The organism is Streptomyces sp. CRN 30 (assembly GCF_034105845.1).
This window is the reverse complement of record NZ_JAVRHI010000377.1, coordinates 1-55,987: the sequence shown is the minus strand read 5'-3', so window position 1 is coordinate 55,987 and position 55,987 is coordinate 1. Positions and strand designations below refer to the sequence as shown.

Sequence of the window (55,987 nt, the reverse complement as noted above, 5' to 3'; positions counted from 1 at the left end):
AGCGCGGCCAGCCGGTCCGTCTCGTGCAGCCGCAGGTGGGCCACCCCACGCAGGGTCGAGGGGGAGTCGGCGAGGGCGGCCACCGCCGCGATGCCCGGGGTGAGCTCGCCGACCTCGCCCAGGTCGACGTCGATGCCGTGGACTTTGCCCGAGCCGGTGAACACCAGGCCCGTCTCGGTCAGTTCGCAGGAACCGCCCATCTCGGTGAAGATCTCACGCAGCCGGTCGCCCGGCTGGGTGGTGCGGGCCGGCCAGTCGGGAACGAGCACCTTGCCGCCGGTGACCAGGGCCGCCGCCAGGAAGGGCTGGGCGTTGGACAGGTCCGGCTCGATGGTCAGGTCGCGGCCCAGCAGGGCGCCCGGCGTGACCCGCCAGACGTTCGGCTCGCCGCCCGACTCGGGGGTGTCGACCTGGGCGCCGACCGAGCGCAGCATGTCGACGGTCATCCGGATGTGGGGCATCGACGGCAGCGTGGAGCCGGTGTGCCGTACCTCCACGCCCTGGTTGAAGCGCGGGCCGGAGAGCAGCAGGGCGCTGACGAACTGGGAGGAGGAGGAGGCGTCGATCTCGACCGGACCGCCGTCCAGGGCGCCGCCGCCGTGCACCGTCATGGGCAGCGCGCCGCGGCCGTCGTCGTCGATGCGGGCGCCGAGGGCGCGCAGGGCGTCGATCACGCCGTGCAGCGGCCGCTCGTAGGACCGCGGGTCGCCGTCGAAGCGGACGGGACCGTCGGCGAGGGCGGCCACCGGCGGCAGGAAGCGCATCACGGTGCCGGCGTTGCCGACGTCGATGGTGGCCGGACCGTGCAGCCCGGTGGGGAGCACCCGCCAGGCCTCGCCGGTCCCGTCCGGGCCGATGCCCTCCTCGATGCCCACGCCCATGGCGCGCAGCGCGGAGGCCATCAGCAGCGTGTCGCGGGAGCGCAGCGGGCGGCGCAGCCAGCCCGGCTCTGAGGCGAGGGCGGCGAGCACCAGCGCGCGGTTGGTGACCGACTTGGACCCGGGCACGTGGACCGTCGCGTCGACGGCTCCGCTCGCGTGCGGGGCGGGCCAGAGGGCGGTGTGTGCGGGGTTCACGGTCATGCGCTCCACTTTAGTGGCTGGCCGTGACCGGCCCTCCTGTACAAAAGCGCGGAAACACCCGCGAAGTCACCGTGTCGACATGCGATGGGGGCCCGCCCCGTATGCGGACGGCCCGGCGCGGCCCGGGCCTCGCGCTTCAGAGCCGCAGCAGCCAGCGCCCGCCGCCCATCAGCGAGCAGAGCGACACCGCGTGGAACAGGAACAGCCACATCCCGGGCGGCACGTGCGTCAGCCGCGCCAGCTGGTCCGCGTCGGACTCCCCCGCCCCGCCCCGGCGCCGCTTGGCCTGGAGCTCGAACGCCGGCCGCACACCGCCCAGCAGCAGGAACCACACCACCGCGTAGGCGAACGCCGCCTGCACCTGGGGCCCGGCCAGCCAGGAGACCGCCATGAACGTACCGCCCGCCAGTACGACGGTGAGCGCCCCGTAGGCGTTGCGGATCATCACCAGCATCGCCACCAGCAGGGCGGTGGCCAGCCACAGCAGCAGGGTGATGCGTCCCGCGCCGAGCAGCGCGGCACCGCCGAGGCCCAGCAGCGGGGGAGCGGTGTATCCGGCGGCGGCCGTGAGGATCATGCCGAGCCCGGTCGGCTTCCCCCGGCTGACGGTGAGTCCGCTGGTGTCGGAGTGCAGCCGTATCCCGGTCAGGGTGCGGCCGGTGAGCAGTGCGACCAGGCCGTGGCCGCCCTCGTGGGCGATGGTGACGGCGTTGCGCGAGAGCCGCCAGACGGCCGGCGGGAGCACCGCGCCGAGCGCGACGGCCGCGGTGGCGAGGACGACCCAGGTGTCGGGATCGGGCTGGGTGCCGGAGACCTCGTCCCAGAGGCCTGCCAGTGAGGCGGCTGCGGTGCTGTGCATGGCGGGCGGTGGCTCCCTCTGGTGGGGTGGTGGCCGGGCGACGGGTGGGCCTGGCAGTGTGGCACGTATGTGCGGACGGTTTGCAGCGAGTCGTGGGGCCGAGGATCTCGCAGAAGTCTTCGAGGTCGAGAAGTACGAGCCGGAGGAGGATCCGGCGCCCGACTTCAACGTGGCCCCGACGAAAGAGGTCTACGCGGTCCTCGACCGTCCCTTGAAGGACGCCGAGGACCAGCGCCCGGTTCGCCAGCTGCGCAGGCTGCGCTGGGGGCTCGTCCCGTCCTGGTCCAAGTCGCCCGACGGCGCCGCCCGGATGATCAACGCCCGCGCGGAGACCGTGCACGAGAAGCCGTCGTACCGCCGCTCCTTCGCCACCCGGCGCTGCATCGTCCCCGCGGACGGCTACTACGAGTGGGTCACCGGGCAGCAGGAGCGCGACCTGGAGGTCGAGGGGAAGAAGAAACGGCCGCGCAAGCAGCCGTACTTCGTGCTCCCCGCCGACGGGTCGGTGTTCGCGATGGCCGGGCTGTACGAGTTCTGGCGGGACCGGACGCTGCCGGACGACCACCCGCGGGCCTGGTGGGTGACCTGCTCGGTCATCACCACCGAGGCCGAGACCACGCCGCTGGCCGGCGAGCCCGCCGAGGGCCCGCGCACCCTCGCCGACATCCACCCGCGGATGCCGCTGATGCTCACCCCGGACCGCTGGGACGCCTGGCTGGACCCGGCCCGCACCGACGTCGACGAGGTGCGCGGGCTGCTCGCGCCGCCGCCCGCCGGCCTGCTGCGCGCGTACCCCGTCTCCACGGCGGTCAGCAACGTCCGCAACAACGGCCCGGAGCTGCTGACGGAGCTGGAGGGGCCGGAGGAGGGCACACTCTTCTGATGTGACGGAGAACAGCAAGACGACCGGGACCGTCGAGATGGCCGGGACCACCGAGACGGCCGGGACGGCCGGGACCATCCGGACGGTCGAGACGGACGCGGGCACCGCCCGCATCACCTGGCACCCGGCGCCGCGGGCGCGCCTGGTCCTCGCCGTGGGCCACGGCGCGGGCGGCGGCATCGAGGCCCGTGACCTGCGGGCGCTGGCCCGGGACCTGCCGGGACACGGGGTGACCGTCGCGCTCGTCGAGCAGCCCTGGCGGGTGGCCGGCAAGAAGCTGGCGCCCGCCCCGAAGACGCTGGACGCGGGCTGGCGGGGGCTGTGGCCCGCGCTGGCGGAGCCGGGGCTGCCCGTGATCGCGGGCGGCCGGAGCGCGGGCGCCCGCGTGGCCTGCCGTACGGCGCGGGAACTGGGCGCCACGGCCGTACTGGCCCTGAGCTTCCCGCTGCACCCGCCGGGCAGGCCCGAGCGGTCCCGGGCCGACGAACTGCTCGGCGCCGGGGTGCCCACGCTCGTCGTGCAGGGCGGCAACGACCCGTTCGGGAAGCCGGCCGAGTTCCCCGAGGGGCCGCACCGACTGGTCGAGGTGGCGTACGGCGATCACGGCTTCGCCGTGCCGAAGCGGGCGCCGCTCGGCCAGGACGAGGCACTGGGCGCCGTCACGGACGCCGTGCGGGTGTGGATCGCGTCACTCCCGCGGTGACCCGGTGCGGAGTGCGCGGCGCCATGCGCTCCGCGTCACCCGGGTGAAGGACGGGAATGCCGGGTCGGGGACTTCTGTTGTGCGGATCAGACAGGGACAGCGCGGACCGCGCTGAGCATCCGACGAGAGGAAGTCCGCCGCATGGGTTCGACCATCTGCCCGAGCCGCAGCAGCGCCGGCCAGCTCGACTGGACGGTTCTGCACGCGGTGAACGACGCCTCCGTCCGGGCGGCGGGCGGAGTGCACCGGCAGGCGACGCCGCCCGCACGTCGTCTATCCTCCGATTCGAGTGGGATCGGTTTCGGTCCCGCGCAGACTCTGGAGGAGGTGGGTCCGGTCACTGGGACCGACGCCGGTACCGAACACGGCCAGGCGGAGCAGCCCGAGGGCCGCGGCGGTGGCAGCACGGAGACGACCGCCGAGCGCAGCGCGCGCTTCGAGCGGGACGCGCTCGAATTCCTCGACCAGATGTACTCGGCCGCCCTGCGCATGACGCGCAACCCGGCCGACGCCGAGGACCTGGTGCAGGAGACGTACGCGAAGGCTTACGCGTCCTTCCACCAGTTCCGTGAGGGCACCAACCTCAAGGCGTGGCTGTACCGCATCCTCACGAACACCTTCATCAACTCGTACCGCAAGAAGCAGCGCGAACCGCAGCGCAGCGCGGCCGAGGAGATCGAGGACTGGCAGCTGGCGCGTGCCGAGTCGCACATGTCGACGGGGCTGCGCTCCGCCGAGTCGCAGGCGCTGGACCACCTGCCCGACTCGGACGTCAAATCAGCGCTGCAGGCGATCCCCGAGGAGTTCCGCATCGCCGTGTACCTGGCGGACGTGGAGGGCTTCGCCTACAAGGAGATCGCGGACATCATGGGCACACCCATCGGTACGGTGATGTCCCGCCTGCACCGGGGGCGCCGGCAACTGCGCGGCATGCTGGAGGACTACGCCCGCGAGCGCGGACTGGTCCCGGCCGGCGCCGGAGAGTCGAACGAAGCGAAAGGCTCGGGCTCATGAGCTGCGGAGAGCCGCACGAGACGGATTGCAGCGAGATCCTCGACCATCTCTACGAGTTCCTGGACCGTGAGATGCCGGACAACGACTGCACCAAGTTCGAGACGCACTTCGAGGAGTGCTCGCCGTGCCTGGAGAAGTACGGGCTCGAGCAGGCCGTGAAGAAGCTGGTCAAGCGGTGCTGCGGGCAGGACGACGTACCGACCGACCTGCGGGCGAAGGTCCTGGGCCGGATCGACCTGATCCGCTCCGGGGAGACCGTGCCCGAGCATGACGTGACGAAGGCGCCCCAGGAGTCCTGACTCCGGACGCTCGACGTTCGACCCCCGTGCGGGCCGCACCGTCAAGGTGCGGCCCGTCGTCACTCGAACGTGTGCATCCGCGGGCCGGGCACCCGCGCATTCACGCATTGCCGTCCCCGCCTCCCGCGCGCCCCCCTAGGCTCCGGAGCCTGAAAAAGGGGAGGCGCGCCATGAGGTCGGTCCCGGGGTGGGCACGTGCGTACATCGCCGGTGCCGTACTCGCCGCCCTGGGCTGCCTGGCCGCCCTGCCGGACGACCCCGTCCCCTGGGGGGCGGTGGGCCTGCTCGCCGTGCTGTACGCGGGCTGCGAGCAGATCACCCGGTGCCCGTTCCTGGGGCGTCGTGCCCCCGAGGGCATGGGCACCTTCTTCCCCGTCCTGCTCGCGGGCGCCTTCCTGCTGCCGCCCCCGGCCGCCGCGCTCGTCGCGGTGCCGGGGGCGCTGATCTCCCGGGTGGAGCGGCGGCCGCGCGGGCCGCGGCGCCTGTGGCGCGCGGCCCGGCTCACCGTCGCGGTGGGAGCGGCCTCGCGGGTGCACGGGGCGCTGGGCGGCCCGGAGGCGGTCGCCGGGCCCGACCTCCCGTACGCGCTGGTCCCCGCGGTCGCCGCCGTACTGGTGTTCTGTACCGTCCTCACCCTGCTCGACACCGGCATCCTGGCCCTCGCCGAGCGCGTGCCCGTGCGCAACCTCCGGTCCGGCGGGCTCTTCGCACGGCAGCTCGCGCCCGTCGTGGCGCACGGGCTCGGCGGGCTGATGATGGCCGTCCTGTGGCGCGGCCCGCACGGCCCGGCCGCGGCCCTCCTCGTCCTGCTGCCGATGTACGTGTCCTGCTGGGTGTTCGCGCAGGCGCACCGCGAGCGGGCGGCGCACCGGGCCACCGTCCGGGCCCTGGTGCAGGCCGTGGACATCAAGGACGGCTACACGCGTGGGCACAGCGAGCGGGTGGGCCGGGCCTCCGGCATGATCGCGCGCGAGCTGGGCCTGGGCGACGGGCGCGTCGAACTGGTCCGCTTCGCCGGCATCCTGCACGACGTGGGCAAACTCGGCGTGCCCACCCGGCTGTTGCGCAAGGAAGGACCGCTGACCCCCGAGGAGCGGCGGGTGGTCGAACTGCATCCCGAGTACGGGCACGAGATGGTGCGCGGCATCGGGTTCCTGGGCGAGGCCCGCTCGGCGATCCTGCACCACCACGAACGGCTGGACGGCAGCGGCTACCCCTGCGGGCTGGTGGGCGACCGGATCCCGCAGCCCGCGCGGATCGTCGCCGTCGCCGACGCCTTCGACGCGATGACCTCGACCCGGTCCTACCGCCGGGCCCGGCCGGTCGCGGCCGCGCTGGAGGAACTGCGGCGGTGCGCGGGCACCCAGTTCGACCCGGTGATGGTGCGGGCGCTGGTGCGGGCCCTCGACCGGCACGGCTGGCACCCGCCGGTCACCGTGGACACGGCCGACACCGCGGACGCGTCCGCAGCGCGCGGAAACGTACCGCCTCCGTCGTCGCCCCTGCGCACGGAGGCCGGCACGGAGGCCGGACCGTGAGGCACCCGTCCGGTGTGCCCGCGCACTGCTCCGTGGACGGGCTCACCCCCGTCGTGCTCGTCCGCGGTGCGACCGTCCTCCTCACCGTCACCGCCCTCGTCCACACCGTGGGACACGGGTTCGACGGGGGTGCCGCGGCCCTCGCCTTCGGGCTGCTCGTCGCCGTGGGCGAGCTGTCCCGGTGGACCGGCGCCGGAACGCGGGAGCCCGCACCGCTCGCGGCGGCCGGAGCGCTCGCGTACGCCCTGCTCGGCCAGGACGCCGGGGAGCCCACGCGGCACGGCGTGCTCCAGGTCGTCGCCGTCGTGACCGTGGCCGCCCTCGCCGGGTGCCTGCCGCGCGCGGCCCGGGAGCGCGGGGCCGTCGTCGACCGGCTCGTCCGGCGCGTCCTCACCGTCGCCTGCGCCGCCCTCTGCTTCCGGCTGCTCCCCGGCCCGGACGCGTACCCCGGGTGGCACGGCCCCGCGTACGTGCCGCTCCTGATCGCGGCGCTCGGGCCGGCCGCGCTGTGCGACGCCCTGCTCGCCGCGACGCTGACGCGCGCCCGCACCGGCTGGCCCCTCGGCCCGCTGCTGCGCGACGCACTGCGGGCGCTGCCCTGCATCGGGTCCGCGGTGTGCGCCACCGGCGTCGCGATGTCGCTCGCGGTGGCGGTGGCCGGCCTGTGGGCGCTGCCCGTGTTCTGCCTGCCGCTGCTGCTCGCCCAGCTCTCCTTCCGCAGGCACGCGGCCGTGCGCACCACCTACCGGCAGACCATCGCCTCCCTCGCGCGGGCCACCGACATCGCCGGGTACACCCCGCCGGGGCACGCCCGGCGGGTGGCCGCGCTCAGCCGGGCCGTCGGCCGCGAGCTGGGGCTCACCGAGTCCGAGCTGACGGTGCTGGAGTACGCGGCCCTGATGCACGACATCGGGCAGCTGTCCCTGGTGGACCCCGTGCCGGCCGGGGCGACGGCCGGGCTCCCGGCCGCGCAAGCGCGGCGCATCGCCCTCCTCGGCGGCGCCGTGGTCCGGCAGACCGGGGTGGACGCCGAGGTCGCGGTGGTCGTGGAGCGGCAGGCCGACCCGTACCGGGAGCAGCCGGTGGGCGCGCGGATCGTACGGACCGTGAACGCCTACGAGGAGAGGACCCGGGACGCCGGCCCGGACGCCCCGCCGCGGGCGATCGAGGAGCTGCGGCGGCGGACCGCGCGGGACCACCAGCCCGAGGTCGTGGAGTCGCTGGCCCGGGTGCTGGCGCGCGGGGGAGGCGGGGTGCGCGGGTGCCCCGGCTGAGGGTGGTGGACCGGGCCCGTGCCGTCTTACGCTGCCCGCGGCTGGGTAACCCATGGGTAATGAGCGCCCCTCCCGCCGTACGTGGTTGGATGCGAGGGAGAGGGTGCCCCGGGGCACAGGCCGGCCCACTCGACTTGACTGGCAGGCGGGAATCGTGAGGATCTTCGGCAAGGGACGGCACCGGCCCTCCGCCTCCTGGCGGCAGGCCACCGACCGCGCGTTCACGCTGATCGGTGACGGGCGGTACGAGGACGCGGGCGCGCTGCTGACCCGCGCCGCCGACCTGGAGCCCTGGCTGTCGGAGTCCTGGTTCAACCTCGCGCTGCTGCACAAGTTCCGGCACGACTGGGAGCAGGCGCGGGCCGCGGGCCTGCGGGCCGTGGCCCTGCTCGACCGGGAGACCGGGGCGCCGGACTGGTGGAACGTGGGCATCGCGGCGACCGCCCTGCAGGACTGGCCGCTGGCCCGGCGGGCCTGGCAGGCGTACGGGCTGAAGGTGCCCGGCGGGTCCGGCACGTCCGGGGAGCCCGTGGGCATGGACCTGGGCAGCGCGGCCGTACGGCTGTCGCCGGAGGGCGAGGCCGAGGTCGTGTGGGGGCGCCGGCTCGACCCCGCCCGGATCGAGGTGCTGTCCATCCCGCTGCCGTCCTCGGGGCGGCGCTGGGGCGAGGTCGTGCTGCACGACGGGGTCCCGCACGGCGAGCGCACCACCGCCGCCGGGCACGCCTACCCGGTGTTCGACGAGATCGAACTGTGGGCGCCCTCGCCGGTGCCGACCTGGGTGGTGCTCCTCGAGGCGGCGACCGAGGAGGACCGGGACGCGCTGGAGCAGCTCGCGGCCGACGCCGGTTTCGCCGCCGAGGACTGGTCGTCCTCGGTGCGGCTGCTGTGCCGGCTGTGCTCGGAGTCCCGGATGCCGTCCGACGAGGGCGACGGCGAGCACCTCGACCCGCACGACCACAGCGAGCCCGGTCACCCGGGGCCGCTCGGCCACCGTACGGACGGACAGCTGTGGGCGCCGGAGCGGGAGTGCGGCATCGCGGCGCCCGCCTCCCTGGTGCGGGGGCTGCTGGACGGCTGGGTCGCGGACAGCCCGGACTCCCGGGCCTGGCGGGACCTGGAAGAGGTCTGCTGAACCGGCTCCCGGGCCGGACCACCCTTAGGCTGTCAGTCGCAGTTTCATCCGAGTTTTGCAGGAAGGCGTACGTCGGTCATGGCGCAGCAGGACACCGATCAGCAGCACGCGGGCGTGCTCCCCGTGGACGACGAGGGCTTCGTCATCGACACCCAGGAGTGCGAGGAGCGCGAGCAGGCCTACCGCGAGCGCGGCACCTCCCGGCCGATCACGGTCGTCGGGAACCCGGTCCTGCACAAGGAGTGCGGGGACGTCACCGAGTTCGACGACGAGCTCGCGAAGCTGGTCGACGACATGTTCGCCAGCCAGCGCACGGCCGAGGGCGTGGGTCTGGCCGCGAACCAGATCGGTGTGGACAAGAAGGTGTTCGTCTACGACTGCCCGGACGACGAAGGTGTCCGGCACGTCGGCGTGGTCTGCAACCCCAAGCTCGTGGAGCTGCCCGCCGAGGCGCGCCGGCTGGACGACGGCAGCGAGGGCTGCCTGTCCGTGCCGACCGCGTACGCGCCGCTCGCCCGCCCCGACTACGCCGAGGTCACCGGGCAGGACGAGAAGGGCAACCCGATCAGGGTGCGCGGCACCGGCTACTTCGCGCGCTGCCTGCAGCACGAGACGGATCACCTGTACGGCTACCTGTACATCGACCGCCTCTCCAAGCGCGAGCGCAAGGACGCGCTGCGGCAGATGGCGGAGAACGAGCCACGCTACCCGGTGGTGGCGAACGACTGACGGGTGCCGGTGCCCCGTACGAACGGCGTCCGGCCGGAGATCCGCTCCGGCCGGACGCCGTTCGCGTCCCCGGGACAGGTTCGAAGCCGGATGCTCCTTAACTGATCCAGCCACAATCATGCAAGAGGGCTTCCTCAGCAACTTGGGGTAGTGAGCGGTGCAAATCCGTTCCCAAGCGGTCAGTCCGGGTGCTGAATGGAAGGGCGCGGGGACACGCACGGTGGCTGAGAGGGGTTTGTTCGTGCCTGCATTCCCACAGAGCACCTCACCTACGACGACAGTGGCCGCTGTCCCGCCATCACTCCGTCTCCCGGTGGTCGAGGCGGCGTTCTCCCGGCAAGTGCACCCGTACTGGCCCCGGCTCCAGGGCCGGACGAGGGCCTGGCTGCTGGAGAAACGCCTCATGCCGGCGGACAAGGTGGCGGAACACGCCGACAGCCTGCGCTACACCGACCTCATGGCGGGCTACTACATGGGCGCCCCCGACGAGGTCCTCCAGGCGATAGCCGACTACAGCGCCTGGTTCTTCGTCTGGGACGACCGCCACGACCGCGACGTCGTGCACGGCAGGCCCACCGCCTGGCGGCGGCTCAAGCACCGGCTCCACGTGGCCCTCGACTCCCCGCGGGACCACCTGCACCACCGCGACCCGGTGGTCGCGGGCTTCGCCGACAGTACGCTGCGGCTGTACTCGTTCCTCGGCAGGAAGTGGAACGCCCGTTTCGCCCGGCACTTCCACGAGGTGATCGAGGCGTACGACCGGGAGTTCCACAACCGCACGCGGAAAGTCGTGCCGACGGTCGAGGACTACCTCGAACTGCGCCGGCTCACGTTCGCCCACTGGATATGGACGGACCTGCTGGAACCCAGCGCCGGACGGGAACTCCCCACCGTCGTACGGAAACACCCCGCATACCGGCGGGCCGCCCTGCTCAGCCAGGAATTCGCCGCCTGGTACAACGATCTGTGTTCCTTCCCGAAGGAACTCGCGGGCGCCGAGGTGCACAATCTCGGCATCAGCCTCATCCACCACCGGGGAATGACCCCGAGAGAGGCGAATGACGACGTCCGGCGGCGCGTCGAGAAATGCGTCACCGCGTTCCTCGACGCCGAGCGGGACGCCGTCCGGCTCGCCGACTGCCTCAACGACGGCACCCAGCGGGGCAAACAGCTGGGCGCCGCCGTGCGGGCCTGCGTCGGCAACATGCGCAACTGGTTCAGCTCCGTCTACTGGTTCCACCACGAGTCGGGCCGGTACATGGTCGACAGCTGGGACGACCGGTCCACACCCCCGTACGTCACCAACGAAGCGGCAGGTGAGAAATGACCGTCGAATCCGTGAAGCCCGCGCACCCCGCGTCCCCGACGGGCCCGGAACCGATCGAACCGCCCCTCGCCCCGGGCGCCGTCCCGGGCCTCGGCCACGGCGGGAAGCTCGTGCGGGACCCACTGGGCTTCCTCGCCCGGCTGCGCGACGAGGGCGACGTGGTCCGGCTCAGGTTCGGGCCGAAGACCGTGTACGCCGTCACCACCCCACAGCTCACCGGCGCGCTGGCGCTGAACCCCGACTTCCACGTCGCCGGCCCGTTGTGGGAGTCCCTCGAGGGCCTGCTCGGCGGGGAGGGCGTGGCCACCGCCAACGGGCCGCTCCACCGCCGCCAGCGGCGCACCGTCCAGCCCGCCTTCCGGCTCGACGCCATCCCCGCCTACGGGCCGGTCATGGAGGAGGAGGCACGGGACTTCGCCGCGCGCATGGCGTCGGGAGAGCCCTTCGACTGCACCGCCGAGTCGTTCCGCGTGGCGGTGCGCATCGCGGCCCGCTGCCTGCTGCGCGGCGAGTACATGGACGAGCGGGCCGAGCGGCTGTGCGCCGCGCTCGCCACCGTGTTCCGCGGGATGTACCGGCGCATGGTGATCCCGGCCGGGCCGCTCTACCGGCTGCCGCTCCCGGCCAACCGCCGGTTCAACCGCGCGCTGGCCGACCTGCACCGCCTCGTCGACGAGATCGTCGCCGAACGCCGGGCCTCCGGCCGCCGGCCGGACGACCTGCTGACCGCCCTGCTGGAGGCCGAGGACGGGAACGGCGCCCCCATCGGGGAGCAGGAGATCCACGACCAGGTCGTCGCCTTCCTCACCCCCGGCGGCGAGACCGTGGGCACGACCGTCATGTGGCTGCTCCAGGTCCTCACCGAGCACCCCGGGCACGCCGACGCGGTGTGCGCGGAGGTGGAGTCCGTCGTGGGGGACCGGCCCGTCACCTTCGCGGACGTCCACCGGCTGTCCCACACGAACAACGTCGTCGTCGAGGCGATGCGGCTGCGCCCCGTCGTCTGGATCCTCGCGCGCCGGGCGGTCGCGGAGACCGACCTCGGCGGGTACCGCATCCCGGCCGGCGCGGACATCATGTACAGCCCGTACGCGATCCAGCGCGACCCGCGGTCGTACGAGCGGCACCTGGAGTTCGACCCCGACCGCTGGCTCCCGGAACGGGTCAGGGCCGTGCCCAAGTACGCGATGAGGCCGTTCGGCGTGGGCAACCGGAAGTGCCCGGGTGACCACTTCTCCATGGCGCTGCTCACCCTGGTCACGGCGGCCGTGGCGCGGCGCTGGCGGCTGGAGCAGGCGCCCGGCTCGAACGCCACGCCCCGGGTGGGCATCACGCTCCGCCCGCGGCGGCTGCTGGTGCGGGCGGTCCCCAGGTGACGCCGGTGAGGTGACGGCGCCCGGTGCCGGCGCGCGCGTTCAGGCGGCCTCGGGGCCCCTGAACGTGCGCCGGTACATGTACGGGGTGGTCCCCAGCGTCCGTACGAAGTGGTGGCGCAGCACGGCCGCCGTACCGAAGCCGGTGCGGCCCGCGATCGCGTCCATCGTCTCGTCCGTGGCCTCCAGCAGGCGCTGGGCGGCCAGCACGCGCTGGCGCAGGATCCAGCGGTAGGGCGTGGTGCCCGTCTCCTGCTGGAAGCGGCGGGCGAAGGTGCGCGGGGACATGTGGGCGCGGTCGGCGAGCTGTTCGACGGTCACCTCCGCATCGAGGTGTTCCTCCATCCACACCAGCACCTCGCCGACCGTGTCGCACCGCGAGCGGGGCAGCGGCCGTTCGACGTACTGGGCCTGGCCGCCGTCCCGGTGCGGGGGCACCACCATGCGGCGGGCGATGGCGTTGGCGACCTCGGTGCCCTGCTCCTTGCGGACGATGTGCAGACAGGCGTCGATGCCGGCGGCGGTGCCGGCCGAGGTGATGACCGGGTCCTCGTCCACGTACAGCACGTCCGCCTCGACGGCCGCGCGCGGGTACTGCAGGGCCAGCTCGTCGGCGTGCCGCCAGTGCGTGGCGCACCGCCGGCCGTCCAGCAGTCCGGCCGCGCCCAGCAGGAAGACCCCGGAGCAGACGCTCAGCACCCGCGCGCCCCGGTCCACGGCCCGGCGCAGCGCGTTGAGCAGCGCGGGCGGGAAGTCCCGCCCCAGGTAACTCTCACCGGCCGGCACGGCGATCAGGTCCGCCTCGTCGAGCCGCTCCAGGCCGTACGGCGTGGAGATGGTGAACCCGGCGTGCGTGGTGAGCGTGGGGCCCTCCGCGGAGACCACCGCGAAGTCGTACACGGGCAGCCCCTCGTCGCTCCGGTCGATCCCGAACACCTCGCAGACCACGCCCAGTTCGAAGGGGTGCACTCCGTCGAGCAGTACGACGGCCACGTTCCGCAGCATGCCGCCAGTGTCGCGCAGGGCTGGCAGTAAATCGAGGGGGTGTGGCAGTTCTGCCACTGACGGTAAGGAGCGTCCGGCGCGAGAGTGGTGTCCATGGATACGGCACACACGCAAGCACTCGTCGGAATGCTGGCCGTCCTCGGTCTCCTGGCCCTGCTCGTCCTCCCCGCGCTGACCGGCATCGTGCGCGAGCTGCGCATCGACCGTCAGCTGAGGGAGGCCGAGCAGGGACGGCGGAGGGACGACCGGCAGAGGGAGAGTCAGAAGTCCTCGTCGAAGCCGACCGAACCCTCCACCGCCACCTGGTACGCGGAGGGGCGCCGCTCGAAGAAGTTGGTCAGCTCCTGCACGCCCTGAAGCTCCATGAAGGAGAAGGGGTTCTCCGAGCCGTACACGGGCGCGAAGCCGAGGCGGGTCAGCCGCTGGTCGGCGACGCACTCCAGGTACTGGCGCATCGACTCGGTGTTCATCCCCGGGAGGCCGTCACCGCACAGGTCGCGCGCGAACTGCAGCTCGGCCTCGACGGCCTCCCGCAGCATGTCCGTCACCTGCCGGCGCAGCTCGTCGTCGAAGAGGTCCGGCTCCTCCTTGCGGACGGTGTCCACCACGTCGAACGCGAAGGACATGTGCATCGTCTCGTCGCGGAACACCCAGTTGGTGCCGGTGGCCAGACCGTGCAGCAGGCCCCGGCTGCGCAGCCAGTAGACGTAGGCGAAGGCGCCGTAGAAGAACAGGCCCTCGATGCAGGCGGCGAAGCAGATCAGGTTGAGCAGGAAGCGGCGCCGGTCGGCCTTCGACTCCAGCCGGTCGATCTCCTCCACCGAGTCGATCCACTTGAAGCAGAACTCGGCCTTCTCGCGGATGGAGGGGATGTTCTCCACGGCCGCGAAGGCCGCCGCGCGGTCCTCCGGATCAGGCAGGTAGGTGTCCAGGAGCGTCAGGTAGAACTGGACGTGCACGGCCTCCTCGAACAGCTGCCGCGACAGGTACAGGCGCGCCTCGGGGGAGTTGATGTGCTTGTAGAGGGTGAGCACCAGGTTGTTCGCCACGATCGAGTCACCGGTCGCGAAGAAGGCGACCAGCCGGCCGATGAGGTGCTGCTCCGCCGGGCTGAGCCTGGCGAGGTCGGCGACGTCGGAGTGGAGGTCGACCTCCTCCACGGTCCAGGTGTTCTTGATGGCGTCCCGGTAGCGCTCGTAGAAGTCGGGGTAGCGCATGGGGCGGAGGGTGAGCTCGAAACCGGGGTCGAGCAGGTTGGTGTTACGGGTGGTCGTCACTGGCAGGCCTCGCAGGTCTCGGGGTTCTCGAGGGAGCAGGCGACGGCTTCGGGGTCGGCCCCGGCCGTCTGTTGTGCGGGGACGGTGGCCTGCGCCCGTGCGGCGCGGGCGATGCGGGTCGCCGGGCGCGAACGCAGGTAGTACGTCGTCTTCAGGCCCGACTTCCAGGCGTACGCGTACATCGAGGAGAGCTTGCCGATGGTCGGCGTCTCCATGAAGAGGTTGAGCGACTGCGACTGGTCCAGGAACGGGGTCCGGGCGGCCGCCATGTCGATCAGGCCGCGCTGCGGGATCTCCCACGCGGTGCGGTAGAGGGCCCGTACGTCGGCGGGGATCCAGGAGCAGTCCTGCACCGAGCCGCTCGCCTCGCGCAGCGCCTCCCGGGTGCGGGCGTCCCACACGCCGAGCCGCTTCAGGTCCTCCACCAGGTACGAGTTGACCTGGAGGAACTCGCCCGACAGCGTCTCGCGCTTGAAGAGGTTGGAGACCTGCGGCTCGATGCACTCGTACACACCGGCGATCGAGGCGATGGTGGCCGTCGGCGCGATCGCCAGGAGCAGGGAGTTGCGCAGCCCGGTCGCGGCGACGCGCTCGCGCAGGGCCGCCCAGCGCTCCGGCCAGGCGAGGTCCACGTCGTAGTGGTCGGGGTGCAGCACGCCCCGGGCCGTACGGGTCTGCTCCCAGGCGGGCAGCGGACCGTGCCGCTCCGCGAGGCCGGCGGAGACCTCGTACGCGGCGAGCATGATCCGCTCGGCGATGCGGGTCGACAGTGCCCGGGCCTCGGGGGAGTCGAACGGCAGCCGGAGCCGGAAGAACACGTCCTGGAGACCCATCACCCCCAGGCCGACCGGCCGCCAGCGGGCGTTCGAACGGGCCGCCTGTTCGGTGGGGTAGTAGTTGACGTCCACGACACGGTCGAGGAAGGTCACGGCCGTGCGGACCGTGGCGTCCAGCCGCTCCCAGTCCAGCTCGCCCGCCCCACCCGCCTCCGGGTCGACGAAGGCGCCGAGGTTGACCGACCCGAGGTTGCAGACCGCGGTCTCCCCGTCGTCCGTCACCTCCAGGATCTCGGTGCACAGGTTCGAGGAGTGGACGACGTGGCCCGGCTCGGCCGTCTGGTTGGCGGTGCGGTTCGCGGTGTCCTTGAAGGTCATCCAGCCGTTGCCGGTCTGGGCGAGGGTGCGCATCATGCGGCCGTACAGCTCACGGGCGGGAAGGGTCCTCCGTGCCAGACCCTTCGCCTCCGCCGCCCGGTAGGCCGCGTCGAACTCCGCGCCCCACAGGTCCACCAGCTCGGGCACGTCGGACGGGGAGAACAGCGACCAGGGCGCGTCGGCGTCCACCCGGCGCATGAACTCGTCCGGGATCCAGTGCGCGAGGTTCAGGTTGTGGGTGCGCCGCGCGTCCTCACCGGTGTTGTCCCGCAGCTCCAGGAACTCCTCGATGTCGGCGTGCCAGGTCTCCAGGTACACCGCGGCCGCGCCCTTGCGCCGCCCGCCCTGGTTCACCGCGGCGACCGAGGCGTCCAGCGTCTTCAGGAACGGGACGATGCCGTTGGAGTGCCCGTTCGTGCCCCGGATCAGCGCGCCCCGGGAGCGCACGCGGGAGTACGCGAGCCCGATGCCGCCCGCGTGCTTCGAGAGGCGCGCCACCTGGAGGTAGCGCTCGTAGAGGGAGTCCAGCTCGTCCTTGGGGGAGTCGAGGAGGTAGCAGGACGACATCTGGGGGTGCCGGGTGCCCGAGTTGAAGAGGGTGGGGGAGGAGGGGAGGTACTCCAGGCGGCTCATCAGGCCGTACAGGGCGGCCACGTCGTCGACGGCCTCGACGGTCTCGTCCTCGGCGAGACCGGCGGCGACGCGCAGCAGGAAGTGCTGCGGGGTCTCGATCACCTGCCGGGTGAGCGGGTGGCGGAGCAGGTAGCGGCTGTGCAGCGTGCGCAGGCCGAAGTAGCCGAAGCGCCGGTCGGCGCCCTCGGCGACGGCGGTGTCGACCAGCGCGTCGAGACGGGCCGCGTGCCGGCTCACGAACGCGGCGGTGCGGTCCGCGACCAGGCCCTCGCGATGACCGGTGGCGACCGACCGGGAGAAGGAGCGCACACCCTGGGAGGCGGCCTCGGCGGCGATGCCGATCGTCAGCAGGCGGGCGGCCAGCCGTGAGTACGCGGGGTCCTCGGAGATGAGCCCCGCCGCCGCCTCCGTGGCCAGCTCCCGCAGCTCCGCCTCGTCCGCGTGCGCGGACCGGCCGCGCAGCGCGGCGGCGGCGACCCGGCCGGGGTCGGTGTCCGGGAGGTCGGCGGTGAGCTCGGTCAGGGTGCGCAGCAGCGCGGTACCGGGAGCGTCGGCTTCCGGTGCGGTGACGGAGGCCGGGTCGGGTGGCGCGACGGTCACGTGGGGCTCTCTCTCGCTCGGCTGGGGGCCTGGCGGAGCGAGCGGAGGCACACGGGCACGTGCGGGGAGGCAGTGCGCGGCGCGTCCACCGGCCCAATCCGCGAGGCCCGGACGTCATCGCGCCCGGGCCGGACGGCCGGGCGCGCCGTCGGCAGGTACTCGGACTGGACGAGCGCGCGCTCGGTGGGACGAACACGCACAAGTACACCGTTGCGGGACAGTTCCGGATTCGCACCGGATTCCCCTGCGTCGACAGCGAGCACGAGCATACATGTGGTGCCCGGCTGAGCAAGCGGCCCCATATGTTGTGTCGCGGGCCGTCGCGAGGAGTTTTGCGGAGAGTGTCAGAGGGTGAGCTGATAGGTGATCAGCATGATGTCGTCGACGTCCGGGAGCGGGTTCCAGTCGCGCTCCGGGGTGCGGGTGAAGCCGATGCGCTCGTAGAGGCGGTGGGCGGCGCGCATGGTCCGCTGGGTGGACAGCACCACGCGGACGCAGCCGGGCGTGGCCCGCGCGCGGTCGACGCACCGGCGGACGAGCGCCTCGCCGGCGCCCCGGCCGCGTGCCTCGGCGGCCACCGCGAGCATGCGTATCTCGGCCTCGCCGGACCGGGCGATGTCGGCCAGGGGGCCGCCGGTCGGCACGAAGGTCACCCCGCCGAGCACCCGGCCGTCCCCGACGGCGACGGACACCTCGGCCGCGGCGGCCCGCCCCGCCACGTCGCGCAGTACACCGAGGTAGGCGTCGTCCTTGCCGAAGTCGAGGAGCCCGTCCCGGAGGTACGCCCACGCGGTGATCCCGCCGAGGGTGCCGTACTCCTCCGGCACGGCCGGCCTGATGGTGATGTCCATGGCCGCAGTGTGCCGCAGGGGTACGACATCGGCCCGCGGTTTCCGGGGCCGCTCGTCAGCAACCGCCCGTCAGCAACCGCCCGTCAGCAGCAGCGGAACCCCTGGCGCGGGTCCGTGTCCTGCCGGTCGGTCCGCGCGCGTTCGAACTCCCGGCGGGACGGCACGGTCGCGTCCGGATCGTGGGTGCGCACATGGGCCACGTAGCGGTCGTACGCCGACTCGCCGGTCAGCTCCCGCACGTACCAGCGCACTCCCTCAGCCGCCCTGACCAGCACCGACCGCATTCCGCTCCGCCTCCATCCGTTCCTTCTCCTCGCGGGTGGCGAGCAGCCCCGCCGGGGCGTCCAGTTCCGACTTCACGTACGGGGCCTCGCTCAGCGTGGACAGGGCCGGCCGGCGCACATGGCGTACGCACACGCGGGTCGCGTCGGCCATCACGACGACGATCAGCAGCGCCAGGACGGCCGTCAGGACGCCGTCCACCGTGGAGTTGGTGACGACGGTCTGCATGTCGTCCATGGTCTTCGCGGGTGCGATCACCTCGCCCCGGTCGATGGCGTCCTGATAGACCTGCCGCTGTTTGAAGAAGCCCACGCGCGGGTCGCTGGAGAACACCTTCTGCCAGCTGGCGGTGAGCGTCACCGTCGCGTCCCAGGCGAGCGGAACACCCGTGATCCAGGCCCACTTCAGGCGCCCGGACTTCACCAGCAGTGTGGTGCACACGGTCAGCGCGACCGCCGCGAGGAGCTGGTTGGAGATGCCGAAGACCGGGAAGAGCTGGTTGATCCCGCCGAGCGGCTCATGGACGCCCACCCACAGGAAGTAGCCCCAGAGCGCGCAGACGATGCCGCTGGTGATGATGAGCCCCGGCTTCCAGCTGATGTTGCGGAACGGCTTGTAGACGTTGCCGAGGGTGTCCTGGAGCATGAAGCGGCCCACGCGGGTGCCCGCGTCGAGCGCGGTGAGGATGAACAGTGCCTCGAACATGATCGCGAAGTGGTACCAGAAGGAGCGCATCCCGTCGCCCGTGACCTGGGCGAAGATCTCCGAGACGCCGACCGCGAGGGTGGGCGCGCCACCGGTGCGGGAGAGCAGGGACGCCTCCTCGACCTGCCGCGCCGCCTCGGCGAGGGCCTCCGGCGAGATGGAGTAACCCCAGCCCGTCACCACCTGCGAGGCGTTCTGCACGGTGTCGCCGATGACGCCGGCGGGCGCGTTCATCGCGAAGTACAGGCCCGGGTCGATCACCGAGGCCGCTATCAGCGCCATCACGGCCACGGCCGACTCCATCAGCATGGAGCCGTAACCGATCAGCCTGACCTGGGTCTCCTTCTGGATCATCTTCGGTGTCGTACCGCTGGAGATCAGCGCGTGGAACCCGGAGAGCGCGCCGCACGCGATGGTGATGAAGACGAACGGGAAGAGCGAGCCCGCGAACACCGGGCCGTCCCCCCGGGTGGCGAAGTCGGTGACCGCGGGCATCTTCAGCGTCGGCAGGGTGAACACCACGCCGAGCGCGAGCATGGCGATCGTGCCGATCTTCATGAAGGTGGACAGGTAGTCCCGGGGCGCGAGCAGCATCCACACCGGCAGGATGGAGGCGATGAACCCGTACGCCACCAGCCAGATCACCAGCGTGGAGGGGGCGAGGGTGAAGGCGTCGGCCCAGGAGGACTGGGCGACCCATCTGCCCGAGACCAGCGCGAACAGCAGCAGGGCGACACCGATGAGCGAGACCTCGGTGACCCGGCCCGGCCTGAGCACCCGCAGGTAGAAGCCCATGAAGAGGGCGATCGGGACGGTCATCGCGATGGAGAAGGTGCCCCAGGGCGACTCCGCGAGCGCGTTGACGACGACCAGCGCCAGCACGCCGAGCAGGATGATCATGATGGCGAAGGCGGCGATCAGCGCGGCCGCGCCGCCCACCGGGCCGATCTCCTCGCGGGCCATCTGCCCGAGCGAGCGGCCGTCGCGGCGGGTGGAGAAGAACAGCACCACCATGTCCTGCACGGCGCCCGCGAAGATGACGCCGGCGACGATCCAGATGGTGCCGGGCAGATATCCCATCTGCGCGGCGAGCACCGGTCCGACGAGGGGGCCCGCGCCCGCGATCGCCGCGAAGTGGTGGCCGAGCAGCACCCGGCGGTCGGTGGGGTGGAAGTCGATGCCGTTGTCCAGCCGCTCGGCCGGGGTGGCCCGGTTCCGGTCGGCCTTGAGCACCTTGTACTGGATGGACTTCGCGTAGAAGCGGTAGCCGATGGCGTACGAGCCGAGCGCCGCCGCGACCATCCAGGCGGCGGACACCTCCTCGCCGCGGGCGAGGGCGAGCACGGCCCAGCCGGTCGCGCCGATCAGGGCGACAATGGTCCAGACGATGACGCTCCGCGGGTTGGCGCGGCTCGTGCGGGGACTGTTCTGAGCGTTCGCGGTGCGCAACGGGTGGTCCCTTCCGTCCATGCGATGACGGGAGGACCGTAGTGCGGGACGCGGAGGCGCGCTACACCGCGAACACGAGTCGGCGTGCGCCGGGCGCCCGGCCGTACGGTTCGTCCGCCCCCTACTCCACCGGCCGCTTCAGCCTGGCCACGAACTTGTACCGGTCCCCGCGGTAGACCGATCGCACCCACTCCACCGGTTTGCCCTCCTTGTCCAGGGAGTGGCGGGAGAGCATCAGCATGGGCAGGCCCACGTCGGTGCCGAGCAGGCCGGCCTCGCGCGGGGTGGCCAGCGAGGTCTCGATGGTCTCCTCGGCCTCGGCGAGATGGACGTCGTACACCTCGGCCAGCGCGGTGTAGAGGGACGTGTACTTCACCAGTGACCTGCGCAGCGCCGGGAAGCGCTTGGCGGAGAGGTGGGTGGTCTCTATGGCCATCGGCTCGCCGTTCGCCATGCGCAGCCGCTCGATGCGCAGCACCCGGCTGCCGGCGGCGATGTCGAGCAGCCCGGCGAGGGTGTCGTCGGCGGTGACGTACCCGATGTCGAGCAGCTGCGAGGTGGGTTCGAGGCCCTGGGCGCGCATGTCCTCGGTGTACGAGGTGAGCTGCAGGGCCTGGGAGACCTTGGGCTTGGCCACGAACGTGCCCTTGCCCTGGATGCGCTCGAGGCGGCCCTCGACGACCAGCTCCTGCAGGGCCTGCCGGACGGTCGTGCGCGAGGTGTCGAACTCGGCGGCGAGGGTGCGCTCCGGCGGCACCGGGGTGCCCGGGGGGAGCGTCTCCGTGATGTCGAGCAGGTGCTTCTTCAGGCGGTAGTACTTCGGCACGCGCGCGGTGCGGACAGGTACCCCGCTCTCGTTCTCCGCGCTGCTGACGTCGGTGCTCATGCTCCGCCTTCCCGGCTCCGTGTGCCGACGCGAACGACGGACGGTCGGCTCGGCTCACATCGTGGCACGGCTTCATGTGCGAGGGTCCCCTCGCCTCCTCCGTGATCCCCTCTGTATACCTTCGCGCCCCTTGTTGGTCTAGTCCACCGCGCGGGAGTGGTCCACCTGAACGCCCGCCTCCGGACCTGCTGTTTCCGCCGGCTCCTTACATAAAGGTCCCTGCATATATAGGTCCCGTAACGGACGGTCGGCCGCCCTCGAACACCCTTGACACGACTTTTGGTCTGGGCCAAGCTCCCCGTACTGGTCTACACCATTGGTCCAGGTCCCGGCCCCACGGGCAGCGCCAGACGTTCGGTCACCGCGGTGGGCAGGGGGGTTCGTTGCATCCCTGAGGAGGGTGGCGTGAAGCGCAAGCTGGCAGCCGCGATCGGTATCGCGGGCATGATGGTCTCCCTCGCGGCGTGCGGGGGCGAGGGGTCCGGTGGTTCCGGGGGCGCGGACGCCGACGAGCTGACGGTCTGGCTCACGGTCGACGCCCAGAACAACTGGCCCGAGCTGGTGAAGGCCGCCGACGACGCGGTGAAGAAGGAACACCCCGGCCTCACCGTCAAGCACGAGTACTACGGCTGGCCCGACAAGAACACCAAGCTCGACGCCGTCCTCGCCACCGACAAGACCCCCGACGTGGTCGAGATGGGCAACTCCGAGATGCTCGGCTACATGGTCAAGGGTGCCTTCGCCCCCCTGGACCCCGCGAAGTTCGACAACTCCGACGCCTGGCTCGACGGCCTCAAGGACTCGGTGACCTACGAGGGCAAGACGTACGGCGTCCCGTACTACGCGGGCGGCCGCGTCGCCAACTGGCGCACCGACGTGGCGGAGGCGGCCGGGGTGAAGGAGGCGCCCACGACGTACGAGGAGCTCACCGCCGCCCTCGACAAGATCCAGAAGAAGCAGGGCGACCAGTTCAGCGCCTGGTACCAGCCCAGCCGCGACTGGTACGCGGCCATGTCCTTCGTCTACGACGCCGGCGGCGCCATCGCGAAGGAGGAGGGCGGCCAGTGGAAGGCCGACCTCTCCTCGCCCGAGTCCCTCGCAGGCCTCGAGGAGTACAAGAAGGTCCTCGACTCCTACATGAACGGCGACAAGACCAAGGACGAGGCCGACCGCCCCATCGTCTACGGCCAGGGCAACGCCGGCATGATCTTCGCCGCCGCCTGGGAGGGCGCCACCGCCGCCACCCCGGAGAACGACAAGACCGGCGACCTCGCGAAGAACATCGAGAACTTCGTGATGCCCGGCCCGTCCGGCGAGAACATGCCGGTCTTCCTCGGCGGCTCCGACCTCGCCGTCCCGGTCAAGTCCGACGCGCAGGACCTCGCCGCCGAGTGGATCAACGCCTTCACCGGCGCGAAGGGCCAGCAGGGCCTGATGGAGAAGGGCAACCTGCCCAACAACAAGACCGACCTCGCCACGCTGAAGGACGACCCGGCCACCGCGGTCCCGGCCACCGCGGCCGAGTCCAGCTGGTTCGTGCCCATGGCGCCGGGCTGGGGCCAGGTCGAGAAGGCCCAGGTCCTGCAGACGATGCTGCAGGACATCGGCACCGGCAAGAAGTCGGTCGAGGCCGCCGCGAAGGAGGCGGACGCCGCGATCGACAAGGTCATCAACACCAAGTGACCGGGACGCAGGGCCCCGGCCGGGCTCCCGGACATGACCTCCCGGGCGCCCGCGGGGGGCGGGGCCCTGCCTCCGTACGACCCCCCGCGTCCCGTACGACCCGTACGCCTCCGGGACGCGCCACCGGGCAGCGGGGGCTGCTTCCCGTACGACCCGTACGACCTGAGGGACCGCTGAGGAGCACGCGATGAGTGCCGCAGACACGACCACCCCCGCCAAGGTGCCGCCCGTGCGGCAGGCGCCGCAACCACCACCGGCCGCGAAGGAGCCGGCCCGCTCCCGGCGGAGCAGGGGCGGGGCCGCCGTGCCCTGGGGGCTGCTCGCGCCCTGCCTGCTCGTCCTCGTGCTGGTCCTCGGCTATCCGCTCGCCCGGCTGGTCACCCTCTCCTTCCAGGAGTTCGGACAGTCCCAGTTGTGGGGCTTCCTGCCCGCCGAGTTCGTCGGCCTCGAGAACTTCACGGAGGTGCTGGGCGACGGCGAGTTCTGGGCGGTCGTCCTGCGGACCGTGGTCTTCGCCGCCGGGTGCGTCGTCTTCACCATGGTGGCGGGCATGCTGATCGCCCTGCTGCTCCAGCGGGTGTCCGGCTGGATGAAGATCTTGATCAACATCGCGCTGGTGGCCAGCTGGGGCATGCCGATCATCGTGGCCACCACCGTCTTCAAGTGGCTGTTCGACGCGGACTACGGCATCCTCAACGCGCTGCTCAGCAAGTTGCCCGGGGTCGAGATGATCGGCCACAACTGGTTCGCCAGCGGTCCCCAGGGCCTCGCCGTCATCATGCTGCTCGTGGTCTGGGGCGCGGTGCCCTTCGTGGTCATCACGCTCAGCGCGGGCCTCACCCAGGTGCCCAAGGAGATGGTGGAGGCGGCCCGGCTGGACGGCGCGGGCGCGTGGGGCGTGTTCCGCTACGTCACCCTGCCGATCCTCAAGCCGATCATCGTGATGCTGACGACCCTCTCCGTCATCTGGGACATGGGCGTCTTCCCGCAGGTGTTCGTGATGCGCAACGGCCACCCCGAGGCCGAGTTCCAGCTGCTCACCACCTACTCGTACGACAAGGCGTTCGTCGTCAACGACTACGCCCAGGGCTCGGCGATCGCCCTGCTCACCGTGGTGCTGCTGCTCGGCGTGGTCGCCGTCTACATGCGCCAGATGCTGAAGATCGGAGAGGTCGAATGAGCAGCGTGAGCGGCGTGAGCGCCACCCAGGCTCCCGCCCGCCGGAAGCCGAACGGGAAGTCGAAACTGGGCTGGAACCTGCTCGGCCTGCTCGTCTTCCTCACCGCGGGCTTCCCCGTCTACTGGATGCTGAACACGGCGTTCAAGCCGGCCGCGGACGCCATCGACCCCGACCCGAGCCTGCTGCCGACCGGCCTCACGCTCTCCAACTTCAGCCGGGCGCTGGACATCTCCGACTTCTGGGGCCCGGTGGGCCGCAGCCTGACCGTGTCCCTCGCGGTCGTCGTGGTCGGCATGATCGTCGGCACGCTGGCCGCCCTCGCCATCTCGCGCTTCGCCTTCCGCGGCCGCAAGGTGGTCATCGTGGGCATCCTCGCGGTGCAGATGGTCCCGCTCGTCGCCATGATCATCCCGGTCTTCCTGCTCCTCAACGACCTGGGCCAGTACGACCGGCTGACGGGCCTGATCATCACGTACCTGACCTTCATCCTCCCCTTCACCGTGTGGACGCTGCGCGGCTTCATCGTCAACATCCCGAAGGAGCTGGAGGAGGCGGCCATGGTGGACGGCTGCTCCCGCACCGGCGCCTTCGTCCGCGTGGTGTTCCCGCTGCTCGCCCCCGGCATGGTGGCCACCTCGGTGTACGCCTTCATCCAGGCGTGGAACGAGTACCTGTACGCGCTGATGCTGATGAGCCAGCAGAACCAGACCGCCACCGTCTGGCTCGGCAACTTCACCACCAAGCACGGCACCGAGTACGCCCCCATGATGGCCGGCTCCACCATGATGGCCGTGCCGATCGTGATCCTGTTCCTCCTCGTCCAGCGCAAGATGGCCGCGGGTCTCACCGCGGGCGCCGTGAAGGGATGACGCGCTCATGACGACCAGTGCCCGCATCACGGACACCCTGACGCGCGACGCCCTCACCGTGCTCCAGCCCGGCTTCCCGGGCACCACCGCCCCCGACTGGCTGCTGCGCCGCCTGGGCGAGGGCCTCGCCTCGGTCGGCCTGTTCGGCCGCAACGTCGCCTCGCCCGAGCAGCTCGCCGCCCTGACCGCCCGGCTGCGCGCCGAACGCGAGGACGTCCTGGTCGCCATCGACGAGGAGGGCGGCGACGTGACCCGCCTGGAGGTGCGCACCGGCTCCTCCTTCCCGGGCAACCACGCCCTCGGCGCCGTGGACGACGTGGACCTCACCCGCGAGGTGGCGTACGAGCTGGGCCGCCGCCTCGCGGAGTGCGGGGTCGACTTCAACTGGGCGCCCTCCGCGGACGTCAACTCCGATCCCGCCAACCCCGTGATCGGCGTCCGTTCCTTCGGCGCCGACCCGGACCTCGTCGCCCGGCACACGGCCGCGTACGTCTCGGGGCTCCAGGCGGCCGGCGTCGCCGCCTGCGCCAAGCACTTCCCCGGGCACGGCGACACGGCGGTCGACTCCCACCTGGCACTGCCCCGCATCGACGCACCCCTGCCGCTGCTCCAGGCCCGCGAACTGGCGCCCTTCCGGGCCGCGATCGCCGCCGGCACGAAAGCCGTGATGAGCGCCCACATCCTGGTCCCGGCCCTCGACCCGGACCACCCGGCCACGCTCTCCCCCCGCGTCCTCACCGGCCTCCTCCGCGAGGAACTCGGCTACGACGGCCTGATCGTCACCGACGGCATGGAGATGCGGGCCATCGCCGGCACGTACGGCATCGAACGGGGCAGCGTCCTCGCGATCGCCGCGGGCGCGGACGCCATCTGCGTGGGCGGCGGCCTGGCCGACGACGAGACCGTACGGCGCCTGCGGGACGCCCTGGTCGCGGCCGTGCGCGCGGGTGAGCTGCCCGAGGAGCGTCTGGCCGACGCGGCGGCCCGCGTACGGGACCTCGCGGCGTGGACGGCGCCCGCTCGGCACTCCGCCGCCGACCGTGGCGGGGAACCGTCGGACATCGGCCTCGTCGCCGCCCGCCGCGCCCTCACCGTGACGCGCTCCCCGGGACCCGGGCCCCTGACCGCGCCCCCCTTCGTCGCCGCCCTCACCCCGGTCGCGAACATCGCCGTCGGCGACGAGACCCCGTGGGGCGTCGCCGCGGAACTGGCCCGGCTGCTGCCCGGCACCGCCACGGCGAGCTTCACGGGCCAGGACGCGGGCGCCGCGGCCCTGGCCGCCGCGGACGGGCGCCGCATCGTGGCCGTGGTCCGTGACGAGCACCGCCACCCCTGGATGGGCGCCGCCCTCGACACCCTCCTCGCGGCCCGCCCCGACACGATCGTGGTCGAGATGGGCGTCCCCCAGGCCCCGCCCCGGGGCGCCCTCCACGTCGCGACCCACGGCGCGGCGCGGGTGTGCGGCCGCGCGGCGGCGGAGGTCGTCGTGGACGCGTGAACGCGGAGGAGCCGGGTGCCGGTGGCTTCCGAAGGCCACCGGCACCCGGCTCCCGCAACGCTAGATCCCCTGCCACTCCGGCTTGCCCGCGTACGCGTGCCGGAAGTAGTCCGCCAGCTTCAGTTCGGACGCGGCGGCCTCGTCCACGACGACCGTGGCGTGCGGGTGCAGTTGCAGCGCCGAGGCCGGGCACACCGCGGCGACGGGCCCCTCCACGGTCGCCGCCACCGCCTCGGCCTTGCCCTCGCCCGTCGCGAGCAGCACCAGGTGCCGCGCCTCCAGGATCGTCCCGATCCCCTGGGTGATCACGTGGTGCGGCACCTGCCCGATGTCCCCGCCGAAGAACCGCGCGTTGTCGACACGGGTCTGCTCGGTCAGCGTCTTGATGCGGGTGCGCGAGGCGAGCGAGGAACACGGCTCGTTGAACCCGATGTGCCCGTCGGTCCCGATCCCCAGCAGCTGGAGGTCCACGCTCCCGGCGTCGGCCAGCGCCTTGTCGTACGCCTCGCAGGCGGCCTGCACGTCCTCCGCGGTGCCGTCCGGCCCCAGGAACGCGTCCATGCCGATGCCGAGCGGTTCGAGCACCTCCCGGCGGAGCACGGAACGGTACGACTGGGGATGCTCGGCCGGCAGCCCCACGTACTCGTCGAGCTGGGCGATCCGCGCGCGCGAGACGTCCACCGCGCCCGCTCCCGCGCGCGCCGCCAGCGCCTCGTAGACGGGCAGCGGGGTCGAGCCGGTGGCCACGCCGAGCAGGGCGTCCGGGGTGCGCCGGAGCAGCCGCGCGATGGCCTCGGCGACGATCTCGCCGCCCGCCCTGGCGTCCGGGACGATGACAACTTCCACGCTGGGCCTGCCGATCTGTGGTCGATCCGGGGGTCACTGTGGGGTCGATGTGGTTTAGACCAATCTAACAGAAACGCTCCGACGCATGGACACCTCGAGCTGGTCCAGTCCACAATGCGGGGGCAAGGCATGTGAACGACCGGCATGCGAACCGCTGACCTCCGTCCTCCCCGCACAGGAGGGCGGACCGAGGAGACGGCGCTCTCTGCCCTGACTGCTCCGGCTCCTCGCCTTCGGCCGACCGGGACCGCACACCCCACGGCCGTTGCTGCTCCGGGCTGCGGTGCCGGGAGGGTCGAGGGTCCCTCCCAGGCGCCGCGGCCCGCGGGTGTTCCCGAGGCTCCTCGCAGCCCGGTTCCGGACGCACGGCCGTTCCCCGGGCCGCCCGGTGACCCGCGCCTTCCGGCCATGTCCGTACCGCCAGGTACGCTCACACACGTGCCGTCCATGAACGAACTCGTACGCCAGCACACCGGCCTCGGCGACTCCGACCTGGAGTGGCTGCACCTGCTGGTGTCGGAGTGGCAGTTGCTCTCCGACCTCTCCTTCGCCGACCTGGTCCTCTGGGTCCCCACCCGGGACGGCACCCGCTACGTCTCGGTGGCGCAGATGCGCCCCAACACGGGCCCGACCTCGTACCAGGACGACATGGTCGGCCACCTGGTCCCGCGCGGCCGCCGCCCCCTGCTGGACGCCGCCCTGGACGAGGGCCGCATCGTGCGCGAGGGCGACCCCGAGTGGCGCGAGGAGGTCCCGGTCCGGGTCGAGTCCATTCCCGTACGACGCGAGGGGCGCGTCCTCGGCGTCATCGCGCGCAACACCAACCTGCTGACCGTCCGGACGCCGAGCCGGCTGGAGCTGACGTACCTCCAGAGCGCCTCCGACCTCGCCCAGATGATCGCCGCCGGGGCGTTCCCCTTCCCGGACCAGCAGATGGACATGGACGCGGCCCCGCGCGTCGGCGACGGACTGATCCGCCTGGACGCCGACGGCATCGTCCAGTACGCCTCGCCGAACGCGCTCTCCTCCTACCACCGCCTGGGCCTCGCCGCCGACCTCGTGGGCCACCACCTCGGCCGCACCACCGCCGAGCTCGCGCCGTCCCGCGGTCCGGTCGACGAGGCCCTGGCCAAGGTGGCGAGCGGCTGGGCGCCCCGCGAGTTCGAGATCGAGGCCGCCGACGGCGTGATCCAGTTCCGCGCGATCCCGCTCAAGCCCAAGGGCGCGCGCATCGGCTCGCTGGTCCTGTGCCGGGACGTCACCGAACTGCGTCGCCGTGAACGCGAATTGATCACCAAGGACGCGACGATCCGGGAGATCCACCACCGGGTCAAGAACAACCTCCAGACGGTCGCGGCCCTGCTGCGCCTGCAGGCCCGGCGCATCGAGTCCGAGCGCGGCCGCGCGGCCCTGGACGAGGCCGTACGACGGGTCGGGTCGATCGCGATCGTCCATGAGACGCTGTCCCAGAATCTGGACGAGCGCGTGGAGTTCGACGAGATCGCCGACCGCGTCCTCGCCATGGTCGCCGAGATCTCACCGGGCACGGTCGCGGGCCGGCGCACCGGCCGCTTCGGCATCCTGGACGCCGAGGTCGCCACCCCGCTCTCCATGGTCCTCACGGAGGTGCTGCAGAACGCCCTGGAGCACGGCTTCCGTCAGGGCGACACGGGCACCGTCGAGGTCGCGGCCGTGCGCGGCGGTTCGACGAAGGAGGCGCGCCTCCTTGTCACCGTCCAGGACGACGGGGTCGGCCTCCCCGAGGGCTTCGATCCGCACCGCTCGGGCAACCTCGGCCTGCAGATCGTACGTACGCTGGTGGAGGGCGAGTTGGGCGGCACCTTCGACATGGTGCCGGCGCCCGAGCGGGGGACGCGCGTGATCCTCGACATCCCGGTGCGCGCGCAGAAGTGAGCCGCGCACAGCAAGAAGCCCCGGACCCTGTGGGTCCGGGGCTCGACTGCTCGTTGCCAGCTTGTGTTGCTGCGCATCGGGGGCACTGCGCGCTGCGGCTCGGGGGCGGGAGATGCGTACGCGCTGTACGCGCCGCCAAGCTTTAGGCTGTTGCGGGGTGGAACGGTCAGGCAGAGGCCTGACGGGCCCGGTTGCGAGCGGCGCGGCGCTTCATCGCACGGCGCTCGTCCTCACTGAGACCACCCCAGACGCCGGAGTCCTGACCGGACTCGAGCGCCCACTGCAGACACTGCTCGATCACCGGGCAGCGACGGCAGACAGCCTTGGCTTCCTCGATCTGCAGCAGCGCAGGACCGGTGTTGCCGATGGGGAAGAAGAGCTCGGGGTCTTCCTCGCGGCAAACGGCGTTGTGACGCCAGTCCATGGCTGCTACCTCTCCGTGGGTATTACGTGCAAGTTGCTTGTGAATGTGAACGCTTTCACGAAACCCTCAACAAGTGAAGGGCCGACCACCAGATGGACTGGCGTGGTCCTTGGGATTGAGGAGGGGTTCCGGCACTTCGCGGGGCCGATGAAGCGGGCCGTCCCGAGCGCCACGTAGAGACTCGCAAACCTCAGCGGCGGATACAACCCCTTCCGGAAAGTTTTTTTTGATTCCTTGGTGTCGACTAGGTCACAGCCGTACTTCCAAGGGGTGGATCCTGGCCTAAACGTTCGAGTGGAAGGAGTTTTGCCCGTTCCGCTCACACAATCACACGCAGTGCACGGCGTACGCCTGTGAACGTCACGCTCGTACGCAGCCCCAGGTGGTCACCGTCCATCTGGAGAGGCAGCGGCGCCTTCGAATGCAAGGTGAAGTCGGTCAGGTCGTGCAGTGAGACGGCGTGCTTGCCGTGGGGTCCGCGCTCGGGGGACGAAGTGAGCAACTGGGTGGCATACCGGGCAACCGTCGCCGTCGACATCCGGCTGAGACCGAGCACGTCGAGCCCTTTGTCGAACGAAGCCTTAGGCGACGCGTACACCGGACGATTGACCAGATACGTCCATGGAGCGGTGTTACAGACTATGGAGAGCACCAGATCGGTCACCGGGTCGAGGCCGGGGCGCTCCAGTGTGATGGTTCCGTGACGACGGTGCGATTCCCCGAAGAACTGGCGGACCGCCTGGCGCAGATAGAGGGCGTGCGTGGAACGTCTGCCGAGTTCCCGCTGCTGCTCGACGCGGCCGACCACGCCCGCGTCGAAACCGAGGCCCGCGTTGAAGGTGAACCAGCGGGCGGGGGCGGCCTCGTCCTCGCTGCCCGGGGTGCCGGCCGCGAGGCCCAGGCCGACCGTGCGCTCCCGGCCCTCGCGCAGTGCGTCCAGCAGGGCACCCGTCGCCTCGACCGCGTGGTTGGGCAGGCCCAGGGCGCGGGCGAACACGTTGGTCGAGCCGCCGGGGACCACGGCGAGCCGGGGCAGGTTCGCCGGGTCGGGGCCGTGGTGCAGCAGGCCGTTCACGACCTCGTTGACGGTGCCGTCGCCGCCGAGGGCCACGACCAGCTCGATGTCCTTGCTCTCCGCCGCCTGACGGCCGAGGTCCCGGGCGTGGCCGCGGTACTCGGTGGTGACCGCCTCCAGCTTCATCTCGCTCGCCAGCGCGTGGATGAGGACGTCGCGCGTACGTGCGCTTGTGGTGGTTGCCGCCGGATTGACCACGAGAAGTGCACGCATGCGAAGCAGGTTACCTACTGGGCGGTACCCGGCCCAGACCGGAACGGGGATGACGCGGGCGTTCAGGCGTGATGCCGGACACGTGGGGCGCACGGGCGGATCCATGTGCCGCAAGGGGCGGGCGCGGTGTGCACCGGGCGGGCGCGGTGGCCGCCCGGCGGGGCCGTGCGCGGCTGCGGGGGGCCGGCGGGCGCGGGCTACCCTTCAGGGGTGAGCGCTGAGCAGAACCCCACCCTCCCGGACGACACCACCGCCGAACCGCGCCCCTGGCGGCTGACCGCCGCGGCGGCGCTGGCCGCGCTGGAGGGGGCCGCCCTGGCCGTGGGCGGGGTGGCCATGCTGGTGTTCGGATTCACCGGCGACGCCGGAGACCGTCAGGGGGCCGTCACCGGCGGCATCACGCTGCTCGTGCTCGCGCTGCTGCCGCTGCTCGCCGCGCGCGGGCTGTTCCTGCGCCGCGGCTGGAGCCGGGGCCCCGCGGTCATCACCCAGATCCTGGCGCTGCCGGTGGCGTACAACCTGCTCCAGTCCGACAGCGTGGCCATCCCGGGCGGGATCGTCCTGGCGGCCGTCGCGGTCACCGCGCTCGTGCTGCTGGTGAACGCGGAGACGACCCGGGCCCTGGGCATCCGGGGACCGGGCCGGGGGGCCGGGCCGGAGTAGCGGCCGTACGGTCCGCGGGGCGGCCCTCGCGGTGCGGTGCGCGCGCCGCGAGCCGGGGGTCACGCCACGGCGGCGGGGGTCACTCCTCCACCAGGAGCTTCTCCCGGAGCTGGGCCAGGGTACGGGCCAGGAGCCGGGAGACGTGCATCTGGGAGATGCCGACCTCCTGGGCGATCTGCGACTGGGTCATGTTGCCGAAGAAGCGCAGCAGCAGGATCCGCTTCTCGCGCGGAGGCAGGTCCTCCAGGAGCGGCTTGAGCGACTCGCGGTACTCGACACCCTCCAGCGCCTCGTCCTCCGCGCCCAGCGTGTCCGCCACCGCGGGCGACTCGTCGTCCGTGTCGGGGACGTCCAGGGAGAGCGTCGAGTAGGCGTTCGCCGACTCCAGCCCCTCCAGGACCTCCTCCTCCGAGATCGCCAGCTTCTCGGCGAGCTCGTGCACCGTGGGCGAGCGGCCGTGCTGCTGGGAGAGCTCCGCGGTGGCCGTCGTCAGGGCGAGGCGCAGCTCCTGCAGCCGGCGCGGCACCCGGACGGCCCAGCCCTTGTCGCGGAAGTGGCGCTTGATCTCGCCGACCACCGTGGGCGTGGCGTACGTGGAGAACTCCACCCCGCGCTCGGGGTCGAAGCGGTCCACCGACTTGATCAGGCCGATGGTGGCGACCTGGGTGAGGTCGTCCAGCGGCTCGCCGCGGTTGCGGAAGCGGCGCGCGAGGTGCTCGACGAGCGGCAGGTGCATCCGGACCAACTGGTTGCGCAGCTCCGCGTACTCGGTGCCGCCCTGGTCCAGCCCGCGCAGCCGGACGAACATGGCCCGCGCCCCGCTGCGGTCCTGGGGGTCGTGCTGCGTGCCCTGCACGCGGTGCTCAGCGTTTCGCTCGTGCTCGCTCATAGTCCCGCCCGCCGTCACCCGACGCCGCCCTTCCGAGGACGTGGTGCTCCGTACCGCACCCTCCGGACCTCGTCGTCCGTCGGGGGGCGCCTCGCGCTCCTCGTCGTCGACCGCCCCCGCCCGGCGGACCGCCGTGGCCGCCGCCGAGGACTCGTCCTCCGGGTGCGGCCGGGCCTGCTCGGGGATGCCGTCGACGCCGTCCGCCCAGTGCCGTGGCCCGCCCGGGCCGTCCGGTCCCGGGCTCCCGGCCCCGCCGGAGCAGGGGCGTCCCTCGTCCCCGGCGGGCAGTTCCCGTGTGCCGCGCTCTTCGTCCCGCACCGGCCCGTCCCCGTTCCTCACGCCGGGCCGGGGCCCGCGCCGCGCTGTTTGTAGAGGCTGATCGAAACGGTTTTGTCGTCGTCGACGGCGGAGGACACCTTGCCCGCCAGGGCCGACAGGACGGTCCAGGCGAAGGTGTCCCGCGAGGGGGCGTGGCCGTCCGTGGTCGGGGCGGAGACCGTGACCTCCAGCGAGTCGTCGACGAGCCGGAAGACACAGCTGAGCACCGAGCCGGGCACGGCCTGCTGCAGCAGGATCGCGCAGGCCTCGTCCACCGCGATGCGCAGGTCCTCGATCTCGTCGAGGGTGAAGTCCAAACGGGCCGCGAGACCGGCCGTGGCCGTACGCAGTACCGACAGGTAGGCACCCGCGGCCGGCAGCCGGACTTCCACGAAGTCCTGGGTCGTGGGCTCGCCTGCGATCTGGGACACCCTCACCTCCAAGGTGGTGCAAGCTTCTTCGGGGTCCGAGGGGTCGCCCCCCGGGGTAACGCGCTATGTGGTTCAGCGGTGACGCTACCGCGCGCAGAAGTTACCTGTCCCGGGGGCCCCGTCCCGCGCTGTCACTCATAGTAATACTATGAACACGCTCGGTGGCTAGGGGTCTGCGGGCTTCAAATAGGAAGAACGCCCGCCGGGTTGACGTACCCATGCGGCGGACCGTCGAACCGTGGCACAGGAGCGCGCTCCCGTGCCGTCGGCTGCGGTCCAGTATGCGTCGCCCGGCGCGGTCAGACGAGCACGTGGTCGGCGAAGCACCAGCGCCAGCTCTCCCCGGGTTCCAGGGTGCGCATGACGGGGTGGCCGCTCTCCCCATGATGCGCCGTCGCGTGCCGGAACGGGGAGGAGTCGCAGCAGCCGACGTGTCCGCACTGCAGACACAGCCTGAGCTGTACCGGGTCCGTACCGGCGGCGAGACACCCCAGGCAGGTCTCGCTCAGGGGCCCGGGTTCGGGATCCGGCAGCGCGTCGACGTGCGTGCACTGTTTCATGAGTGCCAGGTTACGACGGGCGCGCGGCCTGCCGCGCCGGATCGGGAAGGGGCCCGTGTCATGCCGGTACTGCCCTTGCTGTTGCTGGTCGCGGGCAGTGCCGCGGTCGCCGGAGCGGCCCGTCGCGCACCGGTGCCGGCCCCGTTGGTGCTCGTCGCGGTGGGGCTGGTCGTCTCGTTCGTGCCCGGGGTGCCCGCGTCCTACGAGCTGGACCCGCACGTCTTCCTGCCGCTGCTCCTCCCCCCGCTGCTGTACACGGCGGCCATCGACAGCTCCTACCTCGGCCTGCGGGCCGCACTGCGGCCCGTGGCGCTGCTGTCGGTCGGCTACGTCCTGTTCGCGGCCCTCGCCGTCGGCTGGGTCGCCCACCTGCTCGTGCCCGGACTGCCGCTGACCGCCGCCCTGGTGCTCGGGGCGGTGGTGGCGCCGCCGGACGCGGTCGCGGCGACCGCCGTGGCACGCCGGGTGGGGCTGCCGTCCCGGGTCACCACGATCCTGCAGGGCGAGTCCCTGCTGAACGACGCGACCGCGATCACCGCGTACCGCGTGGCCCTGGCGGCCGCGGTCGGCGAGGGGGCGACCTGGGCGGGCGGCATCGGCGAGTTCGCCGTGGCGGCGCTGGGCGGCATCGCGGCCGGGCTGCTGCTGATGGTGCCGCTCCACTGGCTGCGCATCCGGCTGAAGGAACCGCTTCTGCAAAACACCCTCTCCCTGCTGATCCCGTTCGTCGCCTACGGCTTCGCCGAGTGGGTGCACGCCTCCGGAGTGCTCGCCGTGGTGGTCGTGGGCCTCTACCTGGGACACCGCAACTGGCAGGTCGACTTCGCGACCCGGCTCCAGGAGGCCGCGGTGTGGCGGATGATCGCCTTCCTGCTGGAGTCGTCGGTGTTCGCACTCATCGGGCTGCAACTGAAGGTCGTCCTGGAGGGGCTGGGGGAGCACGAGGGCGCGCGGGCCGCCTGGTACGCCGTGGTGGTCTTCCTGGTGGTGGTCGCCTCCCGGTTCCTGTGGGTCTACCCGTCGGCCTTCGTGCCCCGGCTCCTGTCGGCACGCATCAGGGAGCGGGAGGAGAACCCCGGCTGGAAGAGGCCGTTCGTCGTCGCCTGGGCCGGTATGCGGGGCGTGGTGTCCCTCGCCATCGCCTTCTCGATCCCGGTGACGGTGCACGGGGGCGAGCCCTTCCCCGAACGCAACCTCCTGCTGTTCCTCACCTTCACGACGGTGATCGGCACCCTGGTCCTGCAGGGGGTGACCCTGCCGCCGCTGATCCGGCTGCTCGGTCTTCCCGGACGCGACCCGCAGGCCGAGACCCTCGCCGAGGCCAACGCCCAGGCCCAGGCCTCCCTGGCCGCCGAGCAGCGCCTGGAGGAACTGCTCGCGGACGAGCGCAACGCACTGCCGCCACCACTGGCCGACCGGCTGCGCATGGTGCTGGAGAGGCGCCGCAACGCGGTGTGGGAGCGGCTCGGCACGGCCAACCCCGTGACGGGGGAGAGCGTCGACGACACGTACCGCAGGCTCGCGCGCGCGTTGATCGGCGCCGAGCGGGCGGTCTTCGTGGAGCTGCGGGACGCCCGGTACATCGACGACGAGATGCTGCGGACGCTGCTGCGCAGGCTCGACCTGGAGGAGGCGGCGGCCTACCGGGAGACGGTCTAGCCGACTAGCCGAACGGTGTCCCCGTGATGACGGCCGCGACGGTCCTGCCGCGGGGGAAGGCGCCCTCCCCGGCGAGCGTGACGAGTGCGTACAGCGCCTTCGCCACGTAGAGACGCTCGACCGGCAGGCCGTGCCGCTGCTCGAAGTCCGCGGCGAAGGCGTCCAGCGCGGGCGTGGTCCGCGCGTAGCCGCCGAAGTGGAAGCGCTCGTCGAGGGACCAGTCGCCGCGCGGGCCGCCGAACGCCCGCTGCTGGAGGGCGCGTATCTCGTCGGCCAGGAAGCCGCCCTTCAGCACGGGCACGCCGAGGACGCGCCGGCCGGCGCCGAGCCCCGCGGCGAGGCCCGCGAGGGTGCCACCGGTGCCGCAGGCGAGGGCGACGACGTCCGCGTGGTCGCGCAGCTCCTCGCCGAGCCGTCGGCAGCCGCGTACGGCCAGGGCGTTGCTGCCGCCCTCGGGGACCACGTGGGCGTCCTCGGCGCCCACGGCCCGGAGGATGCCGGAGAGCGTCCCGGGCTCGGTCTTGCGGCGGTACGCCGACCGCTCGACGAAGTGCAGCCGCATGCCGTCCGCCGCGCACCGCGCCAGTGACGGGTTGAGCGGACGTCCGGCCAGCTCCTGGCCCCGCACCACGCCCACCGTGGGCAGGCTGAGGAGACGGCCCGCGGCGGCCGTGGCCCGCAGGTGGTTGGAGTACGCGCCGCCGAAGGTGACGACGGTGCGCCCCGCGGCGGCCTCCAGGTTCGGCGCGAGCTTGCGCCACTTGTTGCCGACCAGCTCGGGGTGGATGAGGTCGTCCCGCTTCAGCACCAGCCGCACCCCGTGCCGCCCGAACCGCTCGTCCACGACCTCGTGCAGGGGCGACGGCAGCCGCGGTGCCAGGGCGGTGAGGGAGGGACGGCCGGGGTGGTTCACCCGTTCATTGTCGGACATGAGGGCCCCGGCCGCCGGGGTGGTGCCCTCATGCCCCGTCCGTTCTCCCGTGTACTCCCGCGTCGCTACTTCAGCCGGGCGTGGATGCGCTCCCTCATCGAGGCCATCGTGAAGCCCCGCGGGTCCACCTTGCCCGGCTGCCATTCCAGGTGCCCGATCACCGATCGGGCCGTCCAGCCGTGATGGCGGCAGATCGCGGCGGAGACCCGCTCGATGGCGGTCAGCTGCACCTCGGGCCACGGGTCCTCGCCGTCGCCGAGGTTCTCGCACTCGAAACCGTAGAAGTGACGGTTGCCGTCCGTGTTCGCCTCGTTGTCCAGGGGGAGGGCCTTCTCGGCGATCACGGCCCTCAGGACGTCGTCGTCGCCCAGCCCCGCGTGGTTGGCGCGGCCGTAGCCGACGAGGTGGACGCGGCCGTCCTTGGTGATGACGCCGTGGCACAGCGGGCCGGGCAGGCCCGAGTAGCCGTCCCGGCAGATACGGATCGTCCGGTCGCTGCCCGAGGTCACCGTGTGGTGGATCATCACGCCGTGCATCGGGCCCCAGGGGCCCGCGTGATTGCGGTTGTGCTGCTGCCAGTCCCCGACTCCGAGGACGGTGACGCCCTCGGCTCTGAGGGCACTGAGGAATCTGCCCGCGGACATGGGTGGGGCCATGACCGCCTCCTTCGCGCTGCGCGACGACCGCCGGTCGCGGCCGCCTCGTACCGCGCTTGTACCGCAACGCGGAGGCGCGAACGCGCCGTTCCCGCGATGCGTTACCCGAAGAGGTAGCGACCCGGTGGAAGCGGACCCGCGCGCGGGCACGGCGGTCAGGAGCGCAGGAAGCCGTCCCCGTTGGTGGCGATGTGGGACTCCAGTGCCTGGAGTGCCTGCTGGGTGGCGGCGGGGGAGCCGCTGCCGCGCTGCTCCGCGTAGTACGCCGCGCCCAGCCTCTTCAGCAGGTCGCCACCGGCGCGCTGGGCCTGCACCTCGTCGAGCTTCTGCTTGCCCTGCGTGAGGCCGCGCTGGGCCTGTTCCTTGGCGCGGTCCAGGAATCCTGCCATGTCCGTCTCCTGTCGTCTTCCGGTGAACACCGGTCGGGATCGGTCGAAAGGATCGTCACCGCGACAAACGGACGGCCGGATCTTGAAGTTCCCGCTCTGCCGCACCGCCTTGCTCCGACCGTCACATCCGTCCCGACCGTCCGCCCCGAGGGCTCGTCCGGCCCGCTCCGGCGTCGGCGGGGCCTCAGTCTGCCCAGGAGCCGGAAGATCCAGTCCCGCTCGTTCGTGTGATAGCACCGGCTCGATCCGTGCTGGAAGGCTGGTCCGCGCGATCGGCGCACGACCGCGCGAGATCAGTGCACGACCGGAGAGGCGTTCCGATATGTCGGTAGGCGAAGAGGTCCGCACGGAGCCGGAGAAGCCGCAGCAGAGTCTCGGCACCTCTGCTGCACGGAACCTGGCCACGACCACCAAGTCCGTCCCCCAGATGCAGGAGATCAGCTCGCGCTGGCTGCTGCGCATGCTCCCGTGGGTCGACGTGCAGGGCGGCACGTACCGGGTGAACCGGCGGCTCAGCTACGCGGTCGGCGACGGCCGCGTCACGTTCGTGAAGACCGGTGACCAGGTCACCGTGATCCCCGCGGAGCTCGGCGAGCTGCCGGCCCTGCGGGGGTACGACGACAGGGAGGTACTGGACGAGCTCGCCCGGCGCTGCGAACAGCGCGAGTTCCGGCCCGGGGCGGTGATCGCCGAGTTCGGCAGCCCCGCGGAGGAGGTCTTCCTGCTCGCCCACGGCAAGGTGGAGAAGGTCGGCACCGGCCCCTACGGGGACGACGCGGTCCTCGGGGTGCTCGCCGACGGCGCCTACTTCGGGGACCAGGCGCTCCTCGACCCGGAGGCCATCTGGGAGAACACCGCCCGCGCCGTCACCGCGTGCACCGTCCTCGTGCTGCCCCGCCGGTCCGTCGAGCAGGTGGCGGAGCGCTCCGCGTCGCTGCGCGACCACCTGGAGAGCCGGCGGGCCCTGCCCGAGCAGCGCACCAACAAGTACGGCGAGAAGGAGATCGAGCTCGCGGCCGGCCACACCGGTGAGCCGGACATCCCGCACACGTTCGTCGACTACGAGGGCGCGCCGCGCGAGTACGAGCTGAGCGTCGCCCAGACCGTGCTGCGCGTCCACACCCGCGTGGCCGACCTCTACAACAAGCCCATGAACCAGACGGAGCAGCAGCTCCGGCTGACCGTGGAGGCGCTGAAGGAGCGGCAGGAGCACGAGCTCGTCAACAACCGGGAGTTCGGGCTGCTCAGCAACTGCGAGTACGACCAGCGGATCCAGCCGCACGACGGCGTACCGGGCCCCGACGACATGGACGAGCTGCTCACCCGCAGGCGCGCGTCCAAGCTGTTCCTCGCCCACCCGCGCGCGATCGCCGCGTTCGGCCGCGAGTGCAACAAGCGCGGGCTGGTGCCGGAGAGCATCGACGTCGGGGGCAACCGCATCCCCGCCTGGCGTGGCGTGCCGATCTTCCCGTGCAACAAGATCCCGGTCACCGACGCCAGGACGACGTCCATCATCTGCATGCGCACCGGCGAGGAGGACCAGGGTGTGGTCGGGCTGCGGCAGTCGGGCATCCCGGACGAGATCGAGCCGAGCCTGTCCGTGCGCTTCATGGGCATCAACGAACAGGCGATCATCAAGTACCTCGTGACGGCCTACTACTCGGCGGCCGTCCTGGTGCCCGACGCGCTCGGCGTCCTGGAGAACGTCGAGATCGGCCGCTGGGGGTGACCGGCCGCCGGGCCGGGTACACCCTGGGGGTACGCGCCCAGTGACCGCGGAAACGCCACCGTCCGCAGACTCTCCAAGGTGACGCATGGGTGAGTTCATGACGGGAACGCAGCAGAGCCGGACCGATCCATCGAAAGGGCGGAACCCCATCACGAGTTCCTTAGGCCCGACGAGCCCGACGAGCCCGACAGGCGCGACGGGCCCGACCGGTCCGGCAGTTCCGACGGAGGTGCCTGCGCCCTCCGCGGCGCAGGAGGCGGCCGGGATACTGGAGCGGGCCCGGGCGTCGGTCGACCCCGAGCTGCGCCGGGCCGTCGGGACGCTGCCGGGTCCGGTGCGGCGGGTCGCGCGCTACCACTTCGGCTGGGAGCACGCGGACGGCAGTGAGGCGACGGGCGACGGGGGCAAGGCGATCCGTCCGGCGCTCGTCCTGGCCGCGGTCACGGCGCTCGGCGGGCCGCAGCCCGCCGCCGTGCCGGCCGCCGCGGCCGTGGAGCTGATCCACAACTTCACCCTGCTGCACGACGACGTCATGGACCGGGACGCCACCCGCAGGCACCGGCCCACCGCGTGGACGGTGTTCGGTGACGCCGCCGCCATCCTCGCCGGGGACGCCCTCCAGGCCCTGGCCCAGCGGCTGCTCGCCGAGGACACCCACCCGGCGTCCTCGGCATCGGCCGCCCGGCTCGCCGTCTGCGTCGTCGAACTGTGCGCGGGCCAGCAGGTGGACACGGCGCTCGAGGGCACCGGCCCCGACGAGGTCACCCTCGAGGAGGTACTCGCCATGGCGGAGGCCAAGACGGGCGCGCTGCTGGGGTGCGCCTGCGCGCTGGGCGGGCTGTACGCGGGAGCGGGGGAGGAGGACGTCGAGGCGCTGGACGCGTTCGGCCGGGAGGCCGGGCTCGCCTTCCAGCTCATCGACGACGTGATCGGCATCTGGGGGGACCCGGGCCGCACCGGCAAACCGGCCGGGTCGGATCTGGTGGCCCGCAAGAAGTCGCTCCCCGTCGTGGCCGCGCTCGCCTCGGGCACCCCCGCGGCGGACGAGCTCGCCGCGCTCTACGGGCTGCCGTACGAGGACGGTGACCTGGAGCGCACCGCGCTCGCCGTGGAGCGGGCGGGCGGCCGGGACTGGGCGCAGTCGCAGGCGGCCGACCACATGGCCCGGGCGATGCACGCGCTGTCCCGTGCCGTCCCCGACCCGGAGGCGGCGGGCGAGCTCCTCGCGCTGGCGGAGTTCGTGACGCGGCGCAGCAACTGAGCGACCGGGCGTGTGACGGAGCCGTGCGGGGGAGACAGACGGCGAGGGGCCCGGCCGGAACACCGGCCGGGCCCCTGCCCGGCTGTCCGCGTGACCCGCGAGGGTGCACCACTCGCAGGTGTCGCGGGACAGGACCCGGATCAGGCCTTCTTGGTCTCCCAGAAGATCTTGTCGATCTGGGCGATGTAGTCCAGCGCCTTCTGGCCGGTCGCCGGGTCGGTCGACGCCTTCGCGGCCGACAGGGCCTTGAGGGTGTCGTTGACCAGCTGGTGCAGCTCCGGGTACTTCTCGAAGTGCGGCGGCTTGAAGTAGTCGCTCCACAGCACGGAGACGTGGTGCTTCGCGAGCTCGGCGCGCTGCTCCTTGATGATGGTGGCGCGCGTCTGGAAGTGCGGGTCGTCGTTGGCCGCCATCTTCTCCTGGGTGGCCTTCACCGACTCCGCCTCGATGCGGGCCTGGGCCGGGTCGTACACACCGCAGGGCAGGTCGCAGTGGGCGCTGACCTTGACCTTCGGGGCAAACAGGCGGGAAAGCATGCAGCTGTCCTTCCTCGTGATCGTCTTCTCAGGTGCGACATTACTCCGTGGGGGACGCGTTTTGGCGGGTGCCCCCGAGGGCTTAGGACAAAAGTCCCGCGTCAGACTGGGACTGGTGGAGGAACGGACCGGGGAGGTGCCGGGGATGCCGGAGCTGTCGCAGGAGACCGAGCGCGCGAGGGGCCTGCTGCCCTTCGGGGTGGCGGAGGTCACCGGCCCGTCCATGGTCCCCACGCTGCGCCACGGGGACCGGCTCCTCGTCCACTACGGGGCGCGCGTGCGGGCCGGCGACGTGGTCGTGCTGCGGCACCCCTTCCAGCAGGACCTGCTCGTCGTGAAGCGGGCCGCCGAGCGCCGCGAGGGCGGCTGGTGGGTGCTCGGCGACAATCCCTACGCGGGCGGCGACAGCACCGACTACGGCACGGTGCCCGAGGACCTCGTCGTCGGCACGGTGCGCCTCAGGTACCGGCCGCGGGTCGGCGGTCAGCTCTCGCCGCTGGCCTTCGTCCGCTGGCTGCTCTCGGCGGTGCGGCCCGTGCTCGCCGGCCGGTCGGCCTCGAGGCGCTTGCGGGCCCGGTAGGCGGCCACGTTGGCGCGGGTCGCGCAGCGGTCCGAGCAGTAGCGCCGGGAGCGGTTGGTGGACGTGTCCAGGTAGGCGTTGCGGCACGGCGCCGCCTCGCACAGGCCGAGCCGGTCCACGCCGTACTCGGTGAGGTGGAAGGCCAGCCCCATGGAGGCGATGGCGGCGTACCCGGCGGTCGCGTTCGAGGGGTGGTCCGCCAGGTGCATGTGCCACAGCGGGCGCCCGTCGTCGTCCCGGAAGTCGTGGCCGGAGATCTGCGGACTGACCGGGAACTCCAGCAGGAGTGAGTTGAGCAGGTCCACGGCGAGGGTCTCGTCCCCGCCGTCCGCGGCCTCGAAGACGGCGCGCAGCCGGCCCCGCACCGAGCGGAAGCGGGTCACGTCGGCGTCGGTGGCGCGGCGGGCCGCCGACCGGTTGCCCCCGAAGAGGTCGCGGACGGCCTCCACGGAGGTGAGCGTGTCCGTGCCCCGGACCGGCTCCTCGGTGTTGACGAGACGGACGGCGTAATCCGAGTAATAGGCCAGTTCCACTTGTAGTCCTTACGAGGTGGCTCTATCGTCGTGCGTACGAGGCAAGTAACGGCTGATCGTGCTTTCAGGGTATTACGCGGCCCGGTGTGTCCGTGCGGGCCGCGCTGACGGCGCGGCCGGCGCCGACGGAAGGGCTCGCATTGACCACCTCCACCCGTCCCAGCGGAACCGACTGGCGCGCCTGGCAGGAGAGCTGGGACCGGCAGCAGGAGTGGTACCTGCCGGACCGCGAGGAGCGGTTCCGGGTGATGCTGGACATGGTCGAGGCCCTCGTCGGCACCGCGCCCCGGATCCTCGACCTCGCCTGCGGTACGGGAAGTATCACGGCCAGGGCGCTGGCCCGGTTCCCGGAGGCGAGCAGCACCGGCGTCGACCTCGACCCGGCCCTCCTCACGATCGCCGGGGGCACCTTCGCGGGTGACCCCCGGGTCTCGCTCGTGACGGCCGACCTCACCGACCCGGACTGGGTGACGCGGCTGCCGTACGGCGCGTACGACGCGGTGCTGACCGCGACCGCCCTGCACTGGCTGCGCGCCGAACCCCTCGCGGCCCTCTACGGCCAGGTCGCGGACCTCGTCCGGGACGGCGGGGTCTTCCTGAACGCGGACCACATGCCCGACCCGGCCACGCCCCGGATCGACGCGGCCGAGAGCGCGCAGCGGCACGCCCGCATGGACGAGGCCAGGAAGAACGGTGCTCTCGACTGGAAGGAGTGGTGGCGGCTCGCCGCCGAGGACCCGGTCCTCGCCGGGCCGACCGCCCGCCGCTTCGAGATCTACGGCGACCACGCGGACGGCGAGACGCCGCCGGCGGCCTGGCACGCGCGCGTCCTGCGGGAGAAGGGGTTCGCCGAGGCGCGCCCGGTGTGGAGCTCGCCGTCGGACACGATGGTGCTGGCCCTGAAGTAACGCCCGGGCGGCCCCGGGGCCCGTGTGCGGAAGGGGCGGTACGGCAGGCCGTACCGCCCCTTCCCGTACGCGTCTCAGAGCACCTTCGACAGGAACGACTGCGTGCGCTCCTGCTGTGGGTTCGTCAGGACGTCGCGCGGGCTGCCGGACTCGACGACCACACCGCCGTCCATGAAGACGAGGCTGTCGCCGACCTCGCGGGCGAAGCCCATCTCGTGGGTGACGACCACCATCGTCATGCCGGACTCGGCGAGGTCGCGCATGACGTCGAGGACGTCACCGACCAGCTCCGGGTCGAGCGCCGAGGTCGGCTCGTCGAAGAGCATCAGCTTCGGGTCCATCGCCAGCGCCCGGGCGATCGCCACGCGCTGCTGCTGGCCGCCGGAGAGCTGGGAGGGGTAGCTGCCGGCCTTGTCGGCGAGGCCGACCCGCTCCAGCAACTGCTGGGCCCGCTCCCTGGCCGCGCCCCTGCTCACGCCCTTGACCTGGACCGGCGCCTCCATGACGTTCTCCACGGCCGTCATGTGCGGGAACAGGTTGAAGCGCTGGAAGACCATGCCGATGTCCCGGCGCTTCAGGGCCACCTCGCTGTCCTTGAGCTCGTACAGCTTGTCGCCCTTCTGGCGGTAGCCGACCAGCTCCCCGTCGACGTACAGACGCCCGGCGTTGATCTTCTCGAGGTGGTTGATACACCTCAGGAAGGTGGACTTGCCGGAGCCGGACGGGCCGATGAGGCAGAACACCTCGCCGGTCCGCACCTCGAGGTCGATGCCCTTGAGGACCTCGACGGCCCCGAAGGACTTGTGCACGCCCTCGGCCTTCACCATGGCGGGGGAGGCGGTGGGGGAGGTCTGCGTCATGCCGTGACTCCCTTCGGGCGGCGGGTGGGGAGGACGGCGGTCCGCAGGCGCTGCAGCGGCGTCGGCGGCAGCGTGCGGCTCGCACCGCGGGCGTAGTACCGCTCGATGTAGTACTGCCCGACGCTGAGCAGCGAGGTCATGATCAGGTACCAGGCGGCGGCGAGGAAGTACATCTCCACCACGGAGCCCGCGTTCTGGCCGATGTCCTGGGCCTGTTTGAACAGCTCGGCGAACTGCACCGCCGAGACGAGCGAGGTCGTCTTCAGCATGTTGATGACCTCGTTGCCCGTGGGCGGCACGATCACGCGCATCGCCTGCGGGATCACGATCCGGCGCAGCGTCTTCGCCTGGCTCATGCCGAGCGCGTGCGACGCCTCGGTCTGCCCCTCGTCGACGGAGAGCAGACCGGCGCGGCAGATCTCGGCCATGTACGCGGCCTCGTTGAGCCCGAGGCCCAGCAGCGCGGTGAGCAGCGGCGTCATGAACGACGCCCAGTAGTCCTTGTAGAACGGGCCGAGGTTGATGTACTCGAAGACCAGGCCCAGGTTGAACCAGACGAACAGCTGCACCAGGACCGGTGTGCCGCGGAAGAACCAGATGTAGAACCAGGCGATCGACGAGGTCACCGGGTTCTTCGACAGGCGCATCACGGCGAGCACGATGCCGCCCACGATGCCGATCAGCATCGAGAGCACGGTGAGCAGCAGGGTGTTCCAGACGCCGTCGAGGATGCGGTCGTCGAAGAAGTACTCGGGGATCGCGTTCCAGTTGATCCTGCCCTGCGCGAAGGCGTAGACGACCGCGCCCAGCAGGGCCAGTGCGACAGCCGCGGACACGTACCGCCCCGGGTGCCGGACCGGGACGGCCTTGATGGCCTCCGGTCCGGCGGGGGGCGTCGGACCGACGGGACCGTCCGTCTTGTTGACGTCAACAGTCATGGAGGGTGCCTCTCAGCGAATCGGCCGGCCGGTCACGAACCGCCGTTGATCTTCGCCTCGGTGACCGCGCCGTCCGCGACGCCCCACTTCTCGACGATCTTCTTGTACTCGCCGTTGTCGATGATCGCCTGGACGGCCTCCTGCAGCGCGTCACGCAGCTCCGCCTTGTTCTTGGCCACGGCGATGCCGTACGGGCCCGCCTCGACCTGGTCGCCGACGATCTCGTAGTACGCGCCGTCGCCGGCGTTCTTCACCGAGTACGCCGCGATCGGGAAGTCCGCGGAGACGACGTCCGCGCCCTTGGACCGCATACGGGCCTCGGCCTCGGGGTTGGTGGGGAAGTCCTCGATCTTGAGGGCCCCCGCACCGTCGTCCGTGCACTTCTTCGCCTGGTCCTTGGCGAGGTCGTGGGAGAAGGTGTTGCGCTGTACGGCCATCGTCTTGCCGCAGAGGTCGTCCCAGGTCTTGATCCCCTGGTCGGCGCCCTTGTTGGTGTAGAGCGAGACGCCCGCGGTGAAGTAGTCGACGAAGTCGACGCCCTCGCCGATCTTCTTGCCGGTGTCGCCGTCGACGCCCTCCTGGCGGTCCTTGGTGTCGGTCATGGCCGACATGGCGATGTCGTAGCGGTTGGAGTTCAGACCGGTGATGAGGGTGTCGAACGTGGCGTTCTGGAACTCGAACTCCACACCCAGCTGCTCGCCCAGCGCCTCGGCGATGTCGGGGTCGATGCCGACCACGTTGCCGGACTCGTCCTTGAACTCGACCGGTGCGTACGCGATGTCCGAACCGACCTTGATCACACCCTTGTTACGGATGTCCGCGGGCAGCTTGTCGGCGAGCGGCGCCGAGTTCGCCTTGCTGCTCCCCGACTCGCCGGCGTCGTCCTTGGTCTGGTCACCGCAGCCGGTGAGCAGCAGGGCGCCGGCGACCGCGAGCGCGCCGACCGCGGCTGTCCGGGAGCGCATGGCGGTCGTGCGACGGGTGTTGCCTGCGGTCATGGTGGTGTCCTCCGGCGGGGTGGATGAGGGATGCCGAACGGTTGCGTCGTGGGGTCGACGACGGCAGACGTCCGTGGGGTCGACGACAGCACACGTCCTCGGGCGCCGCGACCTAGTGTGATTACGGCATCTTGCCATTCGGACTGAGGCGTTCAGGCGATCCGATATGTCAAAATCGGATAACGGGCCACCCCGAACCGCCGCAGGTCGGTCCATCCCGACCGGACCTTGTGCGGGAATCCCTGCTTCCGGCCGGAGGATCTCCGGTGAATCCCCCTGTGCGGCAGACCGCGCGGTCGGTCACGAGTTCCGTACGTGTGCTGCTGTTGTGGCACTTGTCACGGACCTGTCCATGAATTCGGCATATCCAGCCATGAGGGCCGTCACCGGCGCGTGACCTTCGTGTTATGGACTCGTCGCCGATGCCGTCCGTCCGGTAAGAAGGTTCTTCACACCCCTCATCCGGGGCTCAGGGCGCGTGTGCGGCGCGCCCGTCGCGCGTGCTCGTACGTATCGGCCATCCGCCCGTGCGTATCGACCCACTGGGCACCGCGCGGTCCCATCCACCCCCTGATCGGGAGTGGTTACCCTCAAACCGTGAATACTTAAGGGGTAAAACAAAGTGGCAGCGGAGATTGTCAATCCTCGCACCGAAAACAGCACCGACGGTCGGGAGGGCGGGGCCGAGCCCCTGGATTCCTTCGACCCGGCCTTCGCCCTGCACCGGGGCGGAAAAATGGCCGTGCAGGCCACCGTTCCCGTCCGCGACAAGGACGACCTGTCCCTCGCCTACACGCCCGGCGTCGCCCGCGTGTGCACCGCGATCGCGGAGCAGCCGGAACTCGTCCACGACTACACCTGGAAGTCCTCCGTCGTCGCCGTGGTGACGGACGGCACGGCGGTGCTGGGGCTCGGGGACATCGGCCCGCAGGCGTCCCTGCCCGTGATGGAGGGCAAGGCGATCCTGTTCAAGCAGTTCGGCGGCGTCGACGCCGTGCCGATCGCGCTGGACTGCACGGACACCGACGAGATCGTGGAGACCGTGGTCCGGCTGGCGCCGTCGTTCGGCGGGGTCAACCTGGAGGACATCTCGGCGCCCCGGTGCTTCGAGATCGAGCGCCGGCTCCAGGAGCGGCTGGACATCCCGGTCTTCCACGACGACCAGCACGGCACGGCGGTCGTGACGCTGGCCGCGCTGCGGAACGCCGCGCGGCTGTCCGGGCGGGAGCTGGGCGACCTCCGGGCGGTGATCTCGGGCGCGGGCGCCGCCGGGGTGGCCATCGCCAAGATGCTGCTCGGGGCCGGTATCGGGGACGTCGCGGTCGCGGACCGCAAGGGCGTCGTGTCGGCGGACCGGGAGGACCTCACGCCGGTCAAGCGGGAGATCGCCGAACTCACCAACCGGGCCGGGCTGTCGGGGTCACTGGAGTCGGCGCTCGCGGGCGCGGACGTCTTCATCGGGGTGTCCGGCGGTACGGTGCCGGAGCCGGCGGTGGCGTCGATGGCCGCGGGGGCGTTCGTCTTCGCCATGGCCAACCCCAACCCCGAGGTGCACCCCGAGGTGGCGCACAAGTACGCGGCGGTCGTCGCCACCGGGCGCTCCGACTTCCCGAACCAGATCAACAACGTGCTGGCGTTCCCCGGCATCTTCGCGGGGGCGCTCCAGGTGCGGGCCTCCCGGATCACCGAGGGCATGAAGATCGCTGCGGCGGAGGCCCTGGCGGCGGTCGTCGGGGACGAGCTGGCCGCGGACTACGTGATCCCGTCGCCGTTCGACGAGCGGGTGGCGCCGGCGGTCACGGCGGCGGTGGCGGCGGCGGCCCGGGCCGAAGGAGTGGCTCGCCGTTGAGCCGTTGCGGAGTCGCTGGTGACGGCTCGCCGTTGCCGACTCTCCGCTGACGGCTCGCCGTCGCAGGCTGCGCCGCTCGGCCGTCGCAGGCTGCGCCGCTCGGCCGGTGCCGGTGCCGGTGGGTTGGCTGAGCCGCGTGTTCCGGGTTCCGTCCGTGGTGTGGGCGGGACCCGGCCTTTTTGTGCGGGCGCGGGGCGCGTGTCACGGGGGCGTACGGTTCCGGTGGGTGGGGCGGAGCCCTAGGGTCGGGGCCATGTTCGCTGCCTACGCTGCTCGTATCGATCGTGACGAGCCCCTGCGGGGGTTGGAGTTGGGGGAGCGGCCGGCTCCCGTGGACCGGCCCGGCTGGACGACCGTGAGGGTGAGGGCGGCCTCGCTCAACCATCACGACCTGTGGTCGCTCAGGGGTGTCGGGCTCGGTGAGGACAAGCTGCCGATGATCCTCGGGTGCGACGCGGCGGGTGTCGACGAGGACGGCAACGAGGTCGTGGTGCACTCGGTGATCGGGCAGAGCGGTCACGGGGTGGAGGCCGACGAACCGCGGTCCATCCTGACCGAGCGGTACCAGGGCACGTTCGCCGAGGCGGTGTCGGTGCCGCGGTGGAACGTCCTGCCGAAGCCCGCGGAACTCTCGTTCGAGGAGGCCGCCTGCCTGCCCACCGCATGGCTGACGGCGTACCGCATGCTGTTCACCAACGCGGGGGTGCGGCCCGGGGACTCGGTGCTGGTGCAGGGTGCGGGTGGTGGTGTCGCCACGGCCGCCATCGTGCTGGGTACGGCGGCCGGGCTGCGCGTCTTCGCCACCAGCCGGGACGGGGCGAAGCGCGAGCGGGCCGTGCGGCTCGGCGCCGTGGAGGCGCTGGAGCCGGGTGCGCGGCTGCCGCGGCGCGTCGACGCCGTCATCGAGACGGTGGGCGCCGCGACCTGGTCCCACTCCGTGAAGTCGCTGCGCCCCGGCGGCACCCTCGTCATCTCGGGGGCCACCAGCGGCGACCGGCCCTCCCATGCCGAGCTGACCCGCATCTTCTTCCTGGAGCTGAAGGTGGTCGGCTCCACGATGGGCACGAAGGACGAGCTGGAGGACCTGCTCTCCTTCTGCGCGGCCACGGGGGTGCGGCCCGTCATCGACCAGGTGCTGCCGCTGGACCGGGCGCGAGAGGGCTTCGAACGGATGGCGGCCGGTGAGGTCTTCGGGAAGGTCGTGCTGGCGGGTTCCTGAGGGGCGGAGGGGACGGCGGGTTCGGGGCTTGTCGGCTCCGGGCCCGCCGTCGGTGCGTTCGGATGTCGTCGCTGTCGCTGTCGCTGTCGCTGTCGCCGTTGTTGTCAACCAAGGTTGACGCGGGATGTGGTGTCAACCTAAGTTGACACCATGACCGAAGCGAAGGATCTCGCCGAGCGCGCGGGCGACCGCGATCCGCGGGTCGGGCTGCGGGCCGTCGCCGCCCTGCGGCGGCTGCTGGAGCAGCTGGAGGCGGTGCAGGTGCGCAGCGCGCGTCGGCAGGGCTGGTCGTGGCAGGAGATCGCCGCGGAGCTCGGGGTGAGCAGGCAGGCCGTGCACAAGAAACACGGGAGGCAGTGATGTTCGAACGGTTCACGAAGGACGCCCGCGCCGTCGTCCTCGGCGCGGTCGACCACGCCGAGCGGTCGCACGCGGCCCTGGTGGACGAGGAGCACCTGCTGCTCGCCCTGCTGGACCGGGAGGCGAGCCGTGCCGCTTTCGTCCTGGCGTCCCTCGGGGTGTCCGGCCGGTGCGACTCCGTGGAGCGCGCCCTGGCCGAGGTGCGGCGCCGCGGCGGTTTGTCCCGTGCCGAGGCCGAGGCGCTCTCCGGGCTCGGGATCGACCTGACGGAGGTCGTCTCCCGGGTCGAGGAGACGCACGGGGCGGGCGCGCTGGAGACCGGCGGGAGGGGGAGGGGCGGCCGGAGCGGGCGGTGGTCCGGGCACCGGCCCTTCACCCGGGGCGCCAAGGACCTGCTGACCCAGGCCCTCCGTGTCGCCACCGCCCGCCGGGACCGCCGCATCGGGGACGAGCACGTCCTGCTGGCCCTCACCGCCCGCCCGGGGATCGCCGCGGAGGTCCTCGCCGACCACGGGGTCACGTACGAGGCCGTGGAGCGCGTGCTGGGGAGCGGGGAAAAGGAGGGCTGAAGGGCCGGGGGTGCTCGCACGGGCGTGGCACCCCCGGCCCCCCTCCCGCCGGCCTCACCCCTTGGGCGTCCGCAGGGTGGCCTTGATGTGGGCCGCCGTCGTCGCGAGGTGGTGGCGGGCGTCCTGGAGCTGGTCCCCCGTGATGCCGTGGTCGCGGGCCGTGTCGCGGATGTCGTCGCGGAAGCGGTCCAGGAGGCGGTCCAGGTCGCGGGCGGGTTCGCCGGTGGAGGGTTCGTGCGTCCAGGCGGGTTCGTACGCGCCGGGGAAGTCCTCCGGGGTGGTGGCGTACTCGGGCTCAGCCGTGGCCGTGCGGTGCTCCTTGCCGGGCGACGCCTCCGTGTGGCCGAAGCCGAACTCCTTGCCGAAGTCGCCGAACTCCTTGGCCAGCTCGGTGATGCCCTCCCGTACGCCGGTCGGCCAGTCGCCCTGGGTGAAGTGGTGCTGGACCTGGTCCTGGACGCGCTTGGCGAGACGCTGCAGCTCCTCCTGGGCCTGGCCGCGGGCCCAGTCCTGCGCCTCCTTGGCCTGGCGCCGGGCGCGCTGGGCCTCCTCGCGGGCCCGCCGGCTCTCGTCCTTGGCGCGCCGGGCCTGTTCCTTCCATTCCTGTCGCACCCGCCGCATCTCCTCCTTCGCCGCGTGCCAGGCGTCCTTGTCCGTGGGCTCCGTGCCGGGGTCGCCCGCCGTAGGGCCGTGCTCCGCGGTGCCGGGACGGGAGCCGTTCCGGGTCTCCGAGGCGGCCGCGCGCATCTCGCGGCGCAGATCGCCGGCCGCGCCCCGGACGTCGGCGCGGATCTCCGCGGCCAGTTCGGCCACCGACTCGTGGATCTCCAGCTCGAGGTCGGCCAGCTCGCCCCGTCGCTCGGCCAGTTCCGCGCGGCCCGCGTCCGTGATGGCGTACACCTTGCGGCCGCCCTCGGTGGTGTGGGTGACCAGCCCCTCGGTCTCCAGCTTGGCCAGGCGCGGGTAGACGGTGCCCGCCGAGGGCGCGTACAGGCCCTGGAAGCGCTCCTCCAGGAGGCGGATCACCTCGTAGCCGTGGCGCGGGGCCTCGTCCAGCAGCTTGAGCAGGTACAGGCGGAGGCGTCCGTGGGCGAAGACGGGGGGCATGTCAGAGCACCTTCTTGTCGGTCGGGCCTTCGGACGCGGCGTCTGCGGACGTGGTGGGTGCGGCCTCCGGAGCCGTGTCCCAGGGGGTGTCCTCCCCGGACGGCCCGCGCAGGAGGGCGATGGAACCCGAGACGGTCGTCGCCTTCAGGCGGCCCGTGCCCGCGCCCAGGCGGCCGGTGATCCGGTGGGCGCCCCAGGCGCCGTGCATCTTGAGGTCGTCGAAGGCGCTGGAGATCTTCCCGCTCGCCGTGTGCGCCTCGACCTCGGCGTCCGGGAGGTGGGGGAGGCGGATGGCGATCTCGCCGGAGACGCTGGTGAGACCGACGTCCGTGGGGCGGCCCTTCGGGTCGAGGTCGAGGACGACGGAACCGGTCACCGAGTCCGCCTTCACGGTGGGGGAGGACCCCTCGACGACGGTCAGGTCGCCGGAGACGGAGCTCAGCCGCAGGTCACCGGTGACGGCCTGGGCCTCCACGGCGCCCGAGACGGTGGTCGCGCGGACCGGGCCGGACAGGCCCACCAGGGTCGTGTCGCCGGTGACGCCCTTGATCTCGGTGCGCCCGTCCATCCCGGAGACGACGGCGGTGGCGCCGACCGCGCCCACCTCGACGCGCGTACGGGCCGGGACGGAGAGCGTCACCAGGGCGGTGCGGTGCCAGCTCCTGCGGTCGAGCCACTTGCGGTCGAGCCACTTCACGAAGTCCTTCCCGGGAAGGTCCTCGTACGCCACGGTCAGCGTGCCGTCCTCGTGCGTCACCGTCAGGGGCGGGCCCTCGACGCCGGACACCTCCAGGCGGGCGGGGCCCTCGTCGGTGCCCACGACGTTGACCGTTCCGTTGACGACGCGCACGTGGAGTGTCGTCACGGGGTCGTCGAACGTGAGCTTGCGCGGCTCGGTGACGGACCACTCGGACATGGTGCTGGCCTCCTCGGCGGGGCGGGCGGGCATCGGAAACACCCTGGGAAGACGAGCCATATCGCGTCTTCCGTCATTCACGATATATCTCGGTGGTGCGAAGTCAAGGCGGGAGACGCGGAACGGTGTCGTGGCGGGTGCTTAAGCTGTCCGTGGAAGCAGGATCACGGACGCACGCAGGAGAGCACCCCATGTACTTCACCGACCGCGGCATCGAGGAACTGGAGAAGCGGCGGGGCGAGGAGGAGGTCACCTTCGAGTGGCTCGCCGAGCAGTTGCGTACCTTCGTGGACCTGAACCCCGACTTCGAGGTGCCGGTCGAGCGGCTGGCGACGTGGCTCGCGCGCATGGACGACGACCTCGACGACGAGTGAGCGGGAGCCGCTCCCCGGCCCGGCTCCGGCCGCGTCGACCGCGGCCCCTCCCCCTCGGCCCGGTCCGGAGTTAGCCTTCTTCCCCACTGCGTCGGGGGAGCTTCCCGGAACGGGGGAGCCGCGCGTGACGGACGGGGGATGCCGTGGGAAGCGCGATCGAACGGGTACGGCTCGACGACGGCACCGTCGTCTGGGCCAGGATCGGCGTGGCGGACGAGGCCGCGCTGGAGCGGGGCGGCTACCAGGACACCGGCGTCGGCGACCGGGTCATCGACATGGCGGGCGGCCTCTCGGACACGGTCGGTGGTGTCGTGCGCTCCCTGCGCGCCGGGCTGCACCCCACGGCGTCCGTGGAGGTGTCCGTGAGCTTCGGCATCGAACTGTCGGCGCAGGCGGGGAAGATCGTGAGCGCCATCGCGGGGGCCGGCGGCCAGGCGTCGTTGTCGGTGTCCCTGACCTGGACCGAGAGCGCCGGCGCGGGCGACGCGGCGGGTCCCGGGACCCGGGACGGCGCGGACGCCCGGTCCGGGCCGTCGGCTCCCGGCGCACGATGAGTGCCCTGGAAGAGATGGTGCGCCCCTCGCTCGCACGCATCGTGGCCCCGGGCGACGGGTATGGACGGGACCGTGACCAGTACTGGGGGAGCGCGTTCTTCGTCGCGCCGGGGTGGCTGCTGACCTGCGCCCATGTCGTGGGAAAGGGGGGAGACGCCGTGTGGCGGAGCGGGAACGCCGTGGGTGTCACCTGGCAGGGCGGCACCACCACCGGCGAGGTGGTCCTCGCCAAGCCGCGGCCCGAGGCGCCGGACACCGGCGGCAGCCGCTGGCAGTTCCCGGACATCGCGCTGGTCAGGGTGCGTGACGCAGACGACGCGCGGTGCGTCTGGCTGAGCGACCGCGCACCGGCCATACCGGCCCGCGTCGGCCTGCATGGCTGGTCGCGCGAGACCGGCGACCTCGGCATGCGGCACGGCCTGGGAGAGGCCGAGGCGCTGGACGGCAAGGCGCTGCTGCTCAGCGGCAGCCTGCCGGTCGAGGGCGTCTCCGGCGGCCCGGTGATCGACCTGCGGTACGGCGCCGTCATCGGCCTGAACAAGGGCCGGGGCCGGAACGAGGGAGCGGCCGTCCCGATCACCGCGCTGCGTGAGCTGTTCGACGTCCGGGGCGGTGACGTCCTCCACTCGGTCGTCCGCGCACACGATCTGCACCATCTGGCACGCTTCACCGACGCGTCGTCGGACGCGGACTGGACCAGAGCGCAGACGGCGCTGCGCGGTCCCGGCGCCGCGGGACTCGCTCCGGCCCTGCGCGTCCACCTCTACGGCCATTTCGCACACCTGCCCCCGCCCGGCGGACCGGGTGAGGTCATGCACCTCGTGCACGAGGTGCAGTCCCGTGTGATGCACGAGGAGTACCGGTCACCGATCCCGCACGACCCGCGGACCTGGCGCGAGGGCGCCGGCCTGCTGCACGGACTGCGCGACCGCGGCGAGGAGGGGCGCGGACCGGGGCCCGACGTCAACGCCGTCCTGCTGTACGCGGCGAAGGTGGCCCGGCACACCGTGACGGAGCGCCGGGACGAGGTGGAATACGAGCGGCTGCGGGCGTTCACCGCGTGGGTGAGGGAGCAGGCCACCCTGCACGCGCACGGGGCGATCCGTGAGGAGATCGGCACGCTGTTCGACCGCCTCCCCGACGGTCCGCCCGGAACGGCGGTGCCGCCCGCTCCCCGGCCGGAGGCGTCGGGCGGAGCCCCGGCGGACGTGCTCGTCACGGTGGGCGAGCCGGTCTACGGCGAGCGCTATCCGCTGAGCGTCAGACTCCTGTACGACGGCCGGGACGTCACCCCGGTCTACACGGACGACACCGGCGTACGCCGTCACGAGCTGCACCAGCGGCTGAGGGAGCCGCTGGCCGAGGCGCTGCGTCTGGGCGACCGCGGGGAACACCTGGCCGCGGTCGAGTTCTTCCTGCCGCGCCGGCTGTTCGACCTGCCGCTGGACGACTGGCGGCTCGTCCCCGGCGAGGACGGCGACGACGGCGACGACTTCTTCGACGAACAGTCCATGCCGCTCGGCCTGCGCAGGACCGTGGTCATCCGTGACCTCAGACGCAGCACCCGGCCGCCCAGCCCCGAATGGCGCAGACGGTGGAAGGGCACGGAACACAGCCCGCTGTCCCTCGTGCCGTTGCGCGGTGAGGCCACCGCCGACGACCACCCGGAAGGCGGACGCCGGGAGGGCAGGGTCGCCGCGTACGGCCGGCTGTCGGCCATGGACGACGGCTGTGTCCCCGTCTTCTGCGGCCCGGTCGGCAGCGGTGACGGCTTCGAGGCCATGGCCGCGGCGCTCGCCGCCGGGCACCCCCTGGTGCTGTGGCGCAGGGACGGCCACGACCACGCGGACTGCCGGGGGTTCCACCGGCAGTCCGCCCGCCTGGTGGGATCGGCGGGCCGGGCGCAGCGGCTGCACGGTCCGGTCCGCGAACTGCGCATCAGGGTCTCCGACCCCGACACCGCCCGGGCCGAAGAGCTCACGGGCAAGATCGCTGTGCTCTTCGACCCGCCGGGACGCCCGCCGCACCGGACGGAGACCATGGCTCCGCCCCCCGTGGCCGCGCCCGACCTCTGAGGGCCCATGACAACTGACCAGCGCCGCAAGGGAGTTCGTCGGGTCGTGGGCGTGCCGGGCACCCTGGAAACCCGGCAGGCCCGGCCGGGCGGCGGTAACGTCGTACGTCGAACGGCCGTGCCCACTGCATGATCACCGGAGCCGGGAGGAGCCCATGGTGAACGAGTGGCGGATCTACCGCGGAGTGGGACAGCCGCACGACGGTCTGCGGAGACTGCCCCCGCCACCTCCCTGGCGCGACTTCGAGGAGGCCCGACGCGGCGCCGAGTCCGGCCCGGACGACCCGAGCAGCGCACGCCGGCTCGGTGTACGGCGACGGCTGGTGGAGAACTACGCACCCCGCCCCGCCGAGGTCGACGCCGTCAACGCGGCCCTCTACCTGCGTCGTCCGCTCCTCGTCACCGGCAACCCCGGCACCGGCAAGTCCACCCTCGCCTACGCGGTCGCCCACGAGCTCGGTCTGGGCCGCGTGCTGCGCTGGCCGATCGTCAGCCGGACCACCCTGCAGGACGGCCTGTACCGCTACGACGCCATCGGCCGCCTCCAGGACGTCCAGCTGGAGCGGGCCCAGGGCGCCGACGGAGCAGCCACGACGCCGTCCGCCATCGGGTCGTACATCCGGCTGGGACCGCTCGGCACCGCCCTGCTGCCCGCGGAGACGCCCCGCGTCCTGCTGATCGACGAACTCGACAAGAGCGACCTCGACCTCCCCAACGACCTGCTGAACATCCTGGAGGAAGGCGAGTTCGGCATCCCCGAGCTGGAGCGCCTGGCCGACCGCGAGCCCGTCGTCGAGGTGCTCACCCACGACGGCCGGCGGGCGGCCGTCCACGGCGGGCGCGTCGCCTGCGGCGTCTTCCCGGTGATCATCCTGACGTCCAACGGCGAGCGTGACTTCCCCGCGCCCCTCCTGCGGCGCTGCGTCCAGCTCGAACTGGAGCCGCCCGGCGAGGAGCAGCTCACCGCCATGGTCGAGGCGCACCTCGGAGACGAGAGCGCCGAGGCCGGACGCGACCTGATCGACCGGTTCCTCGACCGCGAACCCGGCGAGGTGCTGGCCGCGGACCAACTGCTCAACGCCCTCTTCCTCACCCAGCACGCACGGAGCACCGAGCGCCTGACCCGGGACCGGATCGCGGACATGCTCATGCAGCCACTCGACCGTTCGAGGTGATGGCCGGATGCAGGACATGCATCTGGGTGAACTGATCGGCAGGCTGCGCCGCGGTGGTCTCGACCCCGGCGCCGAGGAGCTGGCGGACGCCCTGTGGCTGGCCCGGCTGCTGGGCACGGAAGCGCCGCGCGACGCTGCGGACCGGCTCCCGCACCGGCCGTCCGGCCCGCCCGCGGACCCGTCCGGCCCGC

55 protein-coding genes and 1 riboswitch (1 of these 56 cut by a window edge) are annotated in these 55,987 nt (G+C 72.1%); of the genes, 30 read left to right on the top strand and 25 right to left on the bottom strand.

Features of this window, described 5'->3' with window-relative positions:
- Nucleotides 1-1,082: the 5' portion of a 3-phosphoshikimate 1-carboxyvinyltransferase gene (gene aroA / locus UW392_RS40735; protein ID WP_320780303.1), read on the bottom strand. Its footprint begins 235 nt before the window's first position; only the first 1,082 of its 1,317 coding nucleotides appear in the window; the start codon lies at nt 1,080-1,082; its stop codon lies off the left edge, out of view.
- 136 nt (nt 1,083-1,218) lie between these two features.
- Nucleotides 1,219-1,941: a M50 family metallopeptidase gene (locus UW392_RS40730; RefSeq protein WP_320780302.1), complete on the bottom strand. Its 723-nt coding sequence runs from the start codon at nt 1,939-1,941 to the stop codon at nt 1,219-1,221.
- Between the two features lie 67 nt (nt 1,942-2,008).
- Between UW392_RS40730 and UW392_RS40725 the strand changes: the two genes are divergently transcribed.
- From UW392_RS40725 to UW392_RS40680, 10 genes are all read left to right on the top strand, one after another.
- Nucleotides 2,009-2,824, top strand: coding sequence for an SOS response-associated peptidase (locus tag UW392_RS40725; protein ID WP_320780301.1), 816 nt, complete (start codon nt 2,009-2,011; stop codon nt 2,822-2,824).
- A gap of 37 nt (nt 2,825-2,861) precedes the next feature.
- Nucleotides 2,862-3,527: an alpha/beta family hydrolase gene (locus UW392_RS40720; RefSeq protein ID WP_320780315.1), complete on the top strand. Its 666-nt coding sequence runs from the start codon at nt 2,862-2,864 to the stop codon at nt 3,525-3,527.
- Nucleotides 3,528-3,854: 327 nt separating this feature from the next.
- Entirely contained in the window at nt 3,855-4,541 is a 687-nt protein-coding gene (gene sigR, locus UW392_RS40715; protein ID WP_320780300.1) for an RNA polymerase sigma factor SigR, read from the top strand.
- Nucleotides 4,538-4,840, top strand: a complete 303-nt coding sequence (gene rsrA / locus UW392_RS40710; RefSeq protein WP_320780299.1) for a mycothiol system anti-sigma-R factor — start codon at nt 4,538-4,540, stop codon at nt 4,838-4,840. Before sigR ends, rsrA begins: the two co-directional genes overlap by 4 nt.
- 170 nt (nt 4,841-5,010) lie before the next feature.
- The gene (locus tag UW392_RS40705; protein ID WP_320780298.1) at nt 5,011-6,378 is read left to right on the top strand and encodes an HD-GYP domain-containing protein; all 1,368 of its coding nucleotides are present in this window, start codon (nt 5,011-5,013) and stop codon (nt 6,376-6,378) included.
- Entirely contained in the window at nt 6,375-7,652 is a 1,278-nt protein-coding gene (locus UW392_RS40700) for an HD-GYP domain-containing protein (RefSeq protein ID WP_320780297.1), read from the top strand. The genes UW392_RS40705 and UW392_RS40700 overlap by 4 nt, the downstream gene beginning before the upstream one ends.
- A gap of 154 nt (nt 7,653-7,806) precedes the next feature.
- Complete coding sequence (locus UW392_RS40695; protein ID WP_320780296.1) at nt 7,807-8,787, top strand: hypothetical protein; 981 nt, start codon at nt 7,807-7,809, stop codon at nt 8,785-8,787.
- A 78-nt stretch (nt 8,788-8,865) separates the two neighbouring features.
- Nucleotides 8,866-9,516: a peptide deformylase gene (gene def / locus UW392_RS40690; RefSeq protein WP_320780295.1), complete on the top strand. Its 651-nt coding sequence runs from the start codon at nt 8,866-8,868 to the stop codon at nt 9,514-9,516.
- 241 nt (nt 9,517-9,757) lie between these two features.
- Complete coding sequence (gene cyc1, locus UW392_RS40685; protein WP_320780294.1) at nt 9,758-10,843, top strand: epi-isozizaene synthase; 1,086 nt, start codon at nt 9,758-9,760, stop codon at nt 10,841-10,843.
- Entirely contained in the window at nt 10,840-12,219 is a 1,380-nt protein-coding gene (locus tag UW392_RS40680) for a cytochrome P450 (RefSeq protein WP_320780293.1), read from the top strand. The genes cyc1 and UW392_RS40680 overlap by 4 nt, the downstream gene beginning before the upstream one ends.
- A gap of 39 nt (nt 12,220-12,258) precedes the next feature.
- Here the strand turns inward: UW392_RS40680 and UW392_RS40675 are convergent, their stop codons facing one another.
- From UW392_RS40675 to UW392_RS40640, 7 genes are all read right to left on the bottom strand, one after another.
- On the bottom strand, nt 12,259-13,221 hold the full coding sequence (locus UW392_RS40675) for a GlxA family transcriptional regulator (RefSeq protein WP_320780292.1): 963 nt from the start codon (nt 13,219-13,221) through the stop codon (nt 12,259-12,261).
- Nucleotides 13,222-13,481: 260 nt separating this feature from the next.
- Nucleotides 13,482-14,438, bottom strand: coding sequence for a ribonucleotide-diphosphate reductase subunit beta (locus UW392_RS40665; RefSeq protein WP_320780314.1), 957 nt, complete (start codon nt 14,436-14,438; stop codon nt 13,482-13,484).
- A 56-nt stretch (nt 14,439-14,494) separates the two neighbouring features.
- On the bottom strand, nt 14,495-16,885 hold the full coding sequence (locus tag UW392_RS40660; RefSeq protein ID WP_320780290.1) for a ribonucleoside-diphosphate reductase subunit alpha: 2,391 nt from the start codon (nt 16,883-16,885) through the stop codon (nt 14,495-14,497).
- A gap of 132 nt (nt 16,886-17,017) precedes the next feature.
- Nucleotides 17,018-17,171, bottom strand: a riboswitch (cobalamin riboswitch).
- 58 nt (nt 17,172-17,229) lie between these two features.
- The gene (locus UW392_RS40655; RefSeq protein ID WP_320780289.1) at nt 17,230-17,736 is read right to left on the bottom strand and encodes a GNAT family N-acetyltransferase; all 507 of its coding nucleotides are present in this window, start codon (nt 17,734-17,736) and stop codon (nt 17,230-17,232) included.
- 83 nt (nt 17,737-17,819) lie between these two features.
- On the bottom strand, nt 17,820-18,020 hold the full coding sequence (locus UW392_RS40650) for a YbdD/YjiX family protein (protein ID WP_320780288.1): 201 nt from the start codon (nt 18,018-18,020) through the stop codon (nt 17,820-17,822).
- Complete coding sequence (locus tag UW392_RS40645; RefSeq protein WP_320780287.1) at nt 17,992-20,193, bottom strand: carbon starvation CstA family protein; 2,202 nt, start codon at nt 20,191-20,193, stop codon at nt 17,992-17,994. Before UW392_RS40645 ends, UW392_RS40650 begins: the two co-directional genes overlap by 29 nt.
- A gap of 100 nt (nt 20,194-20,293) precedes the next feature.
- On the bottom strand, nt 20,294-21,058 hold the full coding sequence (locus UW392_RS40640; RefSeq protein WP_320780286.1) for a GntR family transcriptional regulator: 765 nt from the start codon (nt 21,056-21,058) through the stop codon (nt 20,294-20,296).
- Between the two features lie 405 nt (nt 21,059-21,463).
- Between UW392_RS40640 and UW392_RS40635 the strand changes: the two genes are divergently transcribed.
- The 4 genes from UW392_RS40635 (at nt 21,464) to UW392_RS40620 (ending at nt 26,288) form a co-directional block, all read left to right on the top strand.
- On the top strand, nt 21,464-22,741 hold the full coding sequence (locus tag UW392_RS40635) for an extracellular solute-binding protein (protein ID WP_320780285.1): 1,278 nt from the start codon (nt 21,464-21,466) through the stop codon (nt 22,739-22,741).
- A 187-nt stretch (nt 22,742-22,928) separates the two neighbouring features.
- Nucleotides 22,929-23,921 (top strand): sugar ABC transporter permease, encoded by a 993-nt coding sequence (locus UW392_RS40630; protein ID WP_320780284.1) that lies wholly within the window; start codon nt 22,929-22,931, stop codon nt 23,919-23,921.
- Nucleotides 23,918-24,790 (top strand): carbohydrate ABC transporter permease, encoded by an 873-nt coding sequence (locus UW392_RS40625; RefSeq protein ID WP_320780283.1) that lies wholly within the window; start codon nt 23,918-23,920, stop codon nt 24,788-24,790. The genes UW392_RS40630 and UW392_RS40625 overlap by 4 nt, the downstream gene beginning before the upstream one ends.
- A gap of 7 nt (nt 24,791-24,797) precedes the next feature.
- Nucleotides 24,798-26,288: a glycoside hydrolase family 3 protein gene (locus UW392_RS40620; protein WP_320780282.1), complete on the top strand. Its 1,491-nt coding sequence runs from the start codon at nt 24,798-24,800 to the stop codon at nt 26,286-26,288.
- A gap of 60 nt (nt 26,289-26,348) precedes the next feature.
- Here the strand turns inward: UW392_RS40620 and nagB are convergent, their stop codons facing one another.
- Nucleotides 26,349-27,134 (bottom strand): glucosamine-6-phosphate deaminase, encoded by a 786-nt coding sequence (gene nagB, locus UW392_RS40615; RefSeq protein WP_320780281.1) that lies wholly within the window; start codon nt 27,132-27,134, stop codon nt 26,349-26,351.
- A 438-nt stretch (nt 27,135-27,572) separates the two neighbouring features.
- Here nagB and UW392_RS40610 point away from each other — a divergent pair, with 438 nt between their 5' ends.
- Nucleotides 27,573-29,048 carry a PAS domain-containing sensor histidine kinase gene (locus tag UW392_RS40610; protein ID WP_320780280.1) on the top strand — a complete coding sequence of 492 codons (1,476 nt, stop codon included), beginning with the start codon at nt 27,573-27,575 and terminating at the stop codon, nt 29,046-29,048.
- Between the two features lie 166 nt (nt 29,049-29,214).
- On the opposite strand, the gene UW392_RS40605 is transcribed toward UW392_RS40610, so the two are convergent.
- Together UW392_RS40605 and UW392_RS40600 are read right to left on the bottom strand one after the other, a co-directional pair.
- Nucleotides 29,215-29,472: a WhiB family transcriptional regulator gene (locus UW392_RS40605; protein WP_003992873.1), complete on the bottom strand. Its 258-nt coding sequence runs from the start codon at nt 29,470-29,472 to the stop codon at nt 29,215-29,217.
- Between the two features lie 319 nt (nt 29,473-29,791).
- The gene (locus UW392_RS40600) at nt 29,792-30,760 is read right to left on the bottom strand and encodes a diacylglycerol/lipid kinase family protein (protein ID WP_320780279.1); all 969 of its coding nucleotides are present in this window, start codon (nt 30,758-30,760) and stop codon (nt 29,792-29,794) included.
- Between the two features lie 210 nt (nt 30,761-30,970).
- Between UW392_RS40600 and UW392_RS40595 the strand changes: the two genes are divergently transcribed.
- Nucleotides 30,971-31,423, top strand: a complete 453-nt coding sequence (locus UW392_RS40595) for a hypothetical protein (protein ID WP_320780278.1) — start codon at nt 30,971-30,973, stop codon at nt 31,421-31,423.
- 79 nt (nt 31,424-31,502) lie between these two features.
- Here UW392_RS40595 and UW392_RS40590 read toward each other — a convergent pair whose 3' ends face one another.
- From UW392_RS40590 to UW392_RS40580, 3 genes are all read right to left on the bottom strand, one after another.
- On the bottom strand, nt 31,503-32,630 hold the full coding sequence (locus UW392_RS40590; protein ID WP_320780277.1) for an RNA polymerase sigma factor SigF: 1,128 nt from the start codon (nt 32,628-32,630) through the stop codon (nt 31,503-31,505).
- Nucleotides 32,631-32,647: 17 nt separating this feature from the next.
- Entirely contained in the window at nt 32,648-33,061 is a 414-nt protein-coding gene (locus tag UW392_RS40585) for an anti-sigma regulatory factor (protein WP_030574593.1), read from the bottom strand.
- 299 nt (nt 33,062-33,360) lie between these two features.
- Entirely contained in the window at nt 33,361-33,621 is a 261-nt protein-coding gene (locus tag UW392_RS40580) for a UBP-type zinc finger domain-containing protein (RefSeq protein ID WP_320780276.1), read from the bottom strand.
- Nucleotides 33,622-33,681: 60 nt separating this feature from the next.
- On the opposite strand from UW392_RS40580, the gene UW392_RS40575 reads away from it, so the two are divergent.
- Complete coding sequence (locus UW392_RS40575) at nt 33,682-35,280, top strand: Na+/H+ antiporter (protein WP_320780275.1); 1,599 nt, start codon at nt 33,682-33,684, stop codon at nt 35,278-35,280.
- Nucleotides 35,281-35,284: 4 nt separating this feature from the next.
- Here the strand turns inward: UW392_RS40575 and UW392_RS40570 are convergent, their stop codons facing one another.
- The 3 genes from UW392_RS40570 to UW392_RS40560 all read right to left on the bottom strand — a co-directional run bounded on the left by UW392_RS40570 (nt 35,285) and on the right by UW392_RS40560 (nt 37,256).
- Nucleotides 35,285-36,211, bottom strand: coding sequence for a 1-aminocyclopropane-1-carboxylate deaminase/D-cysteine desulfhydrase (locus tag UW392_RS40570; protein WP_320780274.1), 927 nt, complete (start codon nt 36,209-36,211; stop codon nt 35,285-35,287).
- A 65-nt stretch (nt 36,212-36,276) separates the two neighbouring features.
- Nucleotides 36,277-36,867 carry an N-acetylmuramoyl-L-alanine amidase gene (locus tag UW392_RS40565; protein WP_320780273.1) on the bottom strand — a complete coding sequence of 197 codons (591 nt, stop codon included), beginning with the start codon at nt 36,865-36,867 and terminating at the stop codon, nt 36,277-36,279.
- A gap of 155 nt (nt 36,868-37,022) precedes the next feature.
- A complete protein-coding gene (locus UW392_RS40560; RefSeq protein WP_320780272.1) occupies nt 37,023-37,256 on the bottom strand; it encodes a hypothetical protein in 234 nt (77 codons plus the stop codon).
- 322 nt (nt 37,257-37,578) lie between these two features.
- Here UW392_RS40560 and UW392_RS40555 point away from each other — a divergent pair, with 322 nt between their 5' ends.
- Complete coding sequence (locus tag UW392_RS40555) at nt 37,579-38,985, top strand: family 2B encapsulin nanocompartment shell protein (protein ID WP_320780271.1); 1,407 nt, start codon at nt 37,579-37,581, stop codon at nt 38,983-38,985.
- Nucleotides 38,986-39,070: 85 nt separating this feature from the next.
- Complete coding sequence (locus UW392_RS40550; RefSeq protein WP_320780270.1) at nt 39,071-40,246, top strand: family 2 encapsulin nanocompartment cargo protein polyprenyl transferase; 1,176 nt, start codon at nt 39,071-39,073, stop codon at nt 40,244-40,246.
- 140 nt (nt 40,247-40,386) lie between these two features.
- Here UW392_RS40550 and sodN read toward each other — a convergent pair whose 3' ends face one another.
- A complete protein-coding gene (gene sodN / locus UW392_RS40545) occupies nt 40,387-40,782 on the bottom strand; it encodes a superoxide dismutase, Ni (RefSeq protein WP_189215194.1) in 396 nt (131 codons plus the stop codon).
- 145 nt (nt 40,783-40,927) lie between these two features.
- Between sodN and sodX the strand changes: the two genes are divergently transcribed.
- The gene (sodX, locus tag UW392_RS40540; RefSeq protein ID WP_320780313.1) at nt 40,928-41,362 is read left to right on the top strand and encodes a nickel-type superoxide dismutase maturation protease; all 435 of its coding nucleotides are present in this window, start codon (nt 40,928-40,930) and stop codon (nt 41,360-41,362) included.
- Here the strand turns inward: sodX and UW392_RS40535 are convergent.
- Nucleotides 41,266-41,895 (bottom strand): CGNR zinc finger domain-containing protein, encoded by a 630-nt coding sequence (locus tag UW392_RS40535; RefSeq protein WP_320780269.1) that lies wholly within the window; start codon nt 41,893-41,895, stop codon nt 41,266-41,268. The two genes, sodX and UW392_RS40535, sit on opposite strands and share 97 nt — an antisense overlap.
- A 140-nt stretch (nt 41,896-42,035) precedes the next feature.
- Between UW392_RS40535 and UW392_RS40530 the strand changes: the two genes are divergently transcribed.
- On the top strand, nt 42,036-42,803 hold the full coding sequence (locus UW392_RS40530; protein WP_320780312.1) for a class I SAM-dependent methyltransferase: 768 nt from the start codon (nt 42,036-42,038) through the stop codon (nt 42,801-42,803).
- Between the two features lie 74 nt (nt 42,804-42,877).
- On the opposite strand, the gene UW392_RS40525 is transcribed toward UW392_RS40530, so the two are convergent.
- Genes UW392_RS40525 through UW392_RS40515 form a run of 3 tightly spaced genes read right to left on the bottom strand, consistent with a single transcriptional unit; the run spans nt 42,878 to nt 45,599 of the window.
- On the bottom strand, nt 42,878-43,663 hold the full coding sequence (locus UW392_RS40525; RefSeq protein ID WP_320780268.1) for an amino acid ABC transporter ATP-binding protein: 786 nt from the start codon (nt 43,661-43,663) through the stop codon (nt 42,878-42,880).
- Nucleotides 43,660-44,601: an amino acid ABC transporter permease gene (locus UW392_RS40520; RefSeq protein ID WP_320780267.1), complete on the bottom strand. Its 942-nt coding sequence runs from the start codon at nt 44,599-44,601 to the stop codon at nt 43,660-43,662. The genes UW392_RS40525 and UW392_RS40520 overlap by 4 nt, the downstream gene beginning before the upstream one ends.
- 32 nt (nt 44,602-44,633) lie before the next feature.
- Nucleotides 44,634-45,599 carry an ABC transporter substrate-binding protein gene (locus UW392_RS40515; RefSeq protein ID WP_320780266.1) on the bottom strand — a complete coding sequence of 322 codons (966 nt, stop codon included), beginning with the start codon at nt 45,597-45,599 and terminating at the stop codon, nt 44,634-44,636.
- A 622-nt stretch (nt 45,600-46,221) separates the two neighbouring features.
- Here UW392_RS40515 and UW392_RS40510 point away from each other — a divergent pair.
- The 4 genes from UW392_RS40510 to UW392_RS40495 all read left to right on the top strand — a co-directional run bounded on the left by UW392_RS40510 (nt 46,222) and on the right by UW392_RS40495 (nt 49,596).
- Nucleotides 46,222-47,448 (top strand): NADP-dependent malic enzyme, encoded by a 1,227-nt coding sequence (locus UW392_RS40510; RefSeq protein ID WP_320780265.1) that lies wholly within the window; start codon nt 46,222-46,224, stop codon nt 47,446-47,448.
- Between the two features lie 253 nt (nt 47,449-47,701).
- Nucleotides 47,702-48,667: a zinc-binding dehydrogenase gene (locus UW392_RS40505; protein ID WP_320780264.1), complete on the top strand. Its 966-nt coding sequence runs from the start codon at nt 47,702-47,704 to the stop codon at nt 48,665-48,667.
- Nucleotides 48,668-48,817: 150 nt separating this feature from the next.
- On the top strand, nt 48,818-49,027 hold the full coding sequence (locus UW392_RS40500; protein WP_320780263.1) for a helix-turn-helix domain-containing protein: 210 nt from the start codon (nt 48,818-48,820) through the stop codon (nt 49,025-49,027).
- Nucleotides 49,027-49,596 (top strand): Clp protease N-terminal domain-containing protein, encoded by a 570-nt coding sequence (locus UW392_RS40495; protein WP_320780262.1) that lies wholly within the window; start codon nt 49,027-49,029, stop codon nt 49,594-49,596. Before UW392_RS40500 ends, UW392_RS40495 begins: the two co-directional genes overlap by 1 nt.
- Nucleotides 49,597-49,650: 54 nt before the next feature.
- Here UW392_RS40495 and UW392_RS40490 read toward each other — a convergent pair whose 3' ends face one another.
- Nucleotides 49,651-50,703 (bottom strand): PadR family transcriptional regulator, encoded by a 1,053-nt coding sequence (locus tag UW392_RS40490; RefSeq protein ID WP_320780261.1) that lies wholly within the window; start codon nt 50,701-50,703, stop codon nt 49,651-49,653.
- A gap of 1 nt (nt 50,704) precedes the next feature.
- The gene (locus UW392_RS40485; RefSeq protein ID WP_320780311.1) at nt 50,705-51,619 is read right to left on the bottom strand and encodes a DUF4097 family beta strand repeat-containing protein; all 915 of its coding nucleotides are present in this window, start codon (nt 51,617-51,619) and stop codon (nt 50,705-50,707) included.
- Nucleotides 51,620-51,810: 191 nt separating this feature from the next.
- Here UW392_RS40485 and UW392_RS40480 point away from each other — a divergent pair, with 191 nt between their 5' ends.
- From UW392_RS40480 to UW392_RS40460, 5 genes are all read left to right on the top strand, one after another.
- Complete coding sequence (locus UW392_RS40480; RefSeq protein WP_320780260.1) at nt 51,811-51,993, top strand: DUF6104 family protein; 183 nt, start codon at nt 51,811-51,813, stop codon at nt 51,991-51,993.
- Between the two features lie 143 nt (nt 51,994-52,136).
- Nucleotides 52,137-52,547 (top strand): CU044_2847 family protein, encoded by a 411-nt coding sequence (locus UW392_RS40475; protein WP_320780259.1) that lies wholly within the window; start codon nt 52,137-52,139, stop codon nt 52,545-52,547.
- Nucleotides 52,544-54,622: a trypsin-like peptidase domain-containing protein gene (locus UW392_RS40470; RefSeq protein WP_320780258.1), complete on the top strand. Its 2,079-nt coding sequence runs from the start codon at nt 52,544-52,546 to the stop codon at nt 54,620-54,622. The genes UW392_RS40475 and UW392_RS40470 overlap by 4 nt, the downstream gene beginning before the upstream one ends.
- A gap of 157 nt (nt 54,623-54,779) precedes the next feature.
- Nucleotides 54,780-55,796 (top strand): MoxR family ATPase, encoded by a 1,017-nt coding sequence (locus UW392_RS40465; RefSeq protein WP_320780310.1) that lies wholly within the window; start codon nt 54,780-54,782, stop codon nt 55,794-55,796.
- A gap of 7 nt (nt 55,797-55,803) precedes the next feature.
- On the top strand, nt 55,804-55,987 hold a 184-nt coding region (locus tag UW392_RS40460; protein WP_320780257.1), incomplete at its 3' end, for a hypothetical protein.

Coding starts and splice junctions, on each gene's coding strand:
- UW392_RS40580 (WP_320780276.1), bottom strand. CDS start 33,621: ATGAAACAGTGCACGCACGTCGACGCGCTGCCGGATCCCGAACCCGGG.
- UW392_RS40555 (WP_320780271.1), top strand. CDS start 37,579: ATGTCGGTAGGCGAAGAGGTCCGCACGGAGCCGGAGAAGCCGCAGCAG.
- UW392_RS40565 (WP_320780273.1), bottom strand. CDS start 36,867: ATGGCCCCACCCATGTCCGCGGGCAGATTCCTCAGTGCCCTCAGAGCC.
- UW392_RS40725 (WP_320780301.1), top strand. CDS start 2,009: ATGTGCGGACGGTTTGCAGCGAGTCGTGGGGCCGAGGATCTCGCAGAA.
- UW392_RS40600 (WP_320780279.1), bottom strand. CDS start 30,760: ATGCGTGCACTTCTCGTGGTCAATCCGGCGGCAACCACCACAAGCGCA.
- UW392_RS40485 (WP_320780311.1), bottom strand. CDS start 51,619: ATGTCCGAGTGGTCCGTCACCGAGCCGCGCAAGCTCACGTTCGACGAC.
- UW392_RS40560 (WP_320780272.1), bottom strand. CDS start 37,256: ATGGCAGGATTCCTGGACCGCGCCAAGGAACAGGCCCAGCGCGGCCTC.
- sodN (WP_189215194.1), bottom strand. CDS start 40,782: ATGCTTTCCCGCCTGTTTGCCCCGAAGGTCAAGGTCAGCGCCCACTGC.
- UW392_RS40630 (WP_320780284.1), top strand. CDS start 22,929: ATGAGTGCCGCAGACACGACCACCCCCGCCAAGGTGCCGCCCGTGCGG.
- UW392_RS40705 (WP_320780298.1), top strand. CDS start 5,011: ATGAGGTCGGTCCCGGGGTGGGCACGTGCGTACATCGCCGGTGCCGTA.
- UW392_RS40505 (WP_320780264.1), top strand. CDS start 47,702: ATGTTCGCTGCCTACGCTGCTCGTATCGATCGTGACGAGCCCCTGCGG.
- UW392_RS40640 (WP_320780286.1), bottom strand. CDS start 21,058: ATGAGCACCGACGTCAGCAGCGCGGAGAACGAGAGCGGGGTACCTGTC.
- UW392_RS40570 (WP_320780274.1), bottom strand. CDS start 36,211: ATGTCCGACAATGAACGGGTGAACCACCCCGGCCGTCCCTCCCTCACC.
- UW392_RS40480 (WP_320780260.1), top strand. CDS start 51,811: ATGTACTTCACCGACCGCGGCATCGAGGAACTGGAGAAGCGGCGGGGC.
- rsrA (WP_320780299.1), top strand. CDS start 4,538: ATGAGCTGCGGAGAGCCGCACGAGACGGATTGCAGCGAGATCCTCGAC.
- UW392_RS40675 (WP_320780292.1), bottom strand. CDS start 13,221: ATGCTGCGGAACGTGGCCGTCGTACTGCTCGACGGAGTGCACCCCTTC.
- UW392_RS40470 (WP_320780258.1), top strand. CDS start 52,544: ATGAGTGCCCTGGAAGAGATGGTGCGCCCCTCGCTCGCACGCATCGTG.
- UW392_RS40665 (WP_320780314.1), bottom strand. CDS start 14,438: ATGCGCTACCCCGACTTCTACGAGCGCTACCGGGACGCCATCAAGAAC.
- def (WP_320780295.1), top strand. CDS start 8,866: ATGGCGCAGCAGGACACCGATCAGCAGCACGCGGGCGTGCTCCCCGTG.
- UW392_RS40515 (WP_320780266.1), bottom strand. CDS start 45,599: ATGACCGCAGGCAACACCCGTCGCACGACCGCCATGCGCTCCCGGACA.
- UW392_RS40650 (WP_320780288.1), bottom strand. CDS start 18,020: ATGCGGTCGGTGCTGGTCAGGGCGGCTGAGGGAGTGCGCTGGTACGTG.
- UW392_RS40645 (WP_320780287.1), bottom strand. CDS start 20,193: ATGGACGGAAGGGACCACCCGTTGCGCACCGCGAACGCTCAGAACAGT.
- UW392_RS40625 (WP_320780283.1), top strand. CDS start 23,918: ATGAGCAGCGTGAGCGGCGTGAGCGCCACCCAGGCTCCCGCCCGCCGG.
- UW392_RS40495 (WP_320780262.1), top strand. CDS start 49,027: ATGTTCGAACGGTTCACGAAGGACGCCCGCGCCGTCGTCCTCGGCGCG.
- UW392_RS40550 (WP_320780270.1), top strand. CDS start 39,071: ATGGGTGAGTTCATGACGGGAACGCAGCAGAGCCGGACCGATCCATCG.
- UW392_RS40525 (WP_320780268.1), bottom strand. CDS start 43,663: ATGACGCAGACCTCCCCCACCGCCTCCCCCGCCATGGTGAAGGCCGAG.
- UW392_RS40490 (WP_320780261.1), bottom strand. CDS start 50,703: ATGCCCCCCGTCTTCGCCCACGGACGCCTCCGCCTGTACCTGCTCAAG.
- UW392_RS40500 (WP_320780263.1), top strand. CDS start 48,818: ATGACCGAAGCGAAGGATCTCGCCGAGCGCGCGGGCGACCGCGATCCG.
- sodX (WP_320780313.1), top strand. CDS start 40,928: ATGCCGGAGCTGTCGCAGGAGACCGAGCGCGCGAGGGGCCTGCTGCCC.
- UW392_RS40655 (WP_320780289.1), bottom strand. CDS start 17,736: ATGGACATCACCATCAGGCCGGCCGTGCCGGAGGAGTACGGCACCCTC.
- UW392_RS40520 (WP_320780267.1), bottom strand. CDS start 44,601: ATGACTGTTGACGTCAACAAGACGGACGGTCCCGTCGGTCCGACGCCC.
- UW392_RS40680 (WP_320780293.1), top strand. CDS start 10,840: ATGACCGTCGAATCCGTGAAGCCCGCGCACCCCGCGTCCCCGACGGGC.
- UW392_RS40605 (WP_003992873.1), bottom strand. CDS start 29,472: ATGGACTGGCGTCACAACGCCGTTTGCCGCGAGGAAGACCCCGAGCTC.
- UW392_RS40620 (WP_320780282.1), top strand. CDS start 24,798: ATGACGACCAGTGCCCGCATCACGGACACCCTGACGCGCGACGCCCTC.
- UW392_RS40720 (WP_320780315.1), top strand. CDS start 2,862: ATGGCCGGGACCACCGAGACGGCCGGGACGGCCGGGACCATCCGGACG.
- UW392_RS40575 (WP_320780275.1), top strand. CDS start 33,682: ATGCCGGTACTGCCCTTGCTGTTGCTGGTCGCGGGCAGTGCCGCGGTC.
- UW392_RS40730 (WP_320780302.1), bottom strand. CDS start 1,941: ATGCACAGCACCGCAGCCGCCTCACTGGCAGGCCTCTGGGACGAGGTC.